Genomic DNA, 56091 nt, shown 5'->3' on the forward strand with positions numbered 1-56091 from the left:
GGGCCGCTCCTTGACGTACCGCAGCCCTTCGCGCAACTGGCCCTTCTCGCGGGCGATCGGCGCGGTCGGGCGCAGTTCGCTCTGCCGCATCGCGAGCAGTCCGCCGATCACGGCGGCGAAGGACAGCGCGTTCAGCGCGAACGCCCAGCCGCTGCCGACCGCGGCGATCAGCAGGCCCGCGACGGCGGGGCCGACCAGCCGGGCGGTCTGGAAGTTGGCGGCGTTCAGGCTGACCGCGTTGGCGAGGTCCTTCGGGCCGACCATCTCGGAGACGAAGGCCTGCCGGGTCGGGTTGTCGACCACCGTGACCAGGCCGAGCAGCAGCGCGAACACGTACACGTAGTACGGGGTCACCACGCCGCCGATGGTGAGCACGGCGAGGCCGGCGGCGAGCAGTCCCATCGCGCCCTGGGTGTAGATCAGCAGCCGGCGCTTGGACATCCGGTCGGCGAGCACCCCGCCGAACAGGCCGAACAGCAGCATCGGCAGGAACTGCATGGCGGTGGTGATGCCGACCGCGAGCGGGCTGCCGGTGAGGCTCAGGACCAGCCAGTCCTGGGCGATGCGCTGCATCCAGGTACCGGTGTTGGACACCACCTGGCCGGCGAAGTAGTAGCGGTAGTTGCGAACGCGCAGCGAGGAGAACATCCCCCCGGGCCGGGTGAAGGCGGCGCCGGTCGGGCCGGTCGGGCCGGTCAGGGATGCGGCCGAGTGGGTTCGGCCGGGAGCGGCGGGATCGTCCGCCGCGGTGCGTTCGTCGGGGTCGTCGTCGCCGTTGCCGGGCAGCCCCGTCGGGGCGGGCGCCTGGGCGTCGGCGGCCGCGGCGCTCGCCGCGGCGGGGTCGGTGGTCTGCTCGTCGGTCCGGGTACGGGTGGCGGCGCTGGCTGCGGCCGGCGGTGTCACGGTGGTCTCCCCTCGCGGCGCGACGGCCGGTGGCATGGCCGTCGCGCTCCTGGTGTCGGTCATCGGTCCTGCGGTGATGCGGTTCTCCTTCGTCCTCCGGCGGCTACCGGATTCGCTGTGCCTAGAGGTGTGCGAGCTTGTAGAGCACGGGCGCGGCCTCGCGGAGCGTCGCCCATTCCTCCTCGTCGAGACCCTGGGCGAGCTCGGCGAGCCAGGCGTTGCGGCGCCGGCGGGACTCCGCCAGGATCGCCTCGGCCTGTTCGGTACTGCTGACGACCACCTGCCGGCGGTCCTCCGGGTGCGGCTCGCGCCGCACCAGGCCCTTCTCCTCCAGCATCGCGACGATCCTGGTCATCGAGGGCGGCTGTACGTGCTCCTTCCGGGCGAGCTCACCCGGCGTGGCCTTCCCGCATCGCGCGAGGGTGCCCAGCACCCCGATCTCGGTAGGACTGAGCGACTCCTCGACCCGCTGGTGGCGCAGTCGACGGGAGAGGCGCATGGCGGACGACCGCAGCTGACTGATGGCTGCGAGGTCCTGCTCGGACATCTCGGGCATGTTCTTTAGCCTACGTCATTACTCTGGCTAAAGAAAATGGGATGACGGCCGTCCGCATCCGGGCCCGGCCGGGGCCGGCGCCGGGCTCGGCGGCGGGTTCGGCACCGGCTTCAGCGGCGGGTGTCCACGGCGGCCAGACCGTCCGGCATGCCCAGCACCAGCAGGGTGCCGGCCAGCGCCAGCGACCACACCTCCGAGCCCGTCCGCAGGTCCAGCACCCCGCCGGTGGCCAGGTCCCGCACCCGGACCAGCCCGTCCGACCAGGCCGCCGCCACCACCGGTCCGGCCGCCGTCGCCCCGGCGGCCACCGCCGTCACCGGGCAGCCGCGCCGGTCCGACGGCTCCGGCATCGGCGCCGAGCGCGGACCCCAGAGCCGGACGGCGCCGTCGAAGCCGCCGCTCACCAGCAGCGGGATCTCCGGGTCGGACAGCGGGCCGCCGCCCAGCGCCGTCCCGGCCAGCGCGGTGACCGGGCCGTGGTGCAGCCGCTCGCTGGCCACCTTGCCGTCCTCGGTCCAGTGCACGGCGCCGTCCGCGTCCCCGAAGGCGGGCGCCGCGTCGGCCAGCCCGCCGATCGCCGCCACCGCGCTGAGGTCCCCGGCCGCCGACCGCACCGCGTCCAGCGCCGCCATCAGCCCGTACGCGTCCAGCCCGGGCCGGGGCTCGGCCGGGACGACCGGCTCCGGGTGGCCCCAGGCGTCGAGCAGCACGACACAGCCGCCGGCGGTCACCGCCAGCCCCCGCAGCGGGCGCGGGGCGGGCACCACCACGACGCCCAGGCGACGGCCGGTGGCGGCGTCGAAGGTGCGCACCGCGCCGGTCGGATCGGCCACCAGCAGCTGCGACAGGTACGGCCCCGCCCCGGTGGTCAGCGCGACGGCCGGGCCCGGCCGGTCCCGGTCGACGCCCTCCCAGCGCGCCCAGCGCCCGGCCCAGGGCGCGGGCAGCTGCGCCAGGACGGCCGCGGCGGCTGCGGCGGCGGTGTCCCCGCCCAGCAGCCTGGTCCGCAGCACGGCGGCCCGGACCGCCGGGTCGGGCTCGTCGACGACCGCCGGACCGGCGGCCCGCCAGGCCCGGGCGAGCGCGTCGTCCCGCCGTTCGACGGCCGCCGTCACGGGGACGGGGCCGGCGAGCGCGTAGAGCAGCGGATCGGCGGCCACCGGGCCGGGGTCGGCGGCGACGGCCGTCCAGAGCGCGGACAGCGCCTCCTCGCCGAGGGAGCGCAGGTCGGCCCCGGGCGGCGGCGGGACGGGCGCGGCCACCGCCGCGGGCGTCCCGAGCACCCGGCCGGGCAGCGGGTAGGCCGTCGCGTCGCCGCCCCGCTCCGCCGCCCAGGCGGCGAACCGCGCCGGGTCCGTCCACCGGGGGTCGCCGAGGTCCAGCACGGCGGGCGCCGGTACGGCGGTGAACGCCCCGGCCGCCGCGCCGCCGGTCGCCGCCTCGACCACCAGCCGCACCTCCGGCAGCCGCAGCAGCGGGTCGAGCAGCCCGGTCACCAGCGCGGCCGGATCCTCGGCCAGGTCCAGCTCGGGGACGCAGACCAGCGTCGGCCGCCCGTCCGCCGCGATCGCCTCGACCAGCGGTCCGGGGGCGTGCGCGACCAGGTCGAGCTGGCGCCCCAGCGACCAGACGGCCGTCCGCACGGTGGCCCCGGCGGCCGGCAGCACGGCGTGGATCCGCCGCCCGCCCGGCGCCTCCCCCTCGGTGCCGCCGCGCACCAGCCAGGCCAGCAGGTGCGACTTGCCGGACCCCGGCGGTCCCGCCACCCGGCACAGCCGCGGCGCCCGCGGGTCGTCCAGCCACCCGAGCAGCGCCAGCCCGGCCGGCCTGCGCCCCGCCCCCAGCGGCGGCATCCGCCGCCCGTCGCGCACCATCGCCCGCTTTCCCTCTCCCCGTTCAGCCCCGCCCTCAGCCCGCCCTCAGCCCCGCCGCTCGGCCACGCTGAGCATCAGTGCCTTGATCCCGTTCTCCCTGGAGTCGGCCGTCGCCCCGTAGTCGAAGCCGTGGGTGAACTCCGCCTGCGGGAACTCCCGCGCCATCCAGCGCGCACAGTAGTGCCCCGGCATCATGCACGGCTCCAGCTCGCAGTACACCCGGACCACCTGCTCGGGCTCCACGCCCTCCGCCTGCAGCCGGTGCCAGAGCCGCTCCTCCGGGTGCAGCAGCCCCGGGCCGCTCACCTCCGTGACGACGCGCTTCCCGCCCCGCTCGTCGACCACCTCGAAGGCCGCCGAGGAGTCGATGTTCAGCGGGCGCCGCAGATCGTCCAGCACCCGCGGCCACCAGCCCTCGCGGTCCTCGAACGCCGCCGGGTCGACGGCCAGCAGGCCCTGCCGCAGCTCCCGGTACGCGGCCAGGGCCACGTCCGGCCGCTCCGACGCGGCGATCGCCGGCAGCAGCCGGTCGAGCAGCAGCAGCCCCCCGGCGAACGCCTCGACGCCGGGAGCGACCGGCAGGTCGAGCGGCTCGGCCCCCGGCACCACCGCCCGCACCGACCGGTCCGGCGCGAAGTACAGCTCGGCCCCGCCGTCCGTCCCGATCCGCAGCTGCGCCGCCACCGCCCCCGCGTCCCACCCCGCCGCGGCCGCGCACTCGCCCACCGACAGCGGATCCGCCTCCTCCGCCGCCCGGAAGTACGGCCCCACCTGCAACGGCAGCCCCGGATCCCGCAACGGCCCGGCCGGCGCGATCGGCAGCGCCCGCAGCCCGCGCGGCCCGAAGTGCGCCACCAGCGCCGCCGCCAGCCCGTCGTCCCTGCTGTCCGCGCTCACGTCCGAACCGGCCCTCTCATGTCATGTGGCAGGAGTCCATGAAGGCCTCCCAGAATCGCGTACCGTCCCCGGACGGAACCCCGTCGACCGCTCGCGGGTCGACCGACACCACCACCTACCGGTGCCGGCTCACAGCATCGGGTAGGAGTCGAGGAACGCCGTCCAGAACTCGCTCTTGAACGGCAGCGGGTCCCAGCGCTCCATGCCCTCGCGGACGATCTCCTCGATCTCGGCCCAGTCGTAGGGCGTCGGCCGCTCGTCCGGGTCCGGCCGCTCCACCTCGAACTTGTAGACGAGGTAGGCCAGCGAGGAGACGTCGCCGTGGATCAGCTCGTACTCGATCTCGGAGTCCGGGTCGGACGCCCAGACGGTGCCGTCGCCGAGGTGCACGAAGACGACCGCCTGGTAGAGCATCCCCAGTGGCTGCAGCAGCCCGTGCGGGGTTTCGACCGGCTCGGGGGACGGCCAGTCCTCGAACGCCGTCTCCGGGCTGGCCGGATCCCGGTCCGCGAGCTCCTCCAGGATGCGGAAGAGCCCCCGGGAGTTCGGGATCCCGACCTCGGTCACGAAGCGCGCGCCGTCGCCGTCCGGCCAGATCCGCGCCGCCGCGTCGGGCCGGAACCGCAGCAGATCGCCGGGCGCGGCCCGTTCGACGAGCACGGGCCAGTCAATCCCCACCAGCACCAGTCATCCATCCTTCGGTCTCGCCCGTCACATGCCCTTGGGCTTCTTCTTCGCTGCCTGCTTCGCCTCGGCGGCCGCCTTGTCCTGCTGCCCCTGAGCGTCGAAGTCCTTGGTGCCCATCGTGCCACCGTATTGGCCCGCGGCGTGGTCCTGCTCGATCTGGTTGAGGTAGGCCCGGTGACCCCAGTCGCGGTCCTTGGTGGGCACCTTGTTGTCGTAGTCGACGCCGTGGGTGACCTTCAGGTCGGGGTTCTGCGACTCGAAGTGGCGGGCCAGCCAGCGCTCACAGTTCGGGCCGGCCTGACAGGGCGCCCGTTCGGTGTAGAGCTCACTGACCCCGGCCTCCCTACCGCCCAACAGGGGTTTGCCGATCGACCGTTCCGAGTGGCTGCGGACGTAGTCGCTCCGGCCGACCAGGATGATCTCGCCGTGCTCGTCCCGGTACCTGAGCGAGGCGTAGTTCTTGCCGCCGTAGTCCCCTTGGGCGCGCCGGGCCTCCTCCACGGCCCGGGACAGCTCCGTCGGCTGGGTGATCTTCTGGCTGACGACCTTCTCGTCCTGCTTCTGCTGGCCGTCGTCGTCCTTGTCGGACTTCTTGTACTTCTTCGCGTGGTACGTGTCCTTGAGGTCGTCCGGGTCCGCGTCCTTGACCTTGGGGGGCTTCCCGTCCACCAGGGGCCCGATGGTCTTGTCGGTGCCGTCCAGGTCGACCAGCTGGCCGTTCTTGATCTCCTGGACCCGGCCGTCGTCGTGGATGTAGTACTTCCGCGGCGGATTCTTGGCCCCGTCGTCCCCGCCGCCCTTGCCCGTCTTCGGCGGCGGGGCGGCCTTGTCCTCGCCCTTCTTGGCGAAGTCGTCCGCGTTGTGGGTGTCGTTGTCCTTGTGGTGCTTGGCGGTCTTGGTGAGGTTGTCGCCCGCCTGCTTGTACATCTTGGTGGCGGCCTTGCCCATGTCCTCGGCCAAGGTCTTGCCGAGCTTCTTGGCACTCTTCTGGAGCGCCTTGACGACCGCGTCGCTCACTCGAAGCTCACCGCCGCGACCCGGACGCCGAAGACCTGCGCGTGCTGGGCGACCTTCTCGGCCTGCTCGTGCAGGGCCCGGGCGTGTGCCTCCACGGCCGCCGGGTTGATCCTGAACCCGCTGCCGGCCGCGCCCCCACCGCCGTTCACCGCCGCCTCCGCCGCCTCGAAGACCAGCCCGGACACCGCCTCCGCGACGACCTCCACCAGCGGGTTGACGGCCGCCTCGATCACCTGGCCGACGACGTACTCCTCCAACTCGTGCGCCAGGTAGGACATCAGCTTGCGCGCGGCCTGCTGGGCCGCGACGGCGCCCACCTCCGCCAGTCCGAGGGTCGCCACCGCGGCGGCCTGGGCGGCGACGAACGTCGCGGCCAGGACGATGAGTTCGCCCAGCGCCTCCAGCTTCATCGCGACGATCGTGTCCGCCGCGATGTCCATCGCCTGCGCCACCACGTGGGCGGCCTGGATCACCTGGTCGAAGTGCTTGTCGGACATCAGCGCCCACTTGGCGGCCAGCGCCTGGTACGACTCGCCCTCGTAGGCGCCGCCCAGCTGATGGATCGTCGCGCTGGAGTCCGCGTGGACCTCTTCGAGGCCCTTCGCGAACTCCTTCACGTGCTCACCGAACTCACGGACCCTGTCCTCGTTGACCGCGGGCCAACGGATGCCGATGAAGTCAAGGAGCGTCACTACTTCACTCGGAAGCTCGATTGCCATCGAGAAACCCCCCGTGAATCACAATCCCTCGATTGGACCAAAAGTTTATACAACTAATCTTTGGCTGCCGATGCCCAAAGCGTGCCGATTGTGTAGCGATCCGGAACGACTCCGACCGATTTGTGCTGGTCAGCGACCTGGGGCCCGCCACCCGACTGCCCCCTCCCCCCACCCCGTACCTGCTGGCCGTGCCCTCCGTGACTCCCGGTGCGATGCTGGTCCTGGGACCCGATCCGCGCGGGCCCCCGGCGCCGCAGCACCGCTCAGCAGAAGGGCCGACCAGACATGACCGACGTCGCCGCCGAGCAGGCCACCAAGGTCGACTCCGCCGAGCAGAACGACACCGGCTTCGCCCGCCTCGCCATGGTCACCATCGACTGCGCCGACCCGGTCGCGCTGGCCGCCTTCTACGGCGAGCTGCTCGGGTGGGAGACCCGCCACGTGGACGAGCACTTCGCCATCCTGGACAACCCCGAGGGCGGCAGCCCGCTCGGCTTCGGCCGGGTCAGCGGATACCGGCCGGAGCCGTGGACCGAGCCGGACGGCGGCAAGCACTTCCACCTGGACTTCTATGTGGACGACCTGGAGGCAACCACCGCCCGCGCCCTGGCCCTGGGCGCGACCGAGCCCACCTACCAGCACGGCCGCACGCTCAAGGTGCTGATCGACCCGGCCGGTCACCCGTTCGGCCTAGCGCCCCTGGACGCCTGACCGACCGTCCAGCCGCGGCGCCAGCGCCACGCCCTCCGCGTCGCACCCGCCCGTTGCGTCCGTTTTCGATCGGATCCGGCACTTTTGAGAAGAGTGCGTCAGGGCTTGGTGCCAAGATCATGCCGATCACGTGAAGGGCACCCCTGGCCTGCGATTTCACAAGAAAAACGCACATTGTGGGACTCATCGGGAGCAGCTACTCTCCGGCGGTGTCAGGGCACCCCCCACCCCAGGCCTCCCCCCTCACGGACCCGGTTCACGGCCGGCCGGTCCGCCCTGCCCTGGTGTCGGTGCTCCCCCTCCTCCCCCAACCCTCGACAGGAGTCCCTCGTGGGCGAGATCCACCACGCCGACCACGGCTGGGTGACACCGGCGGCCTCGTACCTCGTCGCCTGCCTCGGCGCCTTCGTCGCCCTGCGCGCGACCCGCTGGGCGCTGGTCTCCACCGGCCGCTCCCGCCTCCACTGGCTGCTCTTCGCGTCGGCCTCGCTCGGCGCGGGCATCTGGTCGATGCACTTCATCGCGATGCTCGGCTTCTCCGTCACCGGCGCGGAGATCAGCTACCGGCCCGACCTCACCCTGCTCAGCCTGCTCGTCGCGATCGTGGTCGTCGGCATCGGCGTGTTCTCGGTCGGCTACAGCCCGCACCCTCGGACGGCGCTGCTGGCGGGCGGGCTGACCACCGGCCTCGGGGTCGCGGCGATGCACTACCTCGGCATGGCCGCGATGGTCCTGCCCGGCTTCGTCGGCTACGACGCGGGCACCGTCGCGCTCTCCGTCGGGATCGCGGTGTTCGCGGCGACGGCCGCGCTGTGGGCCGCGCTGAACATCCGGGGCACCCTCGCCGTGCTGGCCGCCGCGCCGGTCATGGGGATCGCGGTCTGCGCGATGCACTACACCGGGATGGCCGCCGTCTCCGTCCGGCTCCAGAGCTCGCGGACGGTCGAGGACGGGCTGATGGCGCTGCAGTTCGTCTTCCCGCTGGTGGTCGGGCTGGGCTGCTTCATCTTCGTCGGCTCGCTGGCCTTCGCGGTGTCGCCGAGCCGCTCCGCCGCCGGCGCCCAGCCGGTCCTGGTCGGCCGCGCCGCGCCGCTCGTCCCGCGCGAGCCCTGATCGCGCGTCACCCGGACCGCGCGGGCGCGGCCGGCCCTCCCCGCCTCAGCGCGGGAAGGCCCGCCGCGCCCGCCAGGTGGTGTGCTCGCGCGACACCGCGTCCTCCGCCTCGGCGGCCAGCCGGGCCCAGCGCTGCTCGGCGTCCGGCGTCCGCGGGTCGAGGTCGGACAGCTGGTTGCCGACGTTCTCCAGCTCCCGCGCCGCCAGCTGGTACGCGGCGGCCAGCGGACGGAGCTGCTTCAGCTGCGTCCAGGCGATCACCGCCGCGGCCGCCGCCGAGGTGGCCCCGAACACGTGCACCTGCAGCGCGCCGGTCGCCTGCGCGACGGCCGCCGCCGCGCCGATGATGATCAGCGCCGCCACGCCCAGCCCCCAGGTGACCGCCTGCGACTCGCAGGACTCCGCCCGCGAGCGGTACCACGTCCGCTGCCCCTCCACCCGGGTGCGCAGGTAGAGCGTCCGGCGCGCGGTCAGCGACTCCGCCCGCACCCGGCGCATCTCCGGGGTGATCTCGGCGACCGACCCCGGCGGCACGATCGCCGGGTCCTCGAACGCCCGCAGCACGTCCTCCACCTGCAGCAGGTAGCCCCGGTCGACGTCCGCCGACTCCGCGTCGCCCTCGAACGGCCGGGCCCGCACCGAGTACTTCCAGGCCAGCGTCTTCACCGACTCGGCCGCCGCCCGCGCCTCGTACCACCGCGCCTGCGGATTGCTGCGGCGCAGGCGCGACCAGAAGTACCCGGCCACCAGGAACGCCACCACCGAGAACAGCGGCGTGATGTCGGAGGCCCCCTTGTCGTCGGGCCCGGGCAGCGAACCGACCACCGCCGCGACCACCAGCATCGAGATGAGCCCGCGGTACCAGCGCAGCGTCTGCTGCTGCCCGGACAGCGACGCCTGGTCGGCCGTCCGGAACAACTCCGGCAGCAGCTGCGCCTCGACCCCCGCCGGCGGATCCTGTCTGACCATCGTCCCGCTCCCTCCCCCGTCTTCGCCCCGGAGTATGCCCCGGGTCAACTGCCCTACACCGACGCCCTCTTGACATCCCCTCTTGCCACCGTCCGGCCGCAACCCCTATAACCGGTTACATGCCCATGCACTGGAAGCTCGTCATCGACGCCGCCGACCCGCACCGCCAGGCCGCCTTCTGGGCCGCCGCCCTCGACTACACCCTCGAAGACCACAGCACCCTGATCGCCGGCCTGCTCTCGGCCGGCGCGATCACCCCGGACCAGGTCACCGAGGTCGACGGCCGCCACGCCTGGCAGACCCTCGCCGCCGTCCGCCACCCCGAGGACCCGCACGACCCCACCAGCGACACCGGGCTCGGCCGCCGCATCCTCTTCCAGCGCGTCCCCGAGCCGAAGCAGGGCAAGAACCGCCTCCACCTCGACCTCCACCCCGGCCCCGACGCCCGCGAAGCCACCGTCACCCGCCTCACCTCCCTCGGCGCCACCCTCCTGCGCGACGTCACCGAGCCCGGCGGCTCCTGGACCGTCATGCAGGACCCCGAAGGAAACGAGTTCTGCGTCCACTGACGCCCCCGCCCATCGACAGCGGCCCCGCACTCCGTCGAGGAGTGCGGGGCCGTCGGGCCGACCGTGGATCTCAGAGGAGACCGAGGGCCGGCATCAGGTAGTAGAAGGCGAAGACGGCGGAGACGGCGTACATCGGGAGGGGGACCTCGCGGCCGCGGCCGGCGGCGAGGCGGAGGACGCAGAAGGTGATGAAGCCGAAGCCGATGCCGTTGGTGATGGAGTAGGTGAACGGCATCATCGCGATGGTCAGGAAGGCCGGGATCGCGATGGTGTAGTCGGCCCAGTCGATGTCGCGCACGGAGTTGGCGAGGATCAGGAAGCCGACGGCGACCAGGGCGGGGGTGGCGGCCTGGGCGGGGACCATGGTGGCGAGGGGGGTCAGGAAGAGGGCCACCACGAAGAGGCCGCCGGTGACGACGGAGGCGAAGCCGGTGCGGGCGCCCTCGCCGACGCCGGCGGTGGACTCGACGAAGCAGGTGTTGGCGGAGGAGGAGGTCGCGCCGCCCGCCGCGGTGGCGATGCCGTCGATCATCAGGACCTTGTTGATACCGGGCAGGTCGCCCTTCTCGTCCAGCAGGTGCGCCTCGTCGGCGACGCCGAGGATGGTGCCCATCGCGTCGAAGAAGCAGGACATCAGGACGGTGAAGACGAAGAGGACGCCGGTGAGGACGCCGACCTTCTCGAAGCCGCCGAACAGGCTGACCTCGCCGACCAGGCCGAAGTCGGGGGCGGCGACCGGGTTGCCCGGCCAGGCCGGGACGGTCAGGCCCCAGTTGAGGGCGGGGATGTCGGCGACCTTGTCGATCACGACGGCGACGGCGGTCATCACGGCGATGGAGACCAGGATCGCGCCGGGGACCTTGCGGACCAGCAGCACCAGGGTCAGCAGCAGGCCGAGCACGAAGACCAGCACGGGCCAGCCGAGCAGGTGGCCGCCGGTGCCGAGCTGGAGCGGGACGGTGGTGTGCGCGGCGTCCGGGATGCGGCTGACGAAGCCGGAGTCGACCAGGCCGACCAGGGTGATGAACAGGCCGATGCCGATCGCGATGGCCTTGCGCAGGCCGAGCGGGACGGCGCTCATGACCCGCTCGCGCAGGCCGGTGGCGACCAGGAGCATGATCGCGAAGCCGGCCAGCACGACCATGCCCATGGCGTCCGGCCAGGTCATCTTGGGCGCGAGCTGGAGCGCGACGATGGTGTTGACGCCGAGGCCGGCGGCCAGGCCGATCGGGACGTTGCCGATCACGCCCATGAGCAGCGTGGTCAAACCGGCGGTGAGCGCGGTGGCGGTGACCAGCTGGGCGCTGTCCAGGTGGGCGCCGGTCATGTCCGTGGCACTGGCCAGGATGATCGGGTTCAGCACCAGGATGTACGCCATGGTGAAGAAGGTGGCGACGCCGCCGCGGATCTCGCGCGGCAGGGTCGAGCCGCGCTCGCTGATCCGGAAGTAGCGGTCCAGCGCGCCGGACGGGGGCTTCGGCGCGTCGGGCTGGGCGGGCTCGGGCGACTCGGTGGTCGGCTGGGCCACGGGCATGCTGCGTCCTCTGTGGGGGGCGGAGGAGAGGGGGACCCGCCCGGGACGACGGTGGCCGGGCGACCCGGTAGGACGGGCACGAAGCACGGTGTCCTGAGCATGCCGCGACCGACCGGAGAGACAAGTATGGGTTCCCCGATCGCTCGTACGCTATCTTCGCGCGTAGAACGAATAACCCCTGTAACAGCGCGAACAGTCTCCGTGCTGAATCGATCGGACGTGCGCCCGCACCGTACCCTAGGGCCCATGCCCAAGACGCCACCGCACCCCTCTCCCCCGCCGCTGGAGGCCAACGACGTCGCGATCGTCGGCGGCGGCACGGTGCTCTGGTTCGTGGCGTTCGTGGCCCTGCTCCCGTTCTGGGGCACGCTCTCCGACCACGGCCACGGCAGCTGGCCGTGGATCTGCCTGGCCGGCGGCGGCCTCGGACTGATCGGCCTCTGGTACTGCCGGGCCCGCCGGGACGCCATCGCGCGCAGCCGCGCGGCCGCCGCGACGCAGGCGCAGAACCCGGCCACTCGGTCGGACTGAATAGTCCTTTAGTAGCACGCATCGGACATAAGGCGCCCGTAGAGTCGGTGCCATGACGCAGCCCGCGCAGCCCGCCGAGGACCAGCCCACCGGTGACCAGCCGGACGGCGCCCACCCGCTCGGACTGCTCCCCGGGCGCCGCGGCGGGCTGACCGCCGCCGAGGTGGCCGAGCGGGTCGCCCGCGGCGAGGTCAACGACGTTCCGGTCCGCTCCAGCCGCTCCGCCAGGGAGATCGTCCGGGCCAACGTCTTCACCCGGTTCAACGCGATCATCGGCGTGATGTTCGCGATCATCCTGGTCGTCGGCCCCATTCAGGACGGCCTGTTCGGCCTGGTCATCGTCGCCAACACGGCGATCGGCATCATCCAGGAGCTGCGCGCCAAGAAGACCCTGGACAGCCTCGCGCTGATCGGCGAGGCCAGGCCCCAGGTGCGCCGGGACGGCAGCGCGCGGGAGGTCGCCGTCGGCGAGATCGTGCTGGACGACACCGTGCTGCTCGGCATCGGCGACAAGGTGATCGTCGACGGCGAGGTCACCGAGGCGGACGGCCTGGAGATCGACGAGTCGCTGCTCACCGGCGAGCCGGACCCGGTGCTCAAGCGCCCCGGCGACCAGGTGATGTCCGGCAGCTTCGTGGTGGCCGGCGCGGGCGCGTTCACCGCCACCAAGGTCGGCCGCGAGGCCTACGCGGCGCGGCTGGCCGAGGAGGCGAGCCGGTTCACCCTGGTGAAGTCGGAGCTGCGCAGCGGCATCGACAGCATCCTGCGGTTCATCACCTGGCTGCTGGTGCCGACCGCCATCGGTCTGATCATCAGCCAGCTGGCGGTGGAGGGCCGGGACTGGCGCGAGGCGGTCCGCCGGATGATCGCCGGGATCGTGCCGATGGTGCCCGAGGGCCTGGTGCTGCTGACCTCGGTGGCCTTCGCGATCGGCGTGGTCCGGCTGGGCCGCAAGCAGTGCCTGGTGCAGGAGCTGCCCGCGATCGAGGGGCTGGCCCGGGTGGACACCGTCTGCCTGGACAAGACCGGCACGCTGACCGAGGGCGGCATGGACGTCGTCGACCTGCGGATCATCGGCGGGAACGGAGGAGCCGGGGACGGGGACACCGGCACCGAGCCGGACGGCGACGGCACCCTCAAGGAGACCGTCCGCCGGGCCCTGGGCGTGATGGCCGGCGCCGACGCCCGCCCCAACCCGTCGATGCAGGCCGTCATCGACGCCTACGGCAACGGCAGCACCGAGCGGCGCGACGGCTGGCGGGTGATCGAGGCGATGCCCTTCTCCTCCGCCCGCAAGTGGAGCGGCGTGCAACTGCACGAACCGCGCGGCGACGAGGCCAGCTGGCTGCTCGGCGCCCCCGACGTGCTGCTGCCCTCCGGCCACCCGGCGCTGGCCGAGGTGGACGAGCTGGGCGCCCAGGGCCTGCGGGTGCTGCTGCTGGGCCGCACGCCGGTCCCGCTGGACGCCCCCGACCCGGCCGCCGGGCTGCGCCCGCTCGCCCTGCTGGTGCTCCGGCAGCGGCTGCGCGAGGACGCCGCCGAGACCCTGCGCTACTTCGAGGGCCAGCGGGTCGAGGCGAAGGTGATCTCGGGCGACGCGGCGGTCTCGGTCGGCGCGGTCGCCGCCCACCTCGGGCTGCCCGGTGCCGACCACCCGGTGGACGCCCGCACCCTGCCCGCCGATCCGCAGGCCTTCGCCGACACCGCCGAGCGGACCACCGTCTTCGGCCGGGTCACCCCGCAGCAGAAGCGCCAGCTGGTCGGCGCGCTGCAGTCGCGCGGGCGCACCGTGGCGATGACCGGCGACGGCGTCAACGACGTGCTGGCCCTCAAGGACGCGGACATCGGCGTGGCGATGGGCAGCGGCAGCGACGCGACCAAGGCGGTCGCCCAGATCGTGCTGCTGAACAACTCCTTCGCGGTGATGCCCTCGGTGGTCGCCGAGGGCCGCCGGGTGATCGGCAACATCGAGCGGGTGGCCGGGCTGTTCCTGGTCAAGACGGTCTACTCGGTGCTGCTGGCGCTGCTGGTGATCTTCACCCACTCGCCGTACCCGTTCCTGCCCCGGCACTCCACCGTGCTGTCCACCCTGACGATCGGCGTACCGGCCTTCTTCCTGGCGCTCGCTCCCAACAACGAGCGCGCCCGCACCGGCTTCGTGCGCCGGGTGCTGCGCCTGGCGATCCCGGGCGGCCTCATCGCCGGGACGGCCACCTTCGCCGCGTACGCGCTGGCCCGCGCCAACCACGCGACCGACCTCGAGTCGGACACCAGCGTCGCCACCCTGACGCTCTTCCTGGTCGCGATCTGGGTGCTGGCGATCGTGGCCCGCCCGTACACCTGGTGGCGGCTGCTGCTGATCGGGACGATGGGCGGGGCGTTCACCCTGGTGCTGACCGTGCCGTGGCTCTCCGACTTCTTCCAGCTCTCGCTGACCGGCACCCGGGACCCGTGGGTCGGGGTCGGCATCGCGCTGACCGCCGGCGTGGTGCTGGAGGTGGTCTGGCGGATCATGCGCCGCCGGCTCGATGATTGACCCACGGAGCGGAACGATCGCCGGGGGTGGCGGATGGCGCGCAGGGGCGGAGAGCTGGAGGCCTTCGCGGCCTTCCTGGGCGGACTGCTGGCCACCGGGCTGCTGGCCCTGGCGATGGCCGGGGTCGGCGCGCTGGCCGGGATCCACGCCGGACCGCTGCTGAGCAAGGCGGTGGCCGCCGTCCTGACCGCCGCCTGGGTGGTGACCACCCTGACGATCTACCTGCGGCTGCTCGCCCGTGGCCGCACCCGCTCCGGCACCCGCTCCTGAACGGGCGGGCACCGGAGCGGTCGGCCGTCAGCCCTCGAAGTCCCGGGCGGCGGACAGCTCGTAGGCCCGGTCCGGCTCGCTGAGCGCGGCCAGTACCTCGAACCGGCGGTGCCACTGCCCGACCGACCAGGCCAGCCCGGCGGCCAGCCCCTCCGGCGTGGCCGCGTGCAGCAGCCCGGGCACCGGCGGCACCTCGAACTCGTCGTCCTCGTCCGCCTCCTCGGCCGACTCCGGGTCGTACGGCGCCTCCGGGGTGCCGCCCTCGGCGTCCCAGCGCCAGTCCACGGCGGCCTCCTCGCCGTCCGGGCCGACCACCAGCAGCTCCTCGTGCTCCTCGTAGGCGACCGGGCAGCCGGGCAGCAGCTCCCGCACCACGGCCGGCACCCGGTGCAGGGCGCCCTGGGAGAGCACCCGCCCGCCGGCCACCTCGCTGGCCAGCGAGACGTGCAGCCGCTCGGCGAGGTCGGCGGCGAGCGCCGGGGCGACCGGCAGCAGCGGGTGGTCGTGCAGCAGCTCCACCAGGTCGGGGGCGTCCGCGACGACCGCCTCGGCGGCGTCCACCACGACGGTGCGGTCGGGGCGGCGGCCGGTCGCGCGGTCCAGCGGCGGCACCGCCCGCACCACGTCCAGCGGCTCGATCCGCTCCGCCTCGACCCGGGCCAGCGCGGTGTGGATGCCGTGCAGCTGGCGGTGCCCGACCTCGGCGGCCGGGTCGGTGAGCCGGTCCAGCACCTCGTCCGGACCGTGCGGCTCGGCGAGCAGCGCGGCCAGCGTGGTGCGCACCCCCAGCGCGTGCAGGAACTGCTCGTCCAGGGTGGTGCGGGCCTCGTCGTACAGCCCGCGCAGCAGCGGGTCGGCGCCGGCGGCGCGCAGCCCGGCGGGCTCGCGGCCGTCCAGCACCGGGTGGTCGCGCAGCCACCAGGCGGTGTACGGCGGCAGGTCGGCGTACGAGCCGTCCGGCAGCAGGGTGCGGACCGGGTTGACGACGGCGTCCCGGTACGGCGGGCGGGAGAGCGCGGCCAGCGCCTGCGGCCAGGCGTCGTCGTCCACCAGGTCCAGATCGCGGACGGCGAGCAGCTCGGCGGCGACCGGCGGGACGCCCACGGTGTCCCCGTCGTCGGCGTGCAGGGCCTCCAGCGCGTCCTCGGCCCAGTCGGCCAGGCCGTCCGGCGCCTCGTCGATCAGCCCGGTGGGGTGGCCGCCGGCCGCCCGGTCGGCGGGGGCGGTCGGGTCGAGCCGCTCCAGGTCGTCCGGGTCGAGCACCACGTCCTCGGCGCGGACCAGCACGAACTCGGCCGGCACGCCGGCGGCGGCGAGCACCTCCGGGCCCCAGCGCTCCAGCAGCTCGTCGTCCACCCAGGCGGCGTCGTCCTCGCGCGCCAGCGCGGCGAGCGGGCTGTCGGGGAGCAGCAGCTCACCCGCGCGGACGGGCTCGCCCTCGTCGTCGAGCAGGGCCAGCCGGGCCAGCCAGGGGTGCTCGCCGGGTGCCGGGGCGGCCGCCCTGACCAGTGCCAGCACGGCGTCGGCGAGGTCGGCGGCGGCGTCCGGGTCGTCCTCGGCCAGCTCGTAGGAGCGGGCGACGGCGGCCCGCACCTCGGGCGTGTCCAGCACCCCGGCCGGGGTGGCCGCGCCGGCACCGAGCTTGGCCAGCAGCGGGTGGGCGGCCTCCGGGTGGGCGAGCCGCAGGTCGAGCACGGCGAGCGCGCCGGCCAGCGACTCGGGGTAGCCGGGGAAGGCCGCCCAGTCGGCGTCGTCGGAGGGCAGCAGGACCCGGCGCGGGCCGGTGATCGTCCGCCCGTCGGCGAGCGGCACCGGCAGCGCGCCGAGCGCCTCCGGGTCGGCGCCGCCGAGCGCCGCGTACAGGTTGCGCCACCAGGCCGGCTCGCGGTCCAGGCCGCCCAGCTGGTCGACCACCTCGGCGAGCGGCACCCGGCGCACGTTGAGCACCCGCAGTTCGGTGCGGCGCTCCAGGCCGGCCGGCAGCAGGCCGGGGAAGATCGGCGCCAGCGCCTCGACGACCGAGCCGTCCGCGCCCTCCAGCAGCGTGGCGTCCCGGGGCCGCAGCGCGGGCGTGCCCTCCTCGACCGGCGCCGGGTGCGGCAGGAACGGGGTGCCGGGCAGCCGGGAGAGCACGGCGGCGCGCAGCGCGTTGTCCAGCGCGCCCTGGCCGAGCGGGCCGGGCACCAGGCCGAGCGAGCCGAGGTCGCCGCCGCGGGCGCGCAGCAGGTCGGCGTAGGTGTCGGCGGCGCGCTCGGTGAGGAAGTCGGCGAGCGCGCCGGGGGCGACGTGCCGGCGGGTGGAGTCCAGCGGGTAGGAGGCGATCAGCAGCGCGGGCAGGCCGAGCGGCTCGTCGCTGGGGGTGGGCGCGTGCAGCACCGGGGCGATCGCGGGCCGCTGCGGGGCGCCCTCGTCGGAGACCGGCACCGCCCAGGTCACCGTCCAGTACGGGCGGGCGCGCTCCTCGGTGGGCCGGTCGGCGAGCAGGTCGGGGGCGAGCGCGCCGGCCGCCTCGGCGGTCTGCCAGACGGTGCGCCGAAGGCCCGCGCCCGCGTCGTCCGTCACCGTCACCTCGGTGACGCCGTCGGGCCGCGGCCCGGCGGCCGAGCGGGTCAGCGTGCGGGTGCCCTCCGAGGTCTCCACCACCACCTCGGCCAGGCCCGGCAGGGTCAGCAGCAGCGCGTCGTCGACGGCGGCCAGCAGCCGGCGGGTGAGGTCCTCGGCGGCGGCGTCGCGCAGCGGCAGCACCACCACCGTGTCGTAGCCCTCGGGCGCCGGGCCCTCGGCGGCGAACGGCAGGCGCAGCAGCGGCACGTGGCCGTCCCGGCGGCGCAGTTCCTCGGCGAGCGCCGGCTGCGCCCCGGTCAGCGCCCGGGCCTCGCCGAGCGACCAGCGCACGCCGCCGGCCGAGCCGAGCACGGCGGGCTCGTCGGTGACGGCGAGGACGGCGGCGAAGCCGACGCCGAACCGGCCGACGGTGGTGTCGCGCTCGCCACGCTTGGAGGAGGCGCGCAGGGTGGACAGCGACTCGACGGCGGTGGCGTCCAGCGGCGCGCCGGTGTTCGCGGCGGCCAGCACGCCGTCCGCCAGGGTGAGCCGCAGCCGGCCGGGGCCGTGCCCGGCGCGCACGGCGGCGTCGGCGGCGTTCTGCGCCAGCTCGACCACCAGCCGGTCGCGGTAGCCGCCGAGGGCCAGCTCCTCCTCGGCGTTGGCGTCCTCCCGGAACCGGGCCGGGGAGGCGGCCCAGGCGTCCAGCACCCGACGGCGCAGTCCGGCGCTGTCGAAGGGGTCCGCGAGGTGCTCGTCCGCGCCGCTGCCGATGATCCGAGGTTCCACTGGACCTGCCTTCCGCCGCCCTGTTGTGCCCTACGAGGGGCATTCTTCCCTGCCGGAAGGACTGCCCCGGACACGCCCCCGGCCGCAGCCCGCCCCGGCCGGGCGACGGCGCGGGCGGGAATCCGGGCCGGAACGGCGGCGGCCCGCCCCACCGGGTGGGACGGGCCGCCGCCGGCCGACGATGCCCGGGCGGTGCTCAGGAGTGGCCGAGCTCCTCGGTGGGCGCGTCCGGCTCGACCGAGCCGGAGAGCCGGTCCGGGTGCAGCGGCAACGGCTCGACCACCAGCTCGTCCAGGATCAGCTCGGCGGGCGCCGGCGGAGCCGGGATGACGGCCGCCTCGGAGTGCCCGCCGCAGCCGTACGCGAAGGAGACGATCTGGCCGTCGGCCGGGCCGAACTCGTTGCCGCAGACGCCGAACGCCTGGCCGAGCGAGCCGCCGATCGGGATCAGGAAGCCGCAGCTGACGCAGGAGGCCGGGGCGGACTGCGCCATCGGCGTCTGCGGGCCGTGCGCCTTCTCCCAGCGGTCGGCGGCCAGGTGCAGGCCGAGGCGGGACAGCACCCGGCTGCGGCCCATGCCCAGTTCGTCGGCGACGGCGCTGATCTGGGCGCGCACCGGCGCCGGCTGGATGTCCGGGTCGGTGACCAGCACGTCCTCCTGCGCGGCCTGGGCCACCGCGGAGTTCGGCGCGGGCTCGTCCTCGCCGGTCCAGCCCGGCTCCAGGCGCAGGTCGTCGGCGCCGGTGGGCAGCAGGTCCCCGGGGCCCATGTCGCCCGGCCGCAGCCGCTCGCTCCACGGCACCCACTGCGGGGCGAGGATCGCGTCGGCGCCGGGCAGCAGCACGACCTCGTCCAGCGTCACGTTCTTGGCGCGCGGGGCGCGGGCCACGGTGACGGCCCAGTGCCAGCCCCGGTACGCCGCGTCCAGGCACTCGAAGGTGTGGGTGACGACACGGTCGGCCTCGGCCTGGACACCCAGGTGCGCTCCGACGGTCTCGGCGCCGACGGCGTCCTCGGCTGCCTGACGGGCGAGTTCGACGGCCTCGGCACAGAGCCGATCAGGGGTACGGCTTCGCATCGCAGCACTCACGGCGTCGATTCTCTCCCAGTTCTTCTGTCGCCCACGGCGAGTTGCCTGTTCCGTCGCGGCTCGGTGTCCCTCGTCCATTCTGCGCGACCGCGGGCCACCGCGGATACCGGCCGCGCCGCTCATCGGTTCCGCCGGAGCCGGTCGGGCCCTCGGGCGGACCCTGGGCAGGCTACCCGCCGGTCGGCCACCCGGCACAGTCCGGGGCGCCCGGAGTGGCTCCGGAGCGTCCGGAACGGGAACGACGGCCGACGGCCGCGCGGCGCGGAGCGGAATCCCGCGTTGTCGTCCCGATTCTGGGGCAGGATGGGCTTGTGGCGGACGAGAACCCGTCGCAGCACGCACTGCGCGCCTCGCAGACCGGCAGCCCCGACGAGGCGGACGCCGTGCCGCGACAGCAGCCTCCGGTCCACGATGCGGGCGAACCGCGATCGGTGGACCCCTCGCCACTGCCCTCCGCCGAACCCTCCGGATCCGCGGACGCCGCCGGTCCCGGCGCCGTGGCCACCGGTGCCGCCGGGGCCGAGGAGTCCCCGGAGGGCTTCGAGGACGTCGCGGACATCGAGGACTTCGGGGACTTCGGGGACTTCGGGGACTTCGGGGACTTCGGGGACTTCGGGGACTTCGGGGACTTCGGGGAGGAAAAGGAGGAGCCGCGCCGGCACTTCCTGGTCCGCACCGCCTCCGCGGCCGGCTCCCGCACCGGCAAGGTGGTGCACGGCACCGGCCGGCGGATCCGCCGGGCCACCGCGGCCGAGGGCGCCGGCGAGTCGGGCCTGGCCAAGCTCATCGAACTGCACGCGCTGAACGCCTTCGGCGACATGCTGATCACCGTGGCGCTCGCCTCCACCATCTTCTTCTCGGTGCCCACCGGCGAGGCCCGCGGCCGGGTGGCGCTCTACCTGCTGGTCACCATGGCGCCGTTCGCCGTGCTGGCCCCGGTGATCGGCCCGCTGCTGGACCGCCTGCCGCACGGCCGCCGGGCCGCGATGGCGACCTCGATGCTGGCCCGCGCGGTGCTCGCCTGGACGATGGCCGGCGTGGTGGCCGGCGGCGGACTGGCGCTCTACCCGACGGCGCTCGGCGTGCTGGTCGCCTCCAAGGCGTACGGGGTGGTGCGCAGCGTGGTGGTGCCCCGGCTGCTGCCGAGCCGGCTCTCCCTGGTGAAGGCGAACTCCCGGGTCACCCTGGCCGGGCTGCTGGCCACCATGGTCGCGGCCGGCGTCGGCGGGCTGCTGCACCTCATCGGGCCGAGCTGGCCGCTGCGCGGCGCCTTCCTGGTGTTCGTGGCGGGCACCCTGATGGCCTTCCACCTGCCGCACGCGGTGGACTCGGCCAAGGGCGAGCAGCGCGCGGTGCTGCACGCCGAGGAGCACCCGCCGGGCCACCACGGCCTCCTGCCGGGCCGCGCCGCCGAGGAGCCGGCGCCCGCCGGGCAGCGGCCCAAGGCCTCGCTGCGCACCGTCGGCCCGTCGGTGATCCTGGCCCTGCGCGCGATGGCGGCGATGCGCTGGCTGGTCGGCTTCCTGGTGCTGTTCCTGGCGTTCCTGCTGCGGGACGACCCGATCGGCGGCCTGCGGCCGACCCTGGCGCTCGGCCTGGTGGCGCTGGCCGCCGGGACGGGCAACGCGCTCGGCTCGCTGCTCGGCTCCTGGCTGCGCCCCCGCAGCCCCGAGGTGACGGTCACCGCGATGCTGCTGCTGGCCGGCTGCGCCACGGCCGCCGCCGCGCTCTGGTACGGCGTGGTGACGGTGGTGACGGTCGCCGGCACGGCCGGCCTCGCGGCCTCGCTGGGCAAGCTGTCGCTGGACGCGCTGATCCAGCGGGACGTCCCCGAGGCGGTGCGGACCTCCGCCTTCGCCCGCTCGGAGACGGCGCTCCAGCTGTCCTGGGTGGCGGGCGGCGCGGTCGGCATCCTGCTGCCGCTGGACGGCGCGCTGGGGCTGTCGGTGGCCGCCGCCGTGCTCGGCGCGGCGCTGCTCTGGACGTTCCGCTCGCTCCTGCGGGTGGGGCTGCGCCACCGCCCGGCCGCGCCCCGGGTGGCCTAGCACACCGGGGCGGCGGACAACACGCGGCGGCCGACCCCCGCGTAGCGTGATCGCGAAAGCCCGGTAGCCTCTGACGCATGAGCCTCAGCACCCGCGCAGTCGCCGGCCTCGGCGCCGTCGTCGTCATCGCCGCCGGCACGGTCGGCGGGTCCATCGCCTACGCGTCGAACCAGCACGAGATCAGCGACCACCGCGCGACCCTGGTGGTCGGCAACTCCTCGCAGGCCGCCGACCCGTTCTGCTTCAACGACGGCAACCCGCTGACCGACCAGCAGCAGGAGGAGTGCCAGGACAAGGCCGGCAAGGCCCTGGAGGACGGCACCCTCCCCTCGTCCGACGTGGTCGTCAGCGACCGCATCGCCATCGGCGTCAGCCCGGACGTGGCGGACCGCGGCTGGTGGGCCAACACCAACGGCGGCCAGCAGGGCCAGGGCGGCCGGTTCATCCTGGCCTCGGCGGCCCGCAACGCCACCTTCTCGGGCTCCGTGCCGGCGAGCAAGGCGCTCAACTCCTCCGGCAAGACCCTGATCACCGTGGTCGAGACCGACCCGAAGTCGCCGGACGCGATCTACGCCGTGTGGTACTTCCAGCTGAACACCCAGGACAGCTGACGGTCCCGCGGTGACGGTACGACTCCCCGACGAGCAGTCGGACCCCGCGCGGGCCCGGCTGCTCGTCGTCGTCGCGGTGCCGGCCGAGGCCGAGGCCGTGCTGCGCGGCCTGGGCGCGGCCCCGCAGGGCCCCGGCGAGCGGGTGGCGCTGCCGGGTGGCGCGCTGGACCGCGTCGCACACCCCTCGGGCGTGACGGTGGACGTGCTGGCCGGCGGGGTCGGCCCGGGCGCCGCCGCGGCCGCCGCGGCCACCGCGCTCACCGCGCTCACCGCCGCCCGCTACGGCCTGGTGCTGTCGGCCGGGATCGCCGGCGGCTTCGCCCCCCGGGCGCCGATCGGCGCGACCGTGGTCGCCACCGGGATCGTCGCCGCCGACCTGGGCGCCGAGACCCCCGAGGGCTTCGCCGACGTCACCGAGCTGGGCTTCGGGACCGTCCGGCACACCCCCGCGCCGGCCGCCGTGGCGCTCGCCGCCGAGGCCCTGGACGCCGTCACCGGAACCGTTCTCACCGTCTCCACGGTGACCGGCAGCGCCGCCCGCGCCGCCGCCCTGAGCGCCCGCCACCCGGACGCGGTGGCCGAGGCGATGGAGGGCTTCGGGGTCGCCGAGGCCGCCGCCCGGCACGGCGTGCCCGCGTTCGAACTGCGGACCGTCTCCAACGCGGTGGGCCTGCGCGACCGGTCCGCCTGGCGGATCGGCGAGGCGCTGGCCGCGCTGGAGCGCGCCTTCGCCGCCCTGCCCCACCCCGCGCTAGTGAAGGAGGCCGGCCGTGGCTGAACGGCTGAGCATCGCGTACTCGCCCTGCCCGAACGACACCTTCGTCTTCCACGCCTGGTCGCACGGCCTGGTGCCCGGCGCGGACGCCCCCGAGGTCACCTTCGCCGACATCGACGTCACCAACGGCCTGGCCGAGCGCGGCGAGCTGGACGTCCTGAAGGTCAGCTACGCCGCGCTGCCGTGGGTGCTGGACGAGTACACCCTGCTGCCGTGCGGCGGCGCGCTCGGACGCGGCTGCGGGCCGCTGGTGCTGACCCGCCCGGAGAGCGGGGACGACCTGAGCGGGAAGACCGTGGCCGTCCCGTCCGAACGGTCAACCGCCTACCTGCTGTTCCGGCTCTGGGCGGCCCGGGCGGTGCCCGGCGGCCTGGGGGAGATCGTGGTGCTGCCGTTCCACGAGATCATGCCCGCCGTCCGGGACGGCCGGGTGGACGCCGGCCTGGTCATCCACGAGGCCCGGTTCACGTACCAGAACTACGGACTGCGCTGCCTCGCCGACATGGGCGAGGCCTGGGAGCGGGAGACCGGTCTGCCGATCCCGCTGGGCGCGATCATCGCCCGGCGCTCACTGGGCGCGCAGCGGCTGCGGGAGCTGGCCGAGGCGATCCGCGCCTCCGTCCGGCAGGCCTGGGACGACCCGGAGGCCAGCCGCCGGTACGTGCTGGAGCACGCCCAGGAGATGGACCCGGACGTCGCGGACCGGCACATCGGCCTGTACGTGAACGAGTTCACCGCGGACCTCGGCGAGGAGGGGCACGCGGCCGTGCGCGCGCTGCTCACCCGGGCCGCCGCGGAGGGGCTGGTGCCGCCGCTCGGCCCGGGCGCGCTGGACTTCTGAGGCCCGCCTCCGGCGAACCTCCGGCTCAGGTCACTAGACGTCGAACTGGTCGGCCACCGCGCGCAGCAGCACGGCGAGCTTCTGCCCGGCCGGCTTGGCCGGGTAGCGGCCGTGCTGCAGCCCCGGCAGCACGGCGTCCATCATCGTGATGAGGTCCTGGACGAGCGCCGCCATGTCGTCCGGGCTCTTGCGCTGGGCGGCGGCCACCGACGGCAGCGCGTCCAGCAGCTGGACCTGCATCGCCTGGTCGCCGCGGTGCCCGGCGACCACGCCGAACTCGACCCGCTGGCCCGGCTTCAGCGACGTGATCCCGGCGGGCAGCGCCTTGGTGTGGACGAAGACGTCGCCGCCGTCGTCGCGCGACAGGAAGCCGAAGCCCTTCGTCTCGTTGAACCACTTGACCTGGCCGGTGGGCATCTCGAACAGTCCTCGATGTGGGTGTGAGGGATCCCGGCCCTGGCCGGGAATCGCTGGGTGGTGGGACAGCGGGCCGACCCGGGGGGACACGCCCGCAGGGGCGCACGCGGTCAGCACACTGTAAGGAGCAGACTAACGGTCCGTCACTGTCTCATCCGCGTTCCGCACAAGATCCGTACGGGGCTCCGACGGCCACGGGCGACCCGGAACCGGCATGGCCGGGGCGCGGCTCGGCACTGTCCACAGGCTCGCACCCCCGGTCGGAGAGAAGCGGGGCGCACTGATCGCACCCCTCGGCACAGCCTGCATACCCCCGCCCAGCAGGGATCAAAACTCCCAGCGCCCGGAAAACTGCGCAACGTGACCGGGTCGCTCGTCCGCGAAGCGCCCCCGGACGCCCCCGCCCGGCACCGCGCGGGACCGGCCGCCGGCGGCCTCTGCGAGACTGGGACGGCAGCCGAACCCGCCGTCCCGGCCGCAGAGGAGCAAGCCCCGTGAGCAGCCAGAGCGCCGACCGCGGCGACGCCTACGTCAAAGCCGGAGCGATCGTCTTCGGGCTCGGCGCGCTCGCCACGCTGGTCACCTTCGTCCCGCTGTTCCTGCACCTGACGCCGCTGCCCACGGCCGCGTACTGGCTCAGCATGCTGATGCCGCTGGGCTTCCTGCTCGCCCTGACCGGCCTGCTGCTCTCCGCCCGGGCCCAGCGCCGCCGGTCCCGCGCGAACGCCTGAGCGCCCGCGCCGGGGCCTAGACGGCCGTCCCGAGGTGCCCGGCCAGCCAGGCCGGGAAGGCGGTGAGGTCGGGCAGCACCACGTCCGCGCCCGCCGCCCGCAGCTCCTCGGCCCCGTACGGACCGGTGGCCACCGCCACCGCGACGGCGCCCGCGTGCCGGGCTCCCCGGATGTCGCCGAGGTGGTCGCCGACGTAGACGGTGGCGCCGTGCTCGCGCAGCGCGTCGCCCTTGGTCTCCGCCCAGAGGTCGCCGGCCAGCGCGTCCGCCCGCATACCCGCGTGCTCCAGGTGGAGCCGGGCGTTGGGCTCGTACTTGCCGGTGATCACCGCGACCCGGCCGCCGTGCGCGCGGACCGCCTCCAGGGCGTCGTGCGCGCCGGGCAGGGCGACGGTCGGCGCGAAGGCGTGGTCCCGGTAGAGCGTGCGGTAGCGGTGGGCGACCGCCTCCACCCGCTCCTCCGGGAACCAGTTGCGCAGCTCGTCGAGGAGCGGCGGTCCGAGCCGGGTCACCACCAGGTCGGCGTCGATGACGGTCCCGGTCTCGGCCGACAGCGCCAGATAGGTGGCGCGGATGCCGGGCCGGGTGTCCAGCAGCGTCATGTCCAGGTCGAAACCCACAGTGAGCGGGGCGTCCGAGGTCGCAGGCATGCCGTCAGGCTATCCAACGTCCCGACCTGCGCGAAGGAACGATTTGCCCCGGCTTCCGCGTGGAACTTAGGTTTGCCTGAGCTATCTGCGAGAGAGAGCCATGACCGACACCACCGCGCCCGGCAGAGCCCGCCTGCTGCGCCGCCGCATCCTGTGGCTCATCGCCGCGCTGGCCTTGCTGGCCGGCGCGGTGCTGCTGAGCCTGGCGGTCGGCAGCCGGAACATCCCCTTCGGCGACACCCTCGACGCCCTGCTGCACGGCGGGGACTCCACCAACGCCGTCGTGATCCGCGAGCTGCGGGTGCCGCGCACGGTGGTCGGCCTGGCGGTCGGCGCGGCGCTCGGCCTGGCCGGCACCGTCATGCAGGGCATCACCCGCAACCCGATCGCCGACCCCGGCATCCTCGGCGTCAGCCAGGGCGCGGCGGCCGGCGTGGTGCTGGCGATCTCCGCGTTCGGGGTCTCCACGCTCACCGGGTACGTCTGGTTCGGCTTCGCCGGCGCGGTGCTCGCCACCGTGGTGGTGTACGGGCTGGCCGGGCGCGGCCGGGGCGGGGCGACGCCGGTCAAGCTGGCGCTGGCCGGCTCGGCGGTGTCCGCGTTCATCGCCTCGCTCAACACCCTGGTGCTCACCACCGACGCGGCGGCCATGGACCAGTTCCGGTTCTGGCACGTCGGCTCGCTCTCCGGCCGTACCGCGGACGTCGCCTGGCAGCTGCTGCCGTTCCTGGCCGTGGGCACCGTGCTGGTGTTCGCGGTGGCGCGCGGGCTGGACGCGCTGGCGCTCGGCGACGACACCGCCAAGGGGCTCGGCGCCAAGACCGGGCTGGTGCGGGCGGTCGGCGCGCTCGGCGCGACCGTGCTGACCGGCTCGGCGGTCGCGGCCGCCGGACCGGTCGCCTTCGTCGGCCTGGCCGTGCCGCACGCCGCCCGCGCGGTGGCCGGCGCCGACCACCGCTGGGTGCTCGCGCTGTCCGCCGTGCTCGGCCCGGCGCTGCTGCTGCTCGCCGACACGCTCGGCCGGGTGCTGTTCCCGCCCTCGGAGGTACCGGCCGGTGTGATGACCGCACTGGTCGGTGTGCCGGTCCTGGTCGCCCTGGTCCGGCGGCGGAAGGTGGTGGCGGCATGACGGCCCCGACGGCCCCGACGGTCTCCACGGTCTCGCTGCGCGGCTACACCGTGGTGCGCGCCCGGGGCGTCTCCTTCCTGCTGCACCGGCGCTCGGCCTGGGCGGCGCTCGGCCTGCTGGTGGCGCTGGCCGCCACCGCCGTCGCCTCGCTCTGCCTGGGCGAGTCCACGGTGGCGCCCGGCGAGGTGCTGAAGGTGGTGTTCGGGCAGCCGAGCCCGCACGAACTGGTGGTCGGCGAGTTCCGGCTGCCCCGGGTGGTGGTCGGCCTGCTGGTGGGCACCGCGCTCGGGCTGGCCGGGGCGCTGATCCAGACCGTCGCCCGCAATCCGCTGGCCAGCCCCGACGTGGTCGGCGTCTCCTGGGGCGCCACCGCGGCCGTGGTCGGCCTGCTGGCGTACGGCGTGGTCGGCTCCACCGGCCAGGTGCCGTACGCGGCCGTCGCGGGAGGGCTGGTGGCGGGCCTGCTGGTCTACCTGCTGGCCTGGCGGCGCGGCCTGCACGCCCAGCGCTTCGTGCTGATCGGCATCGGGATCTCCGTCGCGCTCTCCTCGCTGACCTCGGTGTTCCTCACCAAGGGCGACGGCTTCCAGGCGCAGGCCGCCAAGGTCTGGATGACCGGCAGCCTGAACGGCTCCGGCTACGACCAGGCCGGCTGGCTCGCCTGGGTGCTGCTGGCCTCCGTGCCGGTGGCGCTGTGGGCGGCGCGGGCGCAGCGCTCGATCTCCTTCGACGACGCCACCGCCGTCGGCCTCGGGCTGCGGCTGAACCGGATCCGCCTGGGCATGGCGCTGCTCGGCGTGGTGCTCGCCTCCTGCGCGGCGGGCGCGGCCGGGCCGGTGGACTTCGTCGCGCTGATGGCCCCGCAGATCGCCGTGCGGCTGGCCCGCTCGGCGCAGATCCCGCTGCTGTGCTCGGCGCTCACCGGCGCGCTGGTCGTGGTGCTGGCCGACCTGCTGGCCCGCCGGCTGCTGGCGCCCACCGAGCTGCCGGTCGGCGTGGTGACCGGACTGGTGGGCGCGCCGTACCTGATGTGGCTGCTGATCCGCTCCCGCCGTGGAGGTTCCTGAGTCGTGGAGACCCCGATGCCCGCCGACGCCGAGTCCGTCGACACCAAGTCCGTCGACACCGAGTCCGCCCGCGCCGCGTCCACCGGCACCGTGGACCGGGGGTCCGGCCACCGCCTGGAGGCGCGGGAGCTGACCCTCGCCTACGAGGCCCGCACCGTCGCCGAGAAGCTCTCGCTGCGGATCCCGGACGGCAGGGTCACGGTGATCGTCGGCCCGAACGCCTGCGGCAAGTCCACCCTGCTGCGGGCGCTGGGCCGGCTGCTGAAGCCGGCGCGCGGCGCGGTGCTGCTGGACGGCGAGGAGCTGGCGCGCGTCCCCACCAAGCAGATCGCCCGGCGGATCGGGCTGCTGCCGCAGTCGCCGAGCGCCCCCGAGGGCATCGCGGTGGCCGACCTGGTGGCGCGCGGCCGCCAGCCGCACCAGAGCTGGTGGCAGCAGTGGTCCGCGGAGGACGAGGCGGCGGTCGCCGAGGCGCTGGAGCGCACCTCGACGGCCGAGCTGGCCGAGCGCGGCGTGGACGAGCTGTCCGGCGGGCAGCGGCAGCGGGTGTGGATCGCCATGGCGCTCGCCCAGGGCACCGACATCCTGCTGCTCGACGAGCCGACCACCTTCCTGGACATCGCGCACCAGGTGGAGGTGCTGGACCTGGTGCGCCGGCTGAACGTCGAGCGCGGGAGGACGGTCGTCGCGGTGCTGCACGACCTCAACCAGGCCGCCCGGTACGCGGACCACCTGGTGGCGATGCGGGAGGGGCGGATCGTCGCCCAGGGCCCGCCGGCCGAGGTGGTGACGGCGGAGCTGGTGCGGGAGGTGTTCGGGCTGGAGTCGGTGGTGGTGCCGGACCCGGTGACCGGGACGCCGCTGGTGGTACCGGGCGCGCCGTGGACGGCCACGACGGACGCATAGCGAAACTTTATGCACCAATTCGGACATAATCGACGCGCCGTGCTCCCCCGCTCCCGTCGTCCGAGGTGCCGATGTCCCCGCTCACCCGCCGCACCCTGCTGACCGCGCTCGGCGGCGCCGCGCTCACCGGCTGCACCACCCGCCACCCCGCGCCCCCGCCGGCCGACCACCCGGCCGCCGCCGAGCCGCCCTCCCCCACCCCGCTGCCGGCCGTCACCGTGTCCGCCGCCACCGGTCCGGTCACCGTGCCCGGCGCGCCGATGCGGGTCGTCACCCTGGACACCGCCGAGCTGGACTCCGCACTCACCCTCGGCATCACCCCGGTCGGCGCGGCGCGGCCCGCCGCGGACCGGACCTTCGCCGACTACTGGCCCGTCTCCCGGCTCGACCGGGTCGCCTACGTCGGCCCGGTCGGCTCCCCGGACCTCGCCGCGATCCGCGCCCTGCGGCCCGACCTCATCCTGTCCAGCCAGACCCGCGACGGCGACCGGTACGACGACCTGCGGGCGATCGCCCCGACCGTGCTCACCCAGACCACCGGCGCACCCTGGAAGGCCAACGTCCAGACCCACGCCCAGGCGCTGAGCCGCCAGGACGCGGCGGCGGCGTTCGCGGCCTCGTACCAGCGGCACGTCAACCAGGTGGTGACCGCGCTGGCGAACGCCAAGGCGGGCGGGCGGAAGGTCAGCCTGCTGCGCTTCGTCGAGGGCGGCGGGATCCGCCTCTACGGCAGGCAGAACTTCCCGGGTTCGGTGCTCGCCGACGCCGGCCTCGGCCGCCCGGACGCCCAGAACACCGACCAGTCCGACATCGAGCTCCCGCCCGACCAGCTCGCCAGGGCCGACGGCGACCTGCTCCTCTACGCCGACTACGGCGACCCGGCCCGCAACGGCCTCACCGCCACCCTGGCGAGCCCCGCCTGGCAGGCCCTGGAGGCCGTCAAGGCCCACCGCGCCTTCCCCGTCGACGACCAGCTCTGGTTCCAGGGCATCGGCTACACCGGCGCCAACTACGTCCTCCAGCAGCTCCAGCGCTTCCTGGGCGCCTGACCCGCCCTCGGCCCCCGTCGCCGGCCCGGTCCGTCGCCGCGGCCCGGTGCCCGCGCGGTCAGTCCTCCTCGTCGGCGACGGCGTTGAGCGAGGTGACGAGGGAGGAGAGCCGGGAGTTCCAGTTCTGGTAGGTGGAGCCGTCGACGGCGTGCTTCTTGGCGAGGTCGCGGACGGTCCGCTGGGCGCCCTTCAGCTTCGCGGCGGCGTCGTCGGGGCGGCCCTCGTTGAGGAGGGCGGTGGCCTCGTCGAGGGTGTGCAGCAGGTCGATCTGGCGGCCGCGTTCCTTCTCCAGCTGGGTCTGCGCGATGCTCTGCCGCAGGGCGTTGATCTGGACCAGCGGAGCCGGGTTGTGCGGGGCCGGGGTGGTGGCGGGGGCCGTCGGGGTCGGACGGGCGGACGGGGTGGTGGCGCTCGGCGTCGGGGTCGGCGTCGGGGTGGGCGTGGCCGCCGGGGTGGTGGGGGCGGTCGCGGTGGGGCGGGTGGACGGTGCGGCGACGGGGGTGGTCGGGTCGTCGAAGGCGGTGAGCGCGAGCACCGCGGCGCCCGCGACCCCGGCCAGGCCGAGGGCGCCGAACACGATCGGCTTGCGGCGGCTCTCGCGCTCGGGCTCCGGCATCGGCGGCGGGGCCGCCGGGATCGGCGCCATCACCGAGGTGGGGGCCGGCGGCGCCGGCTGGGGCGGCAGGAGCGTGGTGTGCTGCTGGTCTCCCCCGGCCGCCGGGAAGGCGGCGGGGAAGGCCGTGGGAACGGCGGGCGGCAACGGCGGGGCGGCGGCCAGCAGTTCGGTGGTCGGGTCGGCCGGCACCAGCCCCGGCACGCAGGCCAGCAGTTCGGCCCGCGCCGCGAAGGCGTCCGCCGGCCGGTCGCCCGGGTGCTTGGCGAGCAGCCGCAGCACCGCCGCGTCCAGCGCGGGCGGCAGGCCGGGGCGCCGGAGCGAAGGCGGCAGCGGCTGCTCCCCGACGTGCTTGTAGGCGATCGCCACCGGCGTCTCGGCGGTGAACGGCGGCGCGCCGGTGAGCATCTCGGTCAGCACGCAGCCCACCGCGTACAGGTCGGTGCGGCCGTCCAGCGGGCTCGCGGTGGCCTGCTCGGGCGACAGGTACGCGGCGGTGCCGAGCACCGAGGCGGTCTGGGTGAGGTTGTGCGAGGAGCCGGCCCGGGCGATGCCGAAGTCGACGACCTTCACCCCGCCGTCGTCGGTGATCATGATGTTGCCCGGCTTGATGTCCCGGTGCACCAGGCCCGCCGCGTGCGCGTGGGCCAGCCCCTCGCAGACCGCGGCGGCGATCCCCACCGCCTGCTCGACCGGCAGGCCCGGCCGCTGGGCCAGCAGCGCGGCCAGCGAACGGCCCTGCACCAGCTCCATCACGATGTACGGCGAGCCCTGGTCCACCCCGGAGTCGAAGACCATGACGATCCTCGGGTGGACCAGCATCGCGGCGTGCTGCGCCTCGCGGCCGAACCGCTCGGCGAACCGCGGGTCGTCGGCGAGGCCCCCGTTGAGGACCTTGACGGCCACCTGACGGCCCAGCACGTGGTCCACCCCGCGCCAGACCGTGGCCATGCCGCCGACGCCGAGTATCTCGACGAGTTCGTAGCGCCCGTTCAGCGCGCGTCCGATCACCTGGAACCGCTCCCCTCAGAAGCCCTGCCCGGGGTCCCGGACCGCCTCGTGCACGTGTGCACGATAGCCCCCGGCGGCGACGGCCCCCGGGCGGCCGTCGGACGGGCGCACCGACCGAGGGGCCACCGGGCGCGGCGGCGCCGGTGGCCCCTCGGGAAGGGGTGGCGGCCGGGGAACCGGGCAGCGGATCCCCGACCGCCGGCTCGTGGTCGTCCAGGACGACGGGTCACGATCGGTCCGGTCCGGACTGGTCGGGCGGTGCCGGCCCGCCCTGACTGCGGGCGGGCGGGCCGGCGGGTTCCGGTCCGGCCGGGCCGGCAGGCGCGTTCCGGGGTGCGCCTGCCCGCCAGGCCGGGGCCGGCCGGGCGACGGCCGGCACGGGGGAGCCGACCGTCCTCCCGGAGTCCTCGGGTGGGGCGGGGTACTGCGGTGGTGCGGGTCCTGCGGCTACCGCGGTGGTGCGGTCACCGTGGTGGTGCGGGGTGGAGCGGTCCGGATGGGCGACGGGCCCGGGGGGATTCGCTCGCCGCCCATCCGGAGATCGTGGGTCACCTCGGACCGCCCGTGGCGTCGTCGGTGCGGTCGGTCCTCGGCGGCCCGGGCGTGGCCGCCGCGGGCGGTGCGGTGGCGGGCTTCGAAGCCCGGCCCGCGCCGCCGCCGTTGTTCTCGCCGGTGCCCTGGCCGTTGCCGGAACCGCCGGAACCCTGACCGTTGGAGCCCTGGCCGCCGGAACCCTGACCGTTGGAGCCCTGGCCGCCGGACCCCTGGCCGCCGGAGCCGCCGTTGCCGGAGGCCGCGGTGCCGGACCGGGACGGTGCCGGACCGCCCTGCCGGTCGTCGTCGCCGCCCGCGCCGCGCAGCAGCCGGGCGCAGTACTCCTCGACCTTGTCCGTGCCGCCGGCCGTGGAGACCAGCCCGCCGAACTGGGGATCGGTGACCAGCGTGCGCGGGCGCTCGCCCTTGCCCGCCCGGTCGGAGAACGCCTTGCAGAGCGCCGCGTGGGCCGCCGGGTTCGACGGGCCGCTCCCGTCCCCCCACACGGAGGCGGACGGCTGCGGCGTCGCCGGCCGGTTCGCCGGGGCGGACGGACCGGCGGAGGTGGACCGGCCGCCCGAGGGGACGTCCGACGGAGCGGCGGAGGCCACACCGGTCGGAGCGGAGCCGGACGGGGCGACCAGCGGCCCGCCGCCGGACGGGATGCCGGCGGCCGGCACCCCGGAGCGGGCCTCCGGCGAGGTCGGCGGGGCGGGCGTCACGGGGGCGACCACGTGGCGCGGCTGGTCCGGGCCGCCGCCCAGCGGCGAGGGCAGATTGCCCGTCCCGGCCGCGACCGCGACCCCGCCGAGCGCCGTGGCGCCGAGCACGACGGCGACGGCCTTCGTGCTGAAGGCCCTCGTCAGCGCGGCGGTTGCCATCGAAGCTCTCCGGACGGGTGCGGGTGCGGCGGGTGCTGCGGGATCGGGCGCGAGACGGGCCTCCCGGAACGCGGCCAGGGCCGCCTCCTCCCCGGCCAGTTCGCCCGCCGCCACCGGCGCCGCGGCGGCGGAGAGCACCCGGGCGACCCGTTCCTTCGGCCCGTCGCCGGGCAGGAGGGGTCCCGCGTGCCCGGTGCTGCCGTCCGGGCCGGTGAGCGAGGCGTCCCGCCCGGCCGACGGGCCGCCCACGGCACCGGCGAGCAGTTGCTCGGCGGTGTCACGGTCGATCCGGCGGGATCGGTTGGTGCTCATCTCATGTCCTTCAGCGTCGCGGCCCGGCGTTCTGTCACACCCTGCGGAGAATTTTTTTTCGCGGCCCGTCCGAGCCCCGCGCGGACCGTCCCGCCGCCGGTCGGCCCCCCGGCCGGACCGCCGTCGTGACCCCGCCGGGCGGCCGGGATCCCCGGGCCGCCCGCGCCCGTCCCCGCGCCCGCCGGGAAGGACTGTTCCAACAGCTTGGCGAGCCGCTTCAGCCCCCGGTGCGCGGCCATCCGCACGGTGCCCGGGCGCTTGCCGAGCACCTGGGCGGCGCTCTCCGCGTCCAGTTCCATCACCACCCGCAGCAGCACCGCCTCGGCCTGGTCCCGGGGCAGCCGGGAGATCAGCGCCAGCGCGTCGGAGGTGCCCACGGAGGCGAGTGCCGCCCCCGCGGTGTCCTCGCCGCCGGCCAGCTCGGCCAGGTACTCGAAGGGCAGGTCGGCGACCGGCCGGCGGCGGCGGGCCCGCAGGTGGTCCAGCGCCCGGTTGCGCGCGACGGTCGCCGCCCAGCCGCGGAAGCCGTCGCCGTCGCCGGTGAAGGAGCCCAGGTCGCGGGCGATCTGCAGCCAGGCCTCGGAGGCGATGTCCTCGGCGTCCTGGGCGTCCTCGGGCCGGCCCCCGACCAGCACCCGCAGGTAGCGGAGCAGACCCGGCTGGACGGCCCGGAACAGCAGCCGGAAGGCCTCCTCGTCCCCGCCCTGCGCGGCCCGGACGGCCTCGGTCAGATCGACGGGGGTGGCGGCCGCGCCCGAGGGCGGGGTGGGTGGCGGACCTGACGTCGGGACCGGTCCGGACCGGCCGACGGCGCTGTCGGTGCCCGCTCCGGGGCGTTCTGCACTCTGCACCCGCCACATCATCCGCCATCGGGGCGAACGCGCCGCTCCGGCGGGTCCGGACCGCCGCCGCCCGCCCCGGCCACGGCCCGGCCACCCTCCGGCACCGGTCCGGCCGCCGGAGCCCGGGGCTCGCCCCCTCCACCGGATCACCTTCGGGTCGAAGGTCCCGAGACCGTCTGGCCTTCGCCTATGGCAGGGAAGTCGACAAATCGCCTACGTTATATGTGAACGAACGTTCCGGCCGCCGCTTTCGCGCCCCGCACCCCTTCTCTGCGCCGCAGGCGCCGCCGGTTGCTCCCCCCACCCCCAGGAACACCATGACCTCCGCCGCCCACGAGCTCTTCGAGCGCGGCCTGCGCGACCACCTCGCGCCCGCCCTCCGCCTCCTGGGCCTCACCGGCCGGGGGCGGACCTTCAGCCTCCCCGACCCGACCCACTGGGCCCTGCTCGGCCTGGTCGAGCACCGCACCGAAGGCCGGCTGCGCTACACCTTCGACCTGAGCCTGGTCCGCCGCGCCGACTGGACCGCCGCGGCCCTCCCCGGTCCGCGTCCCGACCCGCGCGCCGTCTACGGCATCGAGACCTGGCGGGCCCGGATCGGCGAGCTGCTGCCGGTCTGCGAGGACGTCTGGTGGGAGGTGCTGCCCGGCCCGCGCTGGCGGGTCGCCCTGGACGACTCGGTGGCGGCCGTCCGCCACTACGGGCTGCCCGAGCTGCGCCGCCGGGCCGAACGGGAGCGCGGCGGCGGCGCCGGCGAGACCTACCTCTCCCCCGTCGAGCTGGACCAGGTCAACGCCGCCCTGCTCGCCGTCCCGGTGGCCCGGATCCAGCGCGCCGAGCTGGTCGACGGGACGCTCGTGCTGACCGGCGCCTGGACGCGGGCGGACGCGGCCGCCCGCACGGTGCTGCGCGGCGTCGCCCACGGGTTCCTCTCGGCCGAGGACGAGCTCTTCACGGCCGTGCGCTGCGTGGACACCCTCGGCCGGCCGCTCTGGGACTTCGCCCGGTAGGGCCCGTCTCTCGGCACCGTCCCGGCGCGCACCGTGACGACTGTCATGCGGATCCCGCAACGGACGGCACTGCCGGGCGGGCCCCCGCCCCACTGAACATCCGACCGTCACAGGAACCATCCCGCTCCACCGGAAGTCCACATCACGAGGGGGTAACGGGACCCCCTCGTCAAGGAAACGGGGAACCGATGAGCCGGGCCGACGCGCAACCCACCACCTCCGAGGACCGCACTCTGGTCTGGGACGGCTGCCTCAACGTCCGTGACCTGGGCGGACTGCGCACCACCACCGGCGCCCGCACCACCCGCGGCGCGATCGCCCGCGCCGACAACCTGGACCGCCTCACCGCCGAAGGCTGGGACGCCCTGCTCGACCACGGCGTGCGCACCGTCGTCGACCTGCGCAACATCGAGGAGTACAAGCCGCTGCTCCCGCTCCCCGAGGACGTCGAGCTGATCCGCGTCCCGCTGGACGAACTCGCCGGCCCCGCCTGGTGGCTGGCCCACGGCCACCTCGACGGCACCCCGCTCGCGCTGCGCCCCTACCTCGACCACTGCCCGCACGCCGCCGCCGAGCTGATCACCACGATCGCCGGCGCCCGCCCCGGCGGCCTGGTCGTGCACTGCGGCGCCGGCCGTGACCGCACCGGCCTCGCCGCCCTGCTGCTGCTCGCCCTCGCCGAGGTCACCCCCGCCGAGATCGTCGCCGACTACCTCCTGAGCGCCCCCAACGTCCGCCCGCTCTACGGCATGCTCGGCCTGCCCGACCAGTACCGCCGCATCGACGCCGTCCTCGCCGAGGCCGGCACCACCGCCGAGGCCGCCGTCGCCGCCGCCCTCGACGGTTTCGCCCCCGCCCGCTACCTGTCGGCCGCCGGCGTCACCGCCGCCGACCTCGCCGCCGTCCGCGCCCGCCTGCTGCCCTCCTGACGGCAGGGGCCCGCGGAGCGGGAGGCCGGCCGGACCGGCTTCCCGCTTTGCCGCTCTGGCAGACTCCGGGCGTGATCCTCCGCACCGCCACCCGCCGGGACCTGCCCGCCGTCATCGCGCTGCTCACCGACGAGGACAAGGTCACCGGTCCCGCCCCGGTCGAGGTCGGCGAGGCGTACGCCCGGGCCTTCGCCGACATCGACGCCGATCCGCGCAACGAGATGCTGGTGCTCGACGAGGGGGACGGCACCGTCCTCGGGTACCTCCAGGTCACGTACATCCCGGGGCTCGGGCGGGGCGGGGCGGAGCGGGCGCTGGTCGAGGGGGTCCGGGTGCGGGCGGACCGGCGGGGCGCGGGGCTGGGGCGGGAGTTGATGGTCCGGGTGATCGAGCGGGCCCGGGAGCGCGGCTGCACGCTCGTCCAGCTGACCAGCGACAAGCGCCGCACCGGGGCGCACCGCTTCTACGCCTCGCTCGGCTTCGACCGCAGCCACGACGGATTCAAACTGACGCTCCGATAATCGTTCGCGACCGGCCGGACCAGCGCCCGATACTGCCGGGCATGGTGGACTTCTCCGACTTCGACACCCGCAACTACCCGACCGTGGACGTCCGCACCGGCTACGCCGGCTGGGTCGACACCTACGAGCAGACCGTCGAGGACGCGATGGACCTCGCGGTGCTCGAACGCCTCGCCACGCCGGCCTGGCCGGAGGTCCGCCGGGCGGCCGACCTCGGCTGCGGGACCGGCCGCACCGGCGCCTGGCTGCGCGGCCGGGCCGCCGCGGGGCTGGTGCTGGACGGCGTGGACCTCACGCCCGAGATGCTGGCGCGCGCCACGGAGCGCGGCGCCCACGACAGCCTCCGGGAGGGGGACGTCGCCGCCACCGGGCTCGCGGCCGGCACGTACGACCTGGTGGTCTCCTCGCTGATCGACGAGCACCTCGCCGACCTCGGCCCGTACTACCGCGAGGCCTTCCGCCTCGCCCGCCCGGGCGGGCGCTGCGTGCTGGTCGGCCTGCACCCGTACTTCATCATGGCCGCCGGCATGCCGACCCACTTCACCGGCACGGACGGCTCCGACGTCGCCATCACCACCCATGTCCACCTGGTCTCCGACCACCTGACGGCCGGCCTGGCGGCGGGCTGGACGCTGGTGGAGATGCGCGAGGCGGTGGTGGACGACGCCTGGATCGCGCTCAAGCCGAAGTGGGAGAAGTACCGCAGCCACCCGGTCTCGGCGGCGTACGTCTGGGAGAAGCGGTAGGCCCGGAGCTGCGGCGGGGCTCAACTCGCCATAGCGTCAACCGATGGTTGACGATCCCAGGGTCGACAACCTACGGTTGACGCTATGGAGAATCCGATCGTTCCCAAGACCACTCCGCTGCGCCTCGACGACCTGATCGACGCGATCAAGAAGCTCCACACCGACGCGCTCGACCAGCTCTCGGACGCCGTCATCGCGGCCGACCACCTCGGTGAACTCGCCGACCACCTCATCGGCCACTTCGTCGACCAGGCCCGCCGCTCCGGCGCCTCCTGGACCGACATCGGCCGCAGCATGGGCGTCAGCAAGCAGGCCGCCCAGAAGCGCTTCGTCCCCAAGGACCCGGCCACCCCCAACGACCTGGACCCGAGCCAGGGCTTCGGCCGGTTCACCGACCGGGCCCGGCACGTCGTGATGGCCTCCCAGGAGGAGGCCCGCGAGGCCGGCAACGCCGAGATCGGCGCCGAGCACCTGCTGCTCGGCCTGCTCGTCGAGCCCGACGGCCTGGCCGTGCGGGCGCTCGCCGCCCAGGGCGTGTCCGCGCAGGCGCTCCGCACCGCCGCCACCGCCGTGCTGCCGGCCCCGGACGCCGAGGTGCCGGGGCTCATCCCGTACGACGCCCGGGGCAAGAAGGCCCTGGAGCTGACCTTCCGGGAGGCGCTGAAGCTCGGCCACAACTACGTGGGCACCGAGCACATCCTGCTCGCCCTGCTGGAGCTGGAGAACGGCGCCGGGGTGCTCAACGACCTCGGCGTGGAGAAGGCCGAGACGGAGAGGTTCGTCGGCGAGCTGCTCGCCGCCTTCGTCGCGCCGAACACCGGCGACCAGCAGCAGGACTGAAGGAGCCGTTCCGGGGGTCGCGCGGGACGGGCGCGCCCCCGGGACACCTCGGCCGCCTCTGCCGCCTCGGCCGCCTCTGCCGCCTCTGCCGCTTGTGCTGCCTCTGCCGCTCAGAAGCCCGAGACGTGCGTGGTGACGATCCGCGTCCGCCCGTCCGTCCTCGCCTCCAGGGCCGCGCGCAGCCGCAACGAGCGCGCCGGGCCGAGCAGTTCGAAGGCCTCCTGGTCGTCGACCCAGCGGTGGTCGTCCAGTTCGCCGGCCGGGACGGTCACGGGGGTGCCGTCCGGGACGGTGCCGAAGTCGAACAGGAAGTGCTCGGCCGGGTGGTCGAGTTCGTCCGAGGGGTGGGTCCAGGAGATGGCCAGCAGGTCCCCGGCCTCCCGCACGATGCCGGTCTCCTCCAGCAGCTCCCGGGCCGCGCACTCGGCGGGCCCCTCCCCCAGGTCGATCGTCCCGCCGGGGAACTGCCAGTGCTCCCGGTAGCCCGCCTTGACCAGCAGGATCCGCCCGGACGCGTCCCGCAGGACGCAGCCCGCCGCCGCGTAGATCCGCGGCAGCGAGGCCAACCACTCTTCACGGGACTTCAACGGCTCGACCGGCACGGCGGGACCTCCTGGGACGCGGGGACAACGTGCGTCCCACTCTGCCAGCCGCCCCGCCGCCGGCCGCCGCGGCGGTCAGCCGCGGGCGGCCAGGTGCTCGACCAGCCGGTCGAAGCTGGAGTTGTGGCCGGCCTCCGCCTCCGGGCCGAGGAACATCGCCGGCACGTTCTCCTGCTCCATGAGCACCCGGGTGCGGCCGTCGCCGAGGTCGGCGAGGGTGATCCGGCCGGTGAGGCCGACGCCCTCCTCGAAGAACTCCAGCAGCTCGCCCTCGCGGACGGCGGTGAAGCGGCCTCGCACCGGGTAGCGGTCGCCGGTCGCCTCGATCACCATCGTGCTGTCGAAGCGCCCGCCGACCTCCGGCTCGATGGTCACGGTGTCCAGCGGGACGTGGGTGCCGACCGGGCCCCAGAAGCGGACGAACTGCTCGGGCTCGACGTAGGCCCGGAAGACGTCGGCCGGAGCCGCCTGGACCTCGCGGACGATGGAGAGGCTGCCGAGGTTCTCGGTCATGGTGGTGGTTCCCTCTGTTCGGTGGACGCGCCGCTCGGTGCCGCGCTTTCACAGGGGTAGACCGGGGCCGCAGCGGAAACTCATCGCCCTTCGGCGAAGTTTTTTCCGGGAATCCTTCCGCCGGGCCGATGAGGCCCGCCCGCCGTTCCGGTCTGATCCGCGTGAAGACCGAACCGCAAGCACCCGCCGACCGCCCGCTGAGCTGTGACCTGGGCGCCCTGACCGCCCCCGACCTGGCCGTCGTCGACGCCCTGGCCCGGCTGCGGCTCGCCGCCGCCCGGCACGGCGTGCGTCTCGTCCTGCACCACGCGAGCGGCCCGCTGCGCGAACTGCTCGCGTTCAGCGGGCTGGCCGCGGTCCTCCCCACCGGGGAGGACGCGTCACTCCCCGGCCGCCAGCCGCGGCGGCAGGCCGAACAGCGGGAAGAGCACGTCGGTGTCCAGGAAGTTGGTGAGCCCCGTGATCCGGCCCTCTGACACCTCCAGCACGATCAGCGCCCACGGCTCGTGCCCGCCCCGCGGACTCGGCCGGTACTGGCCGAACGCCGGGCTGCCGTTGGCCTCCACCGGCAGCAGCCGGGAGCCCCGGCAGCCGTGACCCGGCCCGAGCATCCACTCCCGGAGGTCCGCGTGCCCGGTCAGCCAGAGCGCGAACGGCGGCATGTTGAGCGTGACGTCCTCGTGCAGCAGCGCCGCCAGGCCGTCCATGTCGTACGCCTCGAAGGCGGTGACGTACCGGGCCAGCAGCGCCCGGTGGTCCTCGTCCAGCACCGGTGCCGGCCGGGACGCGGCCGGCTCGGCGGCGAGCGCGGCCCGGGCCCGCTGGAGCGCGCTGTTCACCGAGGCGACCGTGACGCCGAGCAGTTCGGCGACCTCGTTGGCCCGCCAGCCGAGCACCTCGCGCAGGATCAGCACCGCCCGCTGCCGGGGGGCCAGCCGCTGGAGCGCGGCGACGAAGGCCAGCCGCACCGACTCGCGCTGCGCGGTCACCTCGGCCGGGTCGGCGGTCTCCGGCAGCACCCGGCCGTCCGGCGCCGGGCCGACCCAGGTGACCTCGGGCAGCTGGGCGTCGGTCGCGGTGGCCACCGTGGACGGGCCGGCCAGGTCCATCGGCCGGGCCCGGGCGTTGCGGCCGTTCAGCGCGTCCAGGCAGACGTTGGTGGCGATCCGGTAGAGCCAGGAGCGCAGCGCGGCGCGGCCCTCGAAGCCCCGGTGCCCGCGCCAGGCGCGGACCATGGTGTCCTGCACCGCGTCCTCGGCCTCGAAGACCGAGCCGAGCATGCGGTAGCAGTAGCCGGTCAGTTCCGTCCGGTACCGCTCCAGCTGGAGCTCGACCGGCTCCCCGGCCGCCGGCTCCGTCACCGGCCCTGCCATCAGGTCCGTCATCGCCCGTGCCCCCGCTCGCCCGTCGCCGTCGATCGCCGGTTGCCGCCGATCGCCGGGAAAACTACCGCAGGCCACCGACAACGCCGCGCCGTGCCCCGGTCGCCGCCCCGACCCGTGGCCGGGACGGCGACCGGAGCCGGAGCGCTCAGTGCGCGCTGTGCTTCTCCGCACCGCGGTGGCGGTGGCCCTTGAGTTCGGCGTGCTGCGCGGGCGCGGAGTGCGGGACGGACGTCGCCGCGTCCCGGCCGCCGTGCCGGAAGGCGGACCCGCCCGCGGAGCCGGCGCCGGCGGACTGCGGGAGCCCGGTGCGCGGCCGGGGCGGGAGCGTCTGCGGCGTCGTCGCCATGCCCCGGCGCTCCAGCAGCTCCTGGGTACCGCCGCGGAGCCCGGGGGAGCTTCCCGCTGTTCGCTTGGTCATCGTCGGCCTCCCTTCGGTGGCCCCCGGCCGGACGGGCCCGGCCGACGGCCGCATGGGCGTTATGTCCCGATTGCTCGGGATTACACCTCACCGCATGGCCGCCGGAACGTCAACCGGTCACCCCATGAGCTCGTGGACGAAGCACCACCGCCAGTCCTCCCCCGGCTCGTAGGAGCGGATCACCGGGTGCGAGCTGTCGTGGAAGTGCGCGGTGGCGTGCCGCTGCGGCGAGAAGTCGCAGCAGCCGATGTGGCCGCAGTCCAGGCACAGGCGCAGGTGCACCCAGTCCCGGCGCCCCTGGGCCAGGCAGTCGGCGCAGCCGTCCCCGGGCGGCAGGGGCGCGATGTCCCGGGGTGCGGCGGCGAGGTCTTCGCAGGCGCTCATGGAACGCACAGTAGTGACGCCGGGCCCGCCCCGCTCCCCGGGACACGCCCCACGGGGCTCGTGGGACCATGCCTCGGTGGCGGATGTGACGGGAAGCGCGGCGATCAGCACGACCGGCGGCACGGAGGAGCAGGCGCCCCCGGGCATATCCGGCACCGGCCGGATCCGGCAGCCGGCCGCGCTGATCCGGCTGATCGCCGGGCTCTTCGTGATCGCCCTGGCCCTGCTGTTCGCCGACTACGCCCGCGCCACCACCAACGGCCTCGCCGAGGACGTCGCCGCCGCCGCCGCGCTGGTGCCGCACCCGCTGGGCGGCGTCGCCACCGGCCTCACCACCGCCGCGCTGCTGCTCCTGCCCGTCTGTTCGGCCGCCTGCCGCCTGTACCGCACCGCCGCCGACCGGCGGCACGTCCTGCAGCATCTCGCCGACGGCGTGCTGGCCGCCGTCCTCGCCTTCGGCGCCTCGCTCGCCGTCGACCTGTGGATCGACGGACCGGCGCCGTTCTCCCTGGTCTCCGCGCTCACCCAGCCGCTGCCCGGCGACCCGCTCGTCCGCACCGAGCCGGTGTACGGCTACCTCGCGCCCGTCCTCGCCTTCCTCATCGCCTCCGCGGCCCGCGAACGGCGGCTGCCGCGCGTCGTCCTCACCCTCTCCGCGCTGGCCGGGCTCGCCTCCGGGGCCGCCACCCCGACCGCCCTGCTGCTGGGGGTGCTGATCGGCTGGACGGCGGCCCACGGCACCCGCTGGGCCGTCGGCACCCCCGACCCCCGGCCCCGGCCCGCCCAGCTCCTGCAGAGCCTGCGCGGGGCCGGCCTGCGCCCGGTCGCCGCCGTGGCGGCCGGACCGGACCGCTACCTGGTCCACCAGCAGGACGGCCGCCCCGAGCTGGACGTCCAGCTGCTCGACCGGCAGGCGGTCACCGCCGCGCTGGTGCAGCGGGCCTGGCGGCGGCTGCGGCTGCGCACCGCCCCGCACCCGCGCGCGCTGCGCTCGCTGCGCACCGGGCTGGAACACGAGGCCCTGGTCTCCTACGCGGCCGTCGCCGCCGGGGTCCGCACCCGCCGGATCGCCGCCACCGCAGGGCTCGGCCCGGACAGCGCGCTGGTCGCCTACGAGCGGCTGCCCGGCCGCACCCTGGACGAGCTGGCCGACGAGGAGCTCACCGACGCGCTGCTCGCCGACGCCTGGGGCCAGCTGGCGCTGCTCCAGCGGCGGGCGATCGCGCACCGCGCCCTGGGGCCCGCCGCGCTGCTGGTCGACGCGGCGGGGGCGGTGCACCTGGTGGGCCTCGCGGACGGCGACATCGCGGCGGGCGAGCTGGTGCTGCGCAGCGACATCGCCCAGCTGCTCACCACGCTCGCGCTGCGCACGGGCGCGGAGCGCTCGGTGCGCAGCGCGGTGGCGGTGCTCGGCCCGGACGCGGTCGCCGCCGCCCTGCCGCTGCTCCAGCCGATCGCGCTGGCCCGCGGCACCCGGCTCGCCCTCAAGCGGGTCGCGCGGGAGCAGAACGCGCGGGGCGCGAAGGGCGGGCAGCCCGCGGCACCCGCGCCGGACCTGCTGGAGCAGATCCGCACCGAGGTCCTCCGCAGCCGCCCGCAGGCCCCCGTCCGGCCGGTCCGGCTGGAGCGGCTGCGCCCCCGCACCGTGATCGCCGTCGGCGGCGGCCTGCTGGCCGGCTGGCTGCTGCTGCCGCAGTTCTTCGCCACCGAGCGCAACCCGATCGCCGCCGTCGCCGACGCCGACCCGTTCTGGCTCGTCCTCGCCGTGCTCGCCGCGGCCTCCAGCCACGTCATGGGGGCGATGGGCTTCGTCGGCTTCGTCCCCGAGCGGCTGGACTTCCGCAACGCCGTGCTCGCCCAGGTCGCCGGGTCCTTCGTGAAGCTGGTCTCCCCCGGCGGGGTCGGCGGCGTCGCCCTGAACACCCGCTTCCTCCAGCGGGCCGGCATCCCGACCGCGCAGGCGCTGTCCAGCATCGGCGTCGGACAACTGCTCGGGCTGGTGCTGCACCTGCTCCAGCTCGGCGCCTTCGTCTACCTGACCGGCGTGGAGACCGGCGGCTCCGAGCTGGACGCGCTGCCCTTCGTGGTCGGCGGGCTCGCCGTGGCCGGCGCCCTGCTGGCCGTGGTGTCCGCGGTGCCGCCGGCCCGCCGCTGGCTGATCGCCCGGCTGCGCCCGCTGACCGCCGAGGTGCTGCCCCGGCTGGTGGAGCTGCTGCGCAACCCGGGGCGGCTGGCGGTCGGCTTCACCGGGCAGCTGCTGGTGTCGATCACGCTGATCGTCTGTCTGTACTGCTGCGCCCGGGCGGTCGGGGAGGAGCCGGGCTTCGCGGCGGTCGGCGTGGTGTTCCTGGTCGGCAACGCGGCCGGGAACGCCGCGCCCACCCCGGGCGGGGCCGGCTTCGTGGACAGCGCGCTGCTGGCCGGCCTGGTGAAGCTGGCCTCGATGGCGGACGGCGGGGCGCTGGCCGCCGTCACGCTCTACCGGCTGCTCACCCTCCTGCTGCCGGTGCTGCCGGGCTGGGCGGCGTTCAGCTGGCTCCAGCGCCGCGGCGCGCTCTGAGCCCGGCCCCTCCCGGCCGCCTACTCCCGGTACTCGTCCTCGTCGAGCTGGACGATCCGGCTCTGCTCGGCGACGTCCGCGACGTCGGTGGCCGGGTCCGCGCCGAGCGCGCGCCGCTCGGCCAGCTCGTCGTACTCGTCCTCCCCGGTCTCCTCGTCCGGCAGCACGGCCTCGTCGACCTCGTCGGCCTCGTCCAGGTAGTCCTCGTGGTTCTGCGGCATGGCGTCCGTCCTCGTTCCTCGAAGGTTCCTCGGAGGCTTTCCGACCCGATGGCGACTGCCCGGTGGGGTACTGGCAGTATCCGTCGGCCGCCGCCCGGGCGCGAAGCGCCACCGGCCCGTCGGCGTGTTGCCGCCTACCCCGATTGACCCGTCGAAACCGGCCCGGAATGCACCACTCACGGGGTTCACCCGCTGCCTAGGGTCATCACCATGACGACGAACGCGAACGCCCCGCAGCACACCGCCCGCCTCGACTACGCCCGCACCGCCCCCAAGGTCTTCCGCGCGATGATCGCGCTGGACGCCGCCGCCCGCGAGGGCCTCGACCCGGCCCTCGTCGAACTGGTGCAGATCCGTTCCTCCCAGCTCAACGGCTGCGCCTACTGCCTGGACATGCACGTCAAGGACGCCCGCAAGGCCGGCGAGAGCGACGAGCGGATCTACCTGCTGCCGGCCTGGCGGGAGGCCCCCGAGGGCGTCTACGGCGAGCGCGACCGCGCCGCCCTCGCGCTGGCCGAGCAGATCACCCACATCGGCGGCGGCGTCTGTGACGAGGTGTACGGGCGGGCCGCGGAGCTGTTCCCGGAGCAGGAGCTGGCCCAGCTGATCTCGCTCTGCTACGCCATCAACGCCTGGAACCGGATCAACGTCGCCACCCGCAAGACCCCCGGCACCCACTGACCGCGCCGGAGCCCCGCCCGAGGGCAGAACGGGCCTCCCGGCCACCGGGGTACGATCGGAGCCGTACCAGCAGGGCTTACCCACACCTCCCGGTGGCCCCGAGGCCCATACGAACGACGGGGAAACCATGTCCGGCTCGCACTACTTCACCGGTGCACCCGAGGTCGCCAGCGAGCGCCGGCCGATCACGGTCACCCTGCCGGACCTCACCCTGGAGCTCACCACCGACGCGGGCGTCTTCTCCCGCACCCGGCTGGACCCGGGCACCCGGATCCTGCTGGAGCACGCGCCGGCGCCCCGGGTGCGCGGCCCGATCCTGGACGTCGGCTGCGGCTACGGCCCGATCGCGCTGACCTGGGCGACCCGCCGCAAGCGGCTCCCGGTCTGGGCGGTGGACGTCAACGGCCGCGCCCTGGACCTGGTCCGGCACAACGCCGAGTCCCTGGGGCTGGGCAATGTGCAGGCCGCGCTGCCCGAGGAGGTCCCCGCCGACCTGCGGTTCGCGGCGATCTACTCCAACCCGCCGATCCGGATCGGCAAGACGGCGCTGCGCCGGCTGCTGGAGCAGTGGCTCGGCCGGCTGACCCCGGACGGCTCCGCCTTCCTGGTGGTGCAGAAGCACCTCGGCTCGGACTCGCTGCAGAAGTGGCTGAACGAGCAGGGCTGGCCGACCACCCGGCTGACCTCGGTCAACGGGTTCCGGATTCTGGAAGCGCGGCCCCGCCCGACGGCGGGCGAGGGCCCCGAGAGTGGACGAGGGACGACGTCGTGAAGCAGCTCCGCGGGACCGAACTGAAGCGGCTGCACCGCTCCTGGCGGCGTGGGAACGAGTTCCGGCTCGCGATGATCCTGGAGAACCTCCAGTCGCCCTTCAACGTCGGCTCGGTCGTCCGGACCGGAGCCGCGATGGGCGCGGAGAAGCTCTACCTCACCGGTGACACCCCGTCGGTGCGCTCCTCCGGCGCGCAGAAGGCCGCCATGGGCACCGACAAGTACCTGAAGGTGGAGCACCACCCGACCGTCGCCGAGGCGATCGCGGCCGCGAAGGCCGACGGCTTCAAGGTGGTCGGCCTGGAGCTCGCCGACGAGGCGGTGCCGATGTTCGCCGCCGAGCTGACCCCGGCGGTCGCCTTCGTCCTGGGCCACGAGGACCGCGGCGTGACGCCGGAGGCGCTCGGCCTCTGCGACCAGGTGGTCTTCGTGCCGCAGCTGGGCCGGGTCGGCTCGCTGAACGTCTCCGCCGCCGCCACGGTGGCCTGCTACGAGGCGCGCCGCCAGGGGTACGCGATCAGCGGCACCCCGGACGGCTCCGACGCCGGCGGCTTCGACGGCCTCGACGACGAGTGAACCGCCGTCGGCGGGAGGGGTGACCCCTCCCGCCGACGGAGCGGCTCACACCTCGACCAGCACCTTGCCCCGGTTGGCCTCCCGGTCCAGGTAGAGGCTCCGGTAGGCCTGCGGGATCGCGTCGAAGCCCTTGTGCACGGTCTGGTGGTAGCGGATCTCCCCGCTGGTGACCAGCCCGCCCAGCTCCCGGTGCATCTGCGCCAACAGCGGCTCGGTGAACCACTCCTGGGCGAAGATCCCGCGGATCGTGGTGCGCGGGAACATGATGTACGGCAGCAGCCGCGGCCCGGTCAGCTCGCCGTTCACCGTGGTCGCCCACTGCCAGCAGACCGCCACCCGGCTGTCCACGTTCAGCATGGTGAACACCGCGTCGGTGACGGACCCGCCCAGGTTGTCGAAGTACCGGTCGACGCCGTCCGGCGCGGCGAGCAGCAGCGCCTGCCGGGCCTTCTCCGCGTCGTCGCCCTGGGTGTAGAGCACCACGTCGTCGAAGCCCAGCTCGCGCAGGTACTCGGCCTTGCCCGCCGACCCGGTGGTGCCGACCACCCGGCCGGCCCCGGCCCGTTTCGCCAACTGGCCCACCAGGGTGCCGATCGAGCCGGACGCGCCGCTGACCACCACGGTGTCGCCGGGGCGGACCTCCAGGAAGCGGGTGAGCGTGCCCCAGGCCGTCATCCCCGGCGCGCCCATGATGCCGAGGGCGGTGGACAGCGGCAGCCGCTCGTCGTACCAGGACGGGTCGAGCCGGCGGTAGGCCGGGAAGACCATCGGGAAGATGCCGGTCGTCCACAGCTCCTCGGCCCCGTTGTGGACGACGTGGGTGCGCCAGCCTCCGAAGCCCTGCACCAGGTCCCCGACCGCGAACGCCGCCTCGGGTCCGGCCTCGACCACCTCCATGATCGAGTCGGCGCCCATGTGGTGACCGACCGGCGTCTCCAGCGCCAGGCCGTTCTGGTACGGGTCCACCGAGACGTACCTGGTGCGGAACAGCATCTCGTCCGGCCGCAGGTCGATCTCGACGTCCTCCACGACCTTCTCGTAGATCCGGTTGACGTCGGGCACACCGTCCAGGTGCTCCCGGACCACCCATTTCTCGATCCTCATGCCAGGGCTCCCGTCTCCACGTTCTCGCTGTCCTCGGTCGGTGCCGCCCCGCCGGTGCCGGCCGGCACCGGCGGCCCGGCCGGTTCGGCGGACCGGCCCACCGGGATGACCAGGTGCGTCGGCGGCGGCGCGCTCCGGTCGATCTCGGCGGTGAACTCCAGCCCGTCGTCCCGGCAGATGAACTGCATGACGTGCCGACCGGCGGCGGCCGCCCGGATCAGCCCGCCGATGGTCGCCCAGACCCCGGAGAGGTAGAAGTTCGACAGCCCGGGCAGCACCGGGCCGCTGCGCTTGATCTCCTCCTCCACCGTCTCGGCGCCCTCCACGAAGGGGTTCCAGCCGGGGAAGGTGCCGTCGTAGACGCCGGTGTAGCGGACCTGGGTGAGCGGGGTGGACACGTCCGCGACCGCCACCGCGTCCTTGAAGCCGGGGAAGCGCTCGTCCAGGAAGCCGACGATGCCGTTGCGCACCCGCCGCTTGGCCGCCATGTACTCCCGGCCGTGCTTGACCGGCAGGGTGTGCAGTTCCTCGCCCCGGCGCACCCGGGAGGACTGCTCGGGGCCCTCGTGCAGCGCCCGCCAGGGGGCGATGTCGGAGAAGTACGTCGCGAACACCACGGTGGAGTCCGCCGGCGCCAGCTCCGGGTAGTGCCGGGTGCGGAACTGGACGTTCATCGACGCGCAGCGGATCCCGGTCAGCTGGGCCGTCTCCCGTTCGCCCAGCAGGTAGGTGGTGCACGGGTCGCCCGCCGGGAAGGGCTTGCGCAGGCCCAGGAAGAGCGCCACGTAGCCCGGCGACAGCTGGCCCGGCTCGTCGATCAGCGAGGTGTAGAGCCGGCGGTAGGTGTCGTTGAGGTACTGCCCCTTGAGCAGCTTCATCACCGTGGTGTGGCCGTCGGCGGCGGACACCACGATGTCGGCGCGGTACTCCCGGCCGTCGCTCAGCCGCACGCCCACCGCGCGGTCCTCCTCGACCAGGATCTCCTCGACCTTGGCGTTGTAGGTGATCTCCCCGCCCAGCTTGCGGTAGCGCTCCTCGATCGAGCGGGCCAGCGCGAGCGAACCGCCCTCCGGCACCCCCGCGGCCTGGTTGGCGTGCGAGGCGAGCTGGAAGTAGAACGGCAGCACCGGGAAGGCCGGGTGCTTCTCGTAGAGGATGAAGTTGAACGCCTCGCGCAGCAGCGGGTCGCGGAAACGCTGCGAGAAGTCCGTCATCAGCACCGCGATCGACTTGCGGATGGTGTTGAAGTACGGGGTGAAGGAGGCCAGCATCCGCCAGCGCTCCAGCCGGCCCATCAGGCCGACCGGCTTGAGGAACGGGTAGGCCGCGAGCGCCTTGCGGAAGGTCCGGATCCCCGCGCAGAACTCCCGGATCGGGGCGGCGTCCGCCGGGGAGAGGCCGAGCAGGTGCGCCTCCAGCTTGTCCGGGTCGGAGTAGAAGTAGACCGCCCGGCCGTCCCGGCCCCGGACGATGTTGAACACGTCGAAGTGCCGCATCTCCTTGCCCTGGAGCGCGCCCAGTTCGAGCCAGATCTGGTACATCTCGTTGCCCGGGCCGTTGCCGAGCAGCCAGCTGATGCACCAGTCGAAGGTGAAGTCGCTGCGGTCCCAGCCGGTGCAGGAGCCGCCGGGGATCTCGTGCATCTCGAAGATCCTGGTGCGGTAGCCGTTCATCCGGGCGTAGCACCCGGTGGACAGGCCGCCGAGCCCGCCGCCCACGATGATCATCGACTCCCGCCGATGCGCGGTGTCCGTCTGCCGTGCCATTCCTGGCCTTCCTCGTCGTCCTTGCCTAGCCGTGCCTGTCCGTGCCGTGCCGTGCCTGTCCGTGCCGTGGCGTACCTGTCCGTGCCGCACCTTGCCGTGCTGTCGGTCGGGGTGACGGCGCGTCACCAGGCGACCGGGAGCGCCTGCAGGCCGTTCACCATCGCGTCCTCCTTCCAGCGCAGCTCGCGCTCGGGGACGGCCAGCCGCAGCCCCGGCAGCCGGGCCAGCACCTGCTCGATCGCCACCTGGAGCTCCAGCCGGGCGAGGTGCGCGCCGATGCAGTAGTGCACGCCGTGGCCGAAGCCGATGTGCGGATTGGCCGGCCGGTCCAGCACCAGCCGCTCGGGCTCGTCGAACACCTCCGGGTCCCGGTTGGCGGCGGCGGTGGCGATCATCACCGCCTCGCCGGCCCGGATCACCACCCTGCCCAGCTCGACGTCCTCGGTGGCGTACCGGGGCAGGCTGAAGCCGGTGAGCAGCGGCACGTAGCGCATCAGTTCCTCGACCGCCTTGGGGATCAGCTCGGGCCGCTCCCGAAGCCGCGCCAACTCCTGCGGGTTCACCAGCAGTTGGTGAAAGAAGTTGCCGATCTGGTTGGTGGTCGAGACGAACCCGGCGATCAGGAGGTCGCAGGCGATGGAGAGCAGCTCCTCCTCGCTGATCAGCCGCTGCTCCCGGCAGGCCCGGACCAGCGTGGTGAGCAGGTCCGGGCCGGGCTCGCGGCCGCGCAGCTCCAGCACCCCGGCCATGTAGTCGATGAAGGCCTGGCCGTCGACGGCCAGCACCTCGCCGGGGGTGACGGCGGAGAGCACCGTCTCCGCCCACCGCCACAGCATCCGGTGGTCCTCGGCCGGGATGCCGAGCACCTCGCAGATGATGGTGGTCGGCATCGGGATCGCGAAGTCCTCCACCAGCTCGGCCGGCTGCCCCTTGGCGAGGATGCCGTCGAGCAGTTCGTCGGCCAGCTCCCGGGCCCGCACCCGCAGCCGCTCGACCCGGCGGGCGCTGAACTCCTTGGCCACCAGCGAGCGCAGCCGGGTGTGCTCGGGCGGCTCGGTGGAGAACAGGCCGGCGCCGGTGCGGGCCACCGGACGCATCCGCGGCTGGTCCTCGCCCATCGCGGCGGCCAGGCTGAACCGCGGGTCGCCGAGCACCGTCCGGACGTCCTCGTACCGGGTGACCAGCCAGGCGCCGTCGCCGTACGGCATCCGGATCCTGACCAGCGGCTGCTCGCGCAACTCGGCGTACCGGGGGTCGAGTTCGAGCCCGTTCGGCTCAAAGGGGTAGGTCAGCGGGGGGTGCTGGCGGAGCATCGGCGGATCCGTCTCTCGTGCGGGGGCGGGCAGGCTCGGGGCGCGGCCCCGGACCGTCTCAGGACGCATGGGGGGCGGCTCCGGTGAGGATCGACCGGGCGAGCCCGGCGTTGTGGGCGATGAACTCGCGGTCGAGCATCTCGGCGTGGGTGCCGAAGCCCTTGAAGACCGCCGTCCGGGTGGCCGAGCTGCCGTGCCAGGCGCCCTGCCGCCCGGGCTCGTACAGCTCCACCTTCTCGTCGTCGGAGATCACGCTGAGCGCGGCGGTGACCACCCCCAGATTGGGCGTGCGGCTGCAGAAGCTGAGGTAGTCCCGGGCCTGTTCGCGGGTCTCCTGGGCCACCGCGGCCGAGCCGGTGTGCCGCTGGAGGTGCTCGGCCAGCTCGCGCTCGAAGGCCGCCAGGTGCTCGTCCGCGAGGTCGAAGGACTCGGGGATGCGGTGCGAGTCCACGATCACCACGTTGGGCACCGCCCGGCCGCGCCGCTCCAGCTCCTTGGCCACCTCGAAGGCGAGGTTGCCGCCGAGCGAGTAGCCGAGCAGCGCGCACGGCCCCTCCGGCTGGAGCGCCTCGACGAGGTCCGCGTAACGCTCGACCTTGTCGTCCCCGGTCACGTAGTTGAAGGCGACCATCCGGTACTCCGGCAGGTGCGCCGCGAACTGCCGGTAGACCAGTCCGTGGCCGCCGGCCGGCGGGAAGCAGAACAGCGTCTGCTGCTGCTCCTGGTTGAACCAGAGGTAGGGCTGGGCTCCCTCGATCCGGCCGGTGATAATGTGCTCGACGGTCTTCGCCATCCCGTGCAGGGTGGTGACCTTGAAGAGCTGGCTGACCGGGATGCTGATGTTGAACTCGGCCTGCAGCCCGTGGATCAGCTCGATCAGCTTGATCGAGGAGCCGCCCGACTCGAAGAAGTCGTGCTGCAGGCCGGGCTCCTCGACGCCGAGCAGCGCGCGCCAGTGCTCGGCCATCCGGACCTCGTAGAGGGTGACCGGCGGCTCGGCGGCCTCCGCGGCGTCCGTGCGGGGCTCGGGCAGCGCGGCCGTGTCCACCTTGCCGTTGGCGGTGAGCGGCAGCGCGGGCAGCTCGACGAAGTGCGTCGGGATCATGAAGGTCGGCAGGTAGCCGGCCAGGTGGCGGCGCAGCTCGCGGTGGTCGAAGGTGTGCCCGGCGGCCGGCACGCAGTAGGCGCAGAGCACGTGCTCGCCGTCGCGGTCCTGCCGGACGGTGACCACCGCGCGCTCCAGCTCCGGCCAGTCGGCGAGCTGGGTCTCGATCTCGCCCAGCTCGATCCGGTGGCCGCGGACCTTGATCTGCGAGTCGGCCCGGCCGAGCAGGTGCACCCCGCCCTCGGTGTCCCAGCGGGCGAGGTCCCCGGTGCGGTAGAGCCGGACGGGCCCGGTGCCGTCGGCGCCGCCGAGCGGCAGGGTGGCGAACCGGCCGGCGGTCTGCTCCTCGTCGCCGAGGTAGCCGAGCGAGACGCCGGAGCCGCCGATCCACAGCTCCCCGGTGACCCCCGGCGGCACCGGGCGGCCCTGCGCGTCGAGCAGGTAGAAGGCGCTGTTGGGGAACGGCCGCCCGATCGGGACCATCCGGCTGGGCTCCAGGGCGTCGGCCGGGCCCTCGAAGTAGGCGCTGTCGATGGTGGTCTCGGTCAGGCCGTAGGAGTTGACCAGCCGGGTGCGGGGCCCGCACAGGGCGCCCAGCCGCTGGTACTCCTCGACCTTCCAGACGTCCGAGCCGACCACCAGCAGCCGCATGAAGGCGAGGTCCCGGCCGGTGCGTTCGCAGTGGTCCATCACGGTGCGCACCACCGCCGGGACGAACTCGGCGGCGTCCACCCGCTCGGTGCGCATCACCTCGTGGAGCCGGGCGGTGTTGAACAGCAGCTCCCGGCCGATCAGCACCAGGGCGCCGCCCGAGCAGAGCGCGCGGACCACGTCGCCGGTGAAGACGTCGAAGGACGGGCTGGCCATCTGGAGGTGGACCCGGACGTCGGTGTCCAGCCGGTACTCGGCGTGCCAGGCCCGGTAGGCCGAGGCGAGGTTGCCGTGGGAGACCCGCACCGCCTTGGGGCGGCCGGTGGAGCCGGAGGTGTAGATGACGTACGCGGGGTCGTCGGGGCTCACCGCCGCGTCGGTGAACCCGTCGTCGGTGAACCCCTCGTCGCGGGCGTCGAGTTCGGCGGCGGTGACCAGCCGGGCGGGCAGCGCGCCGAGCCGCTCGGCGTCGTCGCCGACCAGCAGGGCGGCGCCCGCGTGCCCGACCATGTACGCCAGCCGGTCCACCGGGTGGCCCGGGTCCAGCGGCAGGTAGGCCGCGCCGGTGCGGAGCACCGCGAGCAGGGCGACGATCAGCTCCGGCGACTTGGGCAGGCAGAGCGCCACCACGCCGCCCGGTCCGGCGCCCAGCGCGCGCAGCCGGGCGGCGGCCCGCCGGGAGCGCTCGGCCAGCTCGCCGTAGGACAGCCGGGCGGTCGGCCCGGACTCGGCCGGGGCCGCCACCGCGGGCGCCGCCGGGTCGGCCGCCGCCGCGCGCAGCACCAGCTCGTGGACCGGCTCCGCGAACGGCACCCGCCGGTCGGCGCCGCTCCACTGCCGGAGCACCACGGCGCGCTCCTCGCGGCCGAGCAGCTCCAGCCCGGTGGCGGCCCGCTCCGGGCCGGCCGTGGTCAGCGCGTCGAGCAGGTTGACGTAGTGGCCGGCCATCCGGGCCATCGTGGCGGGCAGGAAGAGGTCGGTGTTGTACTTGAAGACGCAGTGGAAGCGGTGCTCGGCCTCGTCCTCGTAGGCGGACAGGGTGAGGTCGAACTGCCCCTCCTCCTCCGGGAGTTCGATGTACTCCAGGTGGTAGCCGTACTTCTCGGTGGCCACCTTGTGGTGGAGCAGGATGAACATCGCCTGGAACACCGCCGAGCGGCTCGGGTCGTGCTGCAGCCCGAGCTTCTCCACCAGCAGCACGAACGGGTACTCCTGGTGGTCGAGCCCGCCGAGCACGGTGGTCCGCACCCGGTCCAGCAGCTCGGTCACGGTCGGGGCTCCGGCCAGCGAGACGTGCAGCGGCAGCGGGTTGACGAAGTAGCCGTAGACGCCGGCGAACTCCTCGTCGGTGCGGCCGGTCACCGGGCTGCCGACGATGATGTCGTCCTGGCCGGCGTAGGCGTGCAGCAGCAGGTAGTAGGCGCTGAGCAGCACCATGAAGACGGTGACGTTGTGCTCGCGGGCCAGCGCGTGCACCCGGGCGCTGAGCTCCTCGTCCAGCACGAAGAACTCGGAGGCGCCGTTGTGGGTCTGCACCGCCGGGCGCGGCCTGTCGGTGGGCAGGCTGAGGATCGGCACCTCGGCGGGCAGGTGCGAGCGCCAGTACTCCAGCATCCTCGGCGCCTCGCGGCTGGCCAGGAAGGCGTTCTGCCGGTTGAGGAAGTCCAGGTAGCGGGCGGCCACCGGGGGCAGCTCGGGCACCCGGCCGCGGCGCAGCCCCTCGTAGACGGCGAGCAGTTCCTCGATGAAGGTGAAGGTGGAGATCGCGTCCGAGATGATGTGGTGGACGGCCTTCATGATCACCCAGCGGGCCGGTCCGCGCCGGAACAGCCGGAACCGCACCAGCGGGTCCCGCTCCAGGTCGTACGGCTTGCGGTACTCGCGGACGATCATCGCGTGGATGTCGTCCCAGGCCAGGCCCTCGACGTCGAAGACCCCGAAGTCCGGCTCCACCGCGGCGGAGATCCGCTGCACGGCCCGGCCGGCGTCCAGCACGAAGTTGGCCCGCAGGCTGGGGTGGCGCTCGACCATGGTCCGGAAGGCCACGGACATCAGCTCGGGCTCCAGCTCGACCCGGACCTCGACGGCGCCGCCGATGTTGTAGGCGAAGCCGTCCGGGTTGAGCTGCTTGAGGAACCAGAGCGCCTTCTGGTTCTGGGTCAGCGGGTAGGCCGACGCGTCCTCGTGGCGCTCGGCCTCGGCCGCGCCCGGTCCGTCCGGGTCCTCGTCCAGCAGCTCGGCCAGCGACTCGTGCAGCCGGGCGACCAGCTCGGCCACCGGGGTGTTGCCGAGCAGCGCCACCACCGGGAGGGTGACGCCGAGTTCGCTGCTCAGCCGGGCCCTCAGCTCCATCGCGAGCAGCGAGTCCAGGCCGAGGCCGCCGAGGCCGGCGGCGGGGTCGATCTGTTCGGCCGGCACCCGCAGCACGGTGGCGGCCAGCGCGGTGAAGCGCTCGGTGAGCAGGGCCCTCCGCTCCTCCTCGCCGGCCGCCCGCAGGGCGTCCAGCAGCCCGGTCTGCCCGGCCGCCGGGGCGGACTCCCGGGCGGCCGCGGCGAGTTCGGCGACCAGCGGGGGCGGCGCCGGGTACCAGGAGAGGAACACCGGCCAGTCGACGACGGTGGCGACCAGCAGCTGGGCGCGGTCCTGGCCGAGCACCCGCTCCAGCACGGCCATCCCGGTCTCCGGGGCGAGCGAGCTCATGCCCCGGCTGTGCCGGTAGTGGTCGATGAGGCCGAGCTCCTCGATCATGCCGGTGGCCCACGGGCCCCAGTCGAGGCTGAGCGCGGGCAGCCCCAGGGCGCGCCGGTGGTGGGCCAGGGCGTCCAGGAAGGCGTTGCCGGCCGCGTAGTTGGTCTGTCCGGCGGTGGTCAGCAGCGAGGCGATCGAGGCGAACAGCACGAAGTGGTCGAGCGGTTCACCGGCCAGCTGGCGGTGCAGGGCGAAGGCGCCGAGCACCTTGGGGCCGTAGACGGCCTCGAAGGTCGCCCGGTCCAGCTCGCCGACCAGGGTGTCCCTGACCTGCCCGGCGAGGTGGAAGACGCCCCGGATCGGCGGCCGGTCCAGCCGCCGGTACTCGGCCAGCCAGGCGGCCAGCCCGGCCTCGTCGGTGACGTCCAGCGGCGCGGGGACCGGCTCGGCGCCGAGCGCCTCCAGCTCGCGCAGGAACGCCGCCCGCTGCCCGGCCGGGCTCGCCGGGTCGAGGTCGCGCCACTGCTCGCGCGGCGGCAGCGGGCTGCGTCCGACCAGGATCAGCCGGCGGGCGCCGCGCCTGACCAGGGTGCGGCAGAGCAGCCGCCCGAGCGCTCCGAACGCCCCGGTCACCAGGTACGCCGCGTCCGCCCGCAGCCGGGGCGCGAGCGGCCGGCTCAGCCCCTCGGCCGTCCGCAGCCGGCTGGTCAGCCGGCGGCCGCCGCGCAGCGCGATCTCGTCCTCGTCCGCGAGGGCGAACTCCCGCAGCAGGGCCTCGGCCTCGACCCCGGCCCCGGCTTCGGCGGCCCCGGTTCCGGGACCGGCGCCCGGCCCGAGGTCGACCAGCTTGCCCGGGTGGGAGGGGAGTTCCTGGTGCCGCAGGACGCGGGTGATGCCCCAGGCGGGCGCAGCGAGCGGCTCGACCGGCTCGCCCGGAGCGGTGGACTGGGCGGAGCGGGTGACCACGTGGAGCCGGCAGTCGGGGAGTTCGGCGGCCAGCAGGGCCGCGAGGGCGACCAGGCTGTAGGCGCCCTCGGCGGTGTGGCCGGCGACGGTGGCGTGGTCGGCCCCGGCCAGCCCGGGGCGGTCGAGGTTCCAGAGGTGCGCCACGGCGGCCGGATCGGGGGCGCCCGCGGCCCGGCGCCCGGCCAGCAGCCGGGCGAGGTCGTCGGGCGAGCCGGGGTCGACGGTGGCCGGGCGCCCGCCCTCGGCGGGCCGGTAGCCGTCACCGGGGCGGACCAGCAGGCAGCTGCCGCCGCGGGCGGCGATCCGCTCGGCCAGCGCGTCGGCGACCCCGCCCGTGTCGGCGAACAGCAGCCAGTGGTCGGGGTGTTCGGCCAGCAGGTCGGGGGTGTCGGCGGCGGCCGGCAGCTCGGCCCAGGCCGGTTCGGCGAGCCAGCCGTCGATGGTGCCGAGGCCGACGGCGGTGGCGGCCTGTTCGACGTCGGCGGCCCGGAAGCCGGTGATCCCGCCGAGCGGCGCACCGTGCTCGTCGTGCACCGCGAGGTCGCCGACGAGTTCGCTGCCGGTGTCCCGGGTCACGGTGGCGTGCACCCAGAGCTGGCGCTCGCCGACCGCGTCCAGC

At 74.7% G+C, this 56091-nt stretch carries 51 protein-coding genes (2 of these 51 only partly in view); 25 read left to right on the plus strand and 26 right to left on the minus strand.

Annotation, left to right across the window (positions count from 1 at the left end):
* The 7 genes from ABT093_RS00745 to ABT093_RS00775 all read right to left on the minus strand — a co-directional run.
* Positions 1 to 966: the 5' portion of an MFS transporter gene (locus ABT093_RS00745; RefSeq protein WP_502884093.1), read on the minus strand. It extends 642 nt beyond the left edge of the window; only the first 966 of its 1608 coding nucleotides appear in the window; the start codon lies at positions 964 to 966; its stop codon lies off the left edge, out of view.
* A gap of 58 nt (positions 967 to 1024) precedes the next feature.
* A complete protein-coding gene (locus ABT093_RS00750) occupies positions 1025 to 1459 on the minus strand; it encodes a MarR family winged helix-turn-helix transcriptional regulator (RefSeq protein WP_350558248.1) in 435 nt (144 codons plus the stop codon).
* A gap of 110 nt (positions 1460 to 1569) precedes the next feature.
* On the minus strand, positions 1570 to 3333 hold the full coding sequence (locus tag ABT093_RS00755; protein WP_350558251.1) for a hypothetical protein: 1764 nt from the start codon (positions 3331 to 3333) through the stop codon (positions 1570 to 1572).
* Between the two features lie 45 nt (positions 3334 to 3378).
* Positions 3379 to 4230, minus strand: coding sequence for a nucleic acid/nucleotide deaminase domain-containing protein (locus ABT093_RS00760; protein WP_350558254.1), 852 nt, complete (start codon positions 4228 to 4230; stop codon positions 3379 to 3381).
* Positions 4231 to 4359: 129 nt separating this feature from the next.
* Positions 4360 to 4914, minus strand: coding sequence for an SUKH-4 family immunity protein (locus ABT093_RS00765; protein ID WP_350558257.1), 555 nt, complete (start codon positions 4912 to 4914; stop codon positions 4360 to 4362).
* Between the two features lie 27 nt (positions 4915 to 4941).
* Complete coding sequence (locus ABT093_RS00770; RefSeq protein WP_350558260.1) at positions 4942 to 5934, minus strand: nucleic acid/nucleotide deaminase domain-containing protein; 993 nt, start codon at positions 5932 to 5934, stop codon at positions 4942 to 4944.
* On the minus strand, positions 5931 to 6626 hold the full coding sequence (locus tag ABT093_RS00775; protein WP_350558263.1) for a WXG100-like domain-containing protein: 696 nt from the start codon (positions 6624 to 6626) through the stop codon (positions 5931 to 5933). The genes ABT093_RS00770 and ABT093_RS00775 overlap by 4 nt, the downstream gene beginning before the upstream one ends.
* Positions 6627 to 6938: 312 nt before the next feature.
* Between ABT093_RS00775 and ABT093_RS00780 the strand changes: the two genes are divergently transcribed.
* Both ABT093_RS00780 and ABT093_RS00785 read left to right on the plus strand, forming a co-directional pair.
* Positions 6939 to 7364 carry a VOC family protein gene (locus ABT093_RS00780; protein ID WP_350558266.1) on the plus strand — a complete coding sequence of 142 codons (426 nt, stop codon included), beginning with the start codon at positions 6939 to 6941 and terminating at the stop codon, positions 7362 to 7364.
* A 330-nt stretch (positions 7365 to 7694) separates the two neighbouring features.
* Entirely contained in the window at positions 7695 to 8477 is a 783-nt protein-coding gene (locus ABT093_RS00785) for an MHYT domain-containing protein (RefSeq protein WP_350558269.1), read from the plus strand.
* A gap of 45 nt (positions 8478 to 8522) precedes the next feature.
* Here the strand turns inward: ABT093_RS00785 and ABT093_RS00790 are convergent, their stop codons facing one another.
* The gene (locus ABT093_RS00790) at positions 8523 to 9446 is read right to left on the minus strand and encodes a DUF4231 domain-containing protein (RefSeq protein WP_350558272.1); all 924 of its coding nucleotides are present in this window, start codon (positions 9444 to 9446) and stop codon (positions 8523 to 8525) included.
* A 119-nt stretch (positions 9447 to 9565) separates the two neighbouring features.
* On the opposite strand from ABT093_RS00790, the gene ABT093_RS00795 reads away from it, so the two are divergent.
* Positions 9566 to 10015 carry a VOC family protein gene (locus tag ABT093_RS00795; protein WP_350558274.1) on the plus strand — a complete coding sequence of 150 codons (450 nt, stop codon included), beginning with the start codon at positions 9566 to 9568 and terminating at the stop codon, positions 10013 to 10015.
* Between the two features lie 70 nt (positions 10016 to 10085).
* On the opposite strand, the gene ABT093_RS00800 is transcribed toward ABT093_RS00795, so the two are convergent.
* Positions 10086 to 11549 (minus strand): NCS2 family permease, encoded by a 1464-nt coding sequence (locus ABT093_RS00800; RefSeq protein WP_350558277.1) that lies wholly within the window; start codon positions 11547 to 11549, stop codon positions 10086 to 10088.
* Between the two features lie 246 nt (positions 11550 to 11795).
* On the opposite strand from ABT093_RS00800, the gene ABT093_RS00805 reads away from it, so the two are divergent.
* From ABT093_RS00805 to ABT093_RS00815, 3 genes are read left to right on the plus strand one after another with little or no spacing between them, the layout of a single operon-like run.
* The gene (locus ABT093_RS00805; protein WP_350558280.1) at positions 11796 to 12080 is read left to right on the plus strand and encodes a DUF2530 domain-containing protein; all 285 of its coding nucleotides are present in this window, start codon (positions 11796 to 11798) and stop codon (positions 12078 to 12080) included.
* Positions 12081 to 12132: 52 nt separating this feature from the next.
* Positions 12133 to 14616, plus strand: a complete 2484-nt coding sequence (locus ABT093_RS00810) for an HAD-IC family P-type ATPase (RefSeq protein ID WP_350558283.1) — start codon at positions 12133 to 12135, stop codon at positions 14614 to 14616.
* A 33-nt stretch (positions 14617 to 14649) separates the two neighbouring features.
* Complete coding sequence (locus tag ABT093_RS00815; protein WP_350558286.1) at positions 14650 to 14886, plus strand: hypothetical protein; 237 nt, start codon at positions 14650 to 14652, stop codon at positions 14884 to 14886.
* A gap of 27 nt (positions 14887 to 14913) precedes the next feature.
* Here the strand turns inward: ABT093_RS00815 and ABT093_RS00820 are convergent, their stop codons facing one another.
* Entirely contained in the window at positions 14914 to 18219 is a 3306-nt protein-coding gene (locus ABT093_RS00820) for a sacsin N-terminal ATP-binding-like domain-containing protein (RefSeq protein WP_350558289.1), read from the minus strand.
* Between the two features lie 196 nt (positions 18220 to 18415).
* Entirely contained in the window at positions 18416 to 19297 is an 882-nt protein-coding gene (locus ABT093_RS00825) for a DUF3027 domain-containing protein (RefSeq protein WP_350558292.1), read from the minus strand.
* Positions 19298 to 19974: 677 nt separating this feature from the next.
* On the opposite strand from ABT093_RS00825, the gene ABT093_RS00830 reads away from it, so the two are divergent.
* The 4 genes from ABT093_RS00830 to ABT093_RS00845 all read left to right on the plus strand — a co-directional run bounded on the left by ABT093_RS00830 (position 19975) and on the right by ABT093_RS00845 (position 23581).
* Positions 19975 to 21354, plus strand: coding sequence for an MFS transporter (locus ABT093_RS00830; protein WP_350559195.1), 1380 nt, complete (start codon positions 19975 to 19977; stop codon positions 21352 to 21354).
* Positions 21355 to 21431: 77 nt separating this feature from the next.
* On the plus strand, positions 21432 to 21965 hold the full coding sequence (locus ABT093_RS00835; protein WP_350558295.1) for a hypothetical protein: 534 nt from the start codon (positions 21432 to 21434) through the stop codon (positions 21963 to 21965).
* 10 nt (positions 21966 to 21975) lie between these two features.
* Positions 21976 to 22743 (plus strand): futalosine hydrolase, encoded by a 768-nt coding sequence (locus tag ABT093_RS00840; RefSeq protein ID WP_350558298.1) that lies wholly within the window; start codon positions 21976 to 21978, stop codon positions 22741 to 22743.
* Positions 22736 to 23581 (plus strand): 1,4-dihydroxy-6-naphtoate synthase, encoded by an 846-nt coding sequence (locus ABT093_RS00845; protein WP_350558301.1) that lies wholly within the window; start codon positions 22736 to 22738, stop codon positions 23579 to 23581. Before ABT093_RS00840 ends, ABT093_RS00845 begins: the two co-directional genes overlap by 8 nt.
* Before the next feature lie 33 nt (positions 23582 to 23614).
* On the opposite strand, the gene ABT093_RS00850 is transcribed toward ABT093_RS00845, so the two are convergent.
* Entirely contained in the window at positions 23615 to 23998 is a 384-nt protein-coding gene (locus ABT093_RS00850) for a cold-shock protein (protein WP_350558304.1), read from the minus strand.
* 494 nt (positions 23999 to 24492) lie between these two features.
* Between ABT093_RS00850 and ABT093_RS00855 the strand changes: the two genes are divergently transcribed.
* Positions 24493 to 24729, plus strand: coding sequence for a hypothetical protein (locus ABT093_RS00855; RefSeq protein ID WP_350558307.1), 237 nt, complete (start codon positions 24493 to 24495; stop codon positions 24727 to 24729).
* A gap of 16 nt (positions 24730 to 24745) precedes the next feature.
* Here the strand turns inward: ABT093_RS00855 and ABT093_RS00860 are convergent, their stop codons facing one another.
* Positions 24746 to 25378: an HAD family hydrolase gene (locus tag ABT093_RS00860; RefSeq protein ID WP_350558310.1), complete on the minus strand. Its 633-nt coding sequence runs from the start codon at positions 25376 to 25378 to the stop codon at positions 24746 to 24748.
* 100 nt (positions 25379 to 25478) lie between these two features.
* Here ABT093_RS00860 and ABT093_RS00865 point away from each other — a divergent pair, with 100 nt between their 5' ends.
* The 4 genes from ABT093_RS00865 to ABT093_RS00880 all read left to right on the plus strand — a co-directional run bounded on the left by ABT093_RS00865 (position 25479) and on the right by ABT093_RS00880 (position 29529).
* Entirely contained in the window at positions 25479 to 26507 is a 1029-nt protein-coding gene (locus tag ABT093_RS00865) for a FecCD family ABC transporter permease (protein WP_350558313.1), read from the plus strand.
* Complete coding sequence (locus ABT093_RS00870) at positions 26504 to 27574, plus strand: FecCD family ABC transporter permease (RefSeq protein ID WP_350558316.1); 1071 nt, start codon at positions 26504 to 26506, stop codon at positions 27572 to 27574. Before ABT093_RS00865 ends, ABT093_RS00870 begins: the two co-directional genes overlap by 4 nt.
* Before the next feature lie 15 nt (positions 27575 to 27589).
* Entirely contained in the window at positions 27590 to 28480 is an 891-nt protein-coding gene (locus ABT093_RS00875) for an ABC transporter ATP-binding protein (protein ID WP_350558319.1), read from the plus strand.
* Between the two features lie 71 nt (positions 28481 to 28551).
* Positions 28552 to 29529 (plus strand): ABC transporter substrate-binding protein, encoded by a 978-nt coding sequence (locus ABT093_RS00880; RefSeq protein ID WP_350558322.1) that lies wholly within the window; start codon positions 28552 to 28554, stop codon positions 29527 to 29529.
* A gap of 58 nt (positions 29530 to 29587) precedes the next feature.
* Here ABT093_RS00880 and ABT093_RS00885 read toward each other — a convergent pair whose 3' ends face one another.
* The 3 genes from ABT093_RS00885 to ABT093_RS00895 form a co-directional block, all read right to left on the minus strand.
* Positions 29588 to 31153, minus strand: a complete 1566-nt coding sequence (locus ABT093_RS00885) for a protein kinase domain-containing protein (protein WP_350558325.1) — start codon at positions 31151 to 31153, stop codon at positions 29588 to 29590.
* Positions 31154 to 31701: 548 nt separating this feature from the next.
* Positions 31702 to 32880: a hypothetical protein gene (locus ABT093_RS00890; RefSeq protein ID WP_350558328.1), complete on the minus strand. Its 1179-nt coding sequence runs from the start codon at positions 32878 to 32880 to the stop codon at positions 31702 to 31704.
* The gene (locus ABT093_RS00895) at positions 32877 to 33740 is read right to left on the minus strand and encodes an RNA polymerase sigma factor (RefSeq protein WP_350559198.1); all 864 of its coding nucleotides are present in this window, start codon (positions 33738 to 33740) and stop codon (positions 32877 to 32879) included. Before ABT093_RS00895 ends, ABT093_RS00890 begins: the two co-directional genes overlap by 4 nt.
* A 299-nt stretch (positions 33741 to 34039) precedes the next feature.
* Between ABT093_RS00895 and ABT093_RS00900 the strand changes: the two genes are divergently transcribed.
* From ABT093_RS00900 to ABT093_RS00920, 5 genes are all read left to right on the plus strand, one after another.
* Entirely contained in the window at positions 34040 to 34732 is a 693-nt protein-coding gene (locus tag ABT093_RS00900; RefSeq protein ID WP_350558331.1) for a hypothetical protein, read from the plus strand.
* Positions 34733 to 34920: 188 nt separating this feature from the next.
* Entirely contained in the window at positions 34921 to 35661 is a 741-nt protein-coding gene (locus ABT093_RS00905; RefSeq protein ID WP_350558334.1) for a tyrosine-protein phosphatase, read from the plus strand.
* A 71-nt stretch (positions 35662 to 35732) separates the two neighbouring features.
* Positions 35733 to 36182 carry a GNAT family N-acetyltransferase gene (locus ABT093_RS00910; RefSeq protein ID WP_350558337.1) on the plus strand — a complete coding sequence of 150 codons (450 nt, stop codon included), beginning with the start codon at positions 35733 to 35735 and terminating at the stop codon, positions 36180 to 36182.
* Between the two features lie 41 nt (positions 36183 to 36223).
* On the plus strand, positions 36224 to 36928 hold the full coding sequence (locus ABT093_RS00915; RefSeq protein ID WP_350558340.1) for a class I SAM-dependent DNA methyltransferase: 705 nt from the start codon (positions 36224 to 36226) through the stop codon (positions 36926 to 36928).
* A gap of 84 nt (positions 36929 to 37012) precedes the next feature.
* Entirely contained in the window at positions 37013 to 37768 is a 756-nt protein-coding gene (locus tag ABT093_RS00920) for a Clp protease N-terminal domain-containing protein (protein ID WP_350558343.1), read from the plus strand.
* A gap of 110 nt (positions 37769 to 37878) precedes the next feature.
* Here ABT093_RS00920 and ABT093_RS00925 read toward each other — a convergent pair whose 3' ends face one another.
* The gene (locus tag ABT093_RS00925; protein WP_350558346.1) at positions 37879 to 38370 is read right to left on the minus strand and encodes an NUDIX domain-containing protein; all 492 of its coding nucleotides are present in this window, start codon (positions 38368 to 38370) and stop codon (positions 37879 to 37881) included.
* 75 nt (positions 38371 to 38445) lie between these two features.
* Complete coding sequence (locus tag ABT093_RS00930) at positions 38446 to 38883, minus strand: SRPBCC family protein (RefSeq protein WP_350558349.1); 438 nt, start codon at positions 38881 to 38883, stop codon at positions 38446 to 38448.
* A gap of 161 nt (positions 38884 to 39044) precedes the next feature.
* Between ABT093_RS00930 and ABT093_RS00935 the strand changes: the two genes are divergently transcribed.
* Entirely contained in the window at positions 39045 to 39359 is a 315-nt protein-coding gene (locus ABT093_RS00935) for an STAS domain-containing protein (RefSeq protein WP_350558352.1), read from the plus strand.
* On the opposite strand, the gene ABT093_RS00940 is transcribed toward ABT093_RS00935, so the two are convergent.
* The 3 genes from ABT093_RS00940 to ABT093_RS00950 form a co-directional block, all read right to left on the minus strand.
* Positions 39264 to 40268 carry a sigma-70 family RNA polymerase sigma factor gene (locus ABT093_RS00940; protein WP_350558355.1) on the minus strand — a complete coding sequence of 335 codons (1005 nt, stop codon included), beginning with the start codon at positions 40266 to 40268 and terminating at the stop codon, positions 39264 to 39266. The two genes, ABT093_RS00935 and ABT093_RS00940, sit on opposite strands and share 96 nt — an antisense overlap.
* 145 nt (positions 40269 to 40413) lie before the next feature.
* Positions 40414 to 40686, minus strand: coding sequence for a hypothetical protein (locus ABT093_RS00945; protein WP_350558358.1), 273 nt, complete (start codon positions 40684 to 40686; stop codon positions 40414 to 40416).
* Positions 40687 to 40803: 117 nt separating this feature from the next.
* Positions 40804 to 41070, minus strand: coding sequence for a UBP-type zinc finger domain-containing protein (locus ABT093_RS00950; RefSeq protein ID WP_350558361.1), 267 nt, complete (start codon positions 41068 to 41070; stop codon positions 40804 to 40806).
* Between the two features lie 76 nt (positions 41071 to 41146).
* On the opposite strand from ABT093_RS00950, the gene ABT093_RS00955 reads away from it, so the two are divergent.
* On the plus strand, positions 41147 to 43630 hold the full coding sequence (locus ABT093_RS00955) for a lysylphosphatidylglycerol synthase domain-containing protein (protein WP_350558364.1): 2484 nt from the start codon (positions 41147 to 41149) through the stop codon (positions 43628 to 43630).
* 20 nt (positions 43631 to 43650) lie between these two features.
* Here ABT093_RS00955 and ABT093_RS00960 read toward each other — a convergent pair whose 3' ends face one another.
* Entirely contained in the window at positions 43651 to 43851 is a 201-nt protein-coding gene (locus tag ABT093_RS00960) for a hypothetical protein (RefSeq protein ID WP_350558367.1), read from the minus strand.
* Between the two features lie 210 nt (positions 43852 to 44061).
* On the opposite strand from ABT093_RS00960, the gene ABT093_RS00965 reads away from it, so the two are divergent.
* The 3 genes from ABT093_RS00965 (at position 44062) to ABT093_RS00975 (ending at position 45879) form a co-directional block, all read left to right on the plus strand.
* Positions 44062 to 44532, plus strand: coding sequence for a carboxymuconolactone decarboxylase family protein (locus ABT093_RS00965; RefSeq protein ID WP_350558370.1), 471 nt, complete (start codon positions 44062 to 44064; stop codon positions 44530 to 44532).
* Between the two features lie 127 nt (positions 44533 to 44659).
* On the plus strand, positions 44660 to 45304 hold the full coding sequence (locus ABT093_RS00970) for a class I SAM-dependent methyltransferase (protein WP_350558373.1): 645 nt from the start codon (positions 44660 to 44662) through the stop codon (positions 45302 to 45304).
* Positions 45301 to 45879 (plus strand): TrmH family RNA methyltransferase, encoded by a 579-nt coding sequence (locus tag ABT093_RS00975; RefSeq protein WP_350558376.1) that lies wholly within the window; start codon positions 45301 to 45303, stop codon positions 45877 to 45879. Before ABT093_RS00970 ends, ABT093_RS00975 begins: the two co-directional genes overlap by 4 nt.
* A 45-nt stretch (positions 45880 to 45924) precedes the next feature.
* Here the strand turns inward: ABT093_RS00975 and ABT093_RS00980 are convergent, their stop codons facing one another.
* The 4 genes from ABT093_RS00980 to ABT093_RS00995 form a co-directional block, all read right to left on the minus strand.
* Complete coding sequence (locus ABT093_RS00980; protein WP_350558379.1) at positions 45925 to 46983, minus strand: MDR family NADP-dependent oxidoreductase; 1059 nt, start codon at positions 46981 to 46983, stop codon at positions 45925 to 45927.
* Positions 46980 to 48749: a phytoene desaturase family protein gene (locus tag ABT093_RS00985; protein ID WP_350558382.1), complete on the minus strand. Its 1770-nt coding sequence runs from the start codon at positions 48747 to 48749 to the stop codon at positions 46980 to 46982. The genes ABT093_RS00980 and ABT093_RS00985 overlap by 4 nt, the downstream gene beginning before the upstream one ends.
* Positions 48750 to 48871: 122 nt before the next feature.
* On the minus strand, positions 48872 to 50062 hold the full coding sequence (locus ABT093_RS00990; RefSeq protein ID WP_350558385.1) for a cytochrome P450: 1191 nt from the start codon (positions 50060 to 50062) through the stop codon (positions 48872 to 48874).
* A 58-nt stretch (positions 50063 to 50120) separates the two neighbouring features.
* Positions 50121 to 56091 carry the 3' portion of a non-ribosomal peptide synthetase/type I polyketide synthase gene (locus ABT093_RS00995; RefSeq protein ID WP_350558388.1) on the minus strand. Its footprint extends 3494 nt past the window's final position, so 5971 of the gene's 9465 nt are visible here — the last part of the coding sequence; the start codon falls outside the window, past its right edge; its stop codon occupies positions 50121 to 50123.

It is taken from the genome of Kitasatospora sp. NPDC002551, from assembly GCF_040296005.1.
In the GTDB taxonomy this organism is placed as follows: Bacteria; Actinomycetota; Actinomycetes; order Streptomycetales; family Streptomycetaceae; genus Kitasatospora.

Coding starts and splice junctions, on each gene's coding strand:
- ABT093_RS00750 (WP_350558248.1), bottom strand. CDS start 1,459: ATGCCCGAGATGTCCGAGCAGGACCTCGCAGCCATCAGTCAGCTGCGG.
- ABT093_RS00755 (WP_350558251.1), bottom strand. CDS start 3,333: ATGGTGCGCGACGGGCGGCGGATGCCGCCGCTGGGGGCGGGGCGCAGG.
- ABT093_RS00780 (WP_350558266.1), top strand. CDS start 6,939: ATGACCGACGTCGCCGCCGAGCAGGCCACCAAGGTCGACTCCGCCGAG.
- ABT093_RS00790 (WP_350558272.1), bottom strand. CDS start 9,446: ATGGTCAGACAGGATCCGCCGGCGGGGGTCGAGGCGCAGCTGCTGCCG.
- ABT093_RS00795 (WP_350558274.1), top strand. CDS start 9,566: ATGCCCATGCACTGGAAGCTCGTCATCGACGCCGCCGACCCGCACCGC.
- ABT093_RS00800 (WP_350558277.1), bottom strand. CDS start 11,549: ATGCCCGTGGCCCAGCCGACCACCGAGTCGCCCGAGCCCGCCCAGCCC.
- ABT093_RS00805 (WP_350558280.1), top strand. CDS start 11,796: ATGCCCAAGACGCCACCGCACCCCTCTCCCCCGCCGCTGGAGGCCAAC.
- ABT093_RS00810 (WP_350558283.1), top strand. CDS start 12,133: ATGACGCAGCCCGCGCAGCCCGCCGAGGACCAGCCCACCGGTGACCAG.
- ABT093_RS00815 (WP_350558286.1), top strand. CDS start 14,650: ATGGCGCGCAGGGGCGGAGAGCTGGAGGCCTTCGCGGCCTTCCTGGGC.
- ABT093_RS00825 (WP_350558292.1), bottom strand. CDS start 19,297: ATGCGAAGCCGTACCCCTGATCGGCTCTGTGCCGAGGCCGTCGAACTC.
- ABT093_RS00835 (WP_350558295.1), top strand. CDS start 21,432: ATGAGCCTCAGCACCCGCGCAGTCGCCGGCCTCGGCGCCGTCGTCGTC.
- ABT093_RS00850 (WP_350558304.1), bottom strand. CDS start 23,998: ATGCCCACCGGCCAGGTCAAGTGGTTCAACGAGACGAAGGGCTTCGGC.
- ABT093_RS00860 (WP_350558310.1), bottom strand. CDS start 25,378: ATGCCTGCGACCTCGGACGCCCCGCTCACTGTGGGTTTCGACCTGGAC.
- ABT093_RS00865 (WP_350558313.1), top strand. CDS start 25,479: ATGACCGACACCACCGCGCCCGGCAGAGCCCGCCTGCTGCGCCGCCGC.
- ABT093_RS00870 (WP_350558316.1), top strand. CDS start 26,504: ATGACGGCCCCGACGGCCCCGACGGTCTCCACGGTCTCGCTGCGCGGC.
- ABT093_RS00875 (WP_350558319.1), top strand. CDS start 27,590: ATGCCCGCCGACGCCGAGTCCGTCGACACCAAGTCCGTCGACACCGAG.
- ABT093_RS00880 (WP_350558322.1), top strand. CDS start 28,552: ATGTCCCCGCTCACCCGCCGCACCCTGCTGACCGCGCTCGGCGGCGCC.
- ABT093_RS00890 (WP_350558328.1), bottom strand. CDS start 32,880: ATGAGCACCAACCGATCCCGCCGGATCGACCGTGACACCGCCGAGCAA.
- ABT093_RS00895 (WP_350559198.1), bottom strand. CDS start 33,740: ATGTGGCGGGTGCAGAGTGCAGAACGCCCCGGAGCGGGCACCGACAGC.
- ABT093_RS00900 (WP_350558331.1), top strand. CDS start 34,040: ATGACCTCCGCCGCCCACGAGCTCTTCGAGCGCGGCCTGCGCGACCAC.
- ABT093_RS00905 (WP_350558334.1), top strand. CDS start 34,921: ATGAGCCGGGCCGACGCGCAACCCACCACCTCCGAGGACCGCACTCTG.
- ABT093_RS00915 (WP_350558340.1), top strand. CDS start 36,224: ATGGTGGACTTCTCCGACTTCGACACCCGCAACTACCCGACCGTGGAC.
- ABT093_RS00920 (WP_350558343.1), top strand. CDS start 37,013: ATGGAGAATCCGATCGTTCCCAAGACCACTCCGCTGCGCCTCGACGAC.
- ABT093_RS00930 (WP_350558349.1), bottom strand. CDS start 38,883: ATGACCGAGAACCTCGGCAGCCTCTCCATCGTCCGCGAGGTCCAGGCG.
- ABT093_RS00940 (WP_350558355.1), bottom strand. CDS start 40,268: ATGACGGACCTGATGGCAGGGCCGGTGACGGAGCCGGCGGCCGGGGAG.
- ABT093_RS00945 (WP_350558358.1), bottom strand. CDS start 40,686: ATGACCAAGCGAACAGCGGGAAGCTCCCCCGGGCTCCGCGGCGGTACC.
- ABT093_RS00950 (WP_350558361.1), bottom strand. CDS start 41,070: ATGAGCGCCTGCGAAGACCTCGCCGCCGCACCCCGGGACATCGCGCCC.
- ABT093_RS00960 (WP_350558367.1), bottom strand. CDS start 43,851: ATGCCGCAGAACCACGAGGACTACCTGGACGAGGCCGACGAGGTCGAC.
- ABT093_RS00965 (WP_350558370.1), top strand. CDS start 44,062: ATGACGACGAACGCGAACGCCCCGCAGCACACCGCCCGCCTCGACTAC.
- ABT093_RS00970 (WP_350558373.1), top strand. CDS start 44,660: ATGTCCGGCTCGCACTACTTCACCGGTGCACCCGAGGTCGCCAGCGAG.
- ABT093_RS00980 (WP_350558379.1), bottom strand. CDS start 46,983: ATGAGGATCGAGAAATGGGTGGTCCGGGAGCACCTGGACGGTGTGCCC.
- ABT093_RS00985 (WP_350558382.1), bottom strand. CDS start 48,749: ATGGCACGGCAGACGGACACCGCGCATCGGCGGGAGTCGATGATCATC.
- ABT093_RS00990 (WP_350558385.1), bottom strand. CDS start 50,062: ATGCTCCGCCAGCACCCCCCGCTGACCTACCCCTTTGAGCCGAACGGG.